Below are 55,609 nucleotides of genomic sequence, written 5' to 3' on the forward strand. Positions count from 1 at the left end.
GCAAGTTCGGTCGCCTGCTCACCGCCGTACGCGATGCGGAAAACCGCCTGATGTTCTGCGGTTACGACCCACGCGGCTTCAAGCTGCTGGTGTGGGTGCTCAGCGCCGTGCTGTGCGGCCTGGCCGGGGCGCTGTATGTGCCGCAAGTGGGCATCATCAACCCCAGCGAAATGTCGCCGACCAACTCCATCGAGGCCGCCGTGTGGGTAGCCCTGGGAGGGCGCGGAACGCTGATCGGGCCGCTGCTTGGCGCCGGCCTGGTCAATGGCATGAAGAGCTGGTTCACCGTGGCGTTCCCCGAGTACTGGCTGTTCTTCCTCGGTGCGCTGTTCATCCTCGTCACCCTGTACCTGCCCAAGGGCGTGGTCGGCCTTGTGAAGAAAAGGAGCCAGCCATGAGAAGCGTGCCCCCGGTGCATCCGGAATTCATGCTGGAACCGATATTCGACCAGATCGGCAGCGGTCGCGAGGCCATTGGCCTCGGTCGGCGCCGCGAGGCCGGGCTCGACACCCGCCACGGCACGGTGCTGAGCCTGGAGGGCATCAGCGTCAGCTTCGATGGCTTCAAGGCGCTCAACGAGCTGAACCTGTACATCGGCGTCGGCGAGCTGCGCTGCATCATCGGCCCCAATGGCGCCGGCAAGACCACCATGATGGATGTGATCACCGGCAAGACTCGGCCCGACACAGGTACCGCGTTTTTCGGCGACACCCTCGACCTGACCCGCATGAGCGAATGCCAGATCGCCCAGGCCGGTATTGGCCGCAAGTTCCAGAAGCCCACGGTGTTCGAGGCGCTGACGGTGTTCGAGAACCTGGAGCTGGCGCTCAAGGCCGACAAGTCGGTGTGGGCTAGCCTGGTGGCACGGTTGTCCGGCGAACAGCGCCAGCGCATCGAAGAAGTGCTGGCCACCCTGCGCCTGCTGCCCCTGGCACAGCGCCAGGCGGGGTTGTTGTCCCATGGACAGAAGCAGTTCCTGGAGATCGGCATGCTGCTGGTGCAGGAGCCGAGATTGCTGCTGCTCGACGAGCCAGTGGCGGGGATGACCGACGCCGAGACCGAGTTCACTGCCGAGCTGTTCCGCTCGCTGGCGGGCAAGCATTCGCTGATGGTGGTGGAGCATGACATGGGCTTCGTCGGCAGCATTGCCGACCATGTGACGGTGCTGCACCAGGGCAGTGTGCTGGCGGAAGGATCGCTGGCGCAGGTGCAGGAGGATGAGCGGGTGGTCGAGGTGTATCTCGGTAGATAGGCCTGCGAGGGTTGCGTGGGAGCGGGCTTGCCCCGCGATGGCGCCAGCCCGGCCAACATCACTTCCAGGCCTGACGCCATCGCGGGGCAAGCCCGCTCCCACGCTCAAATCAAACAAGGGCACAACATGCTGAAAATCGACACCCTGCACCAATACTACGGCGGCAGCCACATCCTGCGCGGCCTGTCCTTCGAGGCCAAGGTCGGCGAGGTCACCTGCCTGCTGGGCCGCAACGGCGTGGGCAAGACAACCTTGCTGCGCTGCCTGATGGGCCTGCTGCCGGCCCGCGAGGGCCGCGTGGAATGGGAAGGCAAACCCATCACCACGCTCAAGCCCCAGCAGCGGGTCCAGGCCGGCATCGCCTACGTGCCCCAGGGCCGCGAGATCTTCCCGCGCCTGACCGTCGAGGAAAACCTGCTGATGGGGCTGTCGCGCTTCCCCGCCCGCGAGGCACGGGAAGTACCCGCCTTCATCTACGAGCTGTTCCCGGTGCTGGAGCAGATGAAACAACGCCGTGGCGGTGACCTCTCGGGTGGGCAGCAGCAACAGCTGGCCATCGGCCGCGCCCTGGCCAGCCGCCCGCGCCTGCTGATCCTCGACGAGCCTACCGAAGGCATCCAGCCGTCGGTGATCAAGGAGATCGGCGCGGTGATCCGTAAGCTCGCCGACCGGGGCGACATGGCCATCCTGCTGGTGGAGCAGTTCTACGACTTCGCCGAGGAGCTGGCCGACCAGTACCTGGTCATGGCACGCGGCGAGATCGTCCAGCGCGGCCGGGGTGAAAACATGCAGGCCGAAGGTGTGCGCGGCCTGGTTACCATTTAATCTGCAACCACTTCCCTTGCGAGACGCTGTCATGAGTTACCAGATCCGCGACGCCCTGATCAACGACGTGCCGGGCATCCTCGACATCTACAACGACGCCGTACGGAACACCACGGCGATCTGGAACGAAACCTCCGTGGACCTGGGCAACCGCCTGGCCTGGTTCGAGGCCCGTGCGCAGCAGGGCTACCCGATCCTGGTGGCGGTGGACGACAGCGGCGTGCTGGGCTATGCCTCATTTGGCGACTGGCGGCCGTTCGAGGGTTTCCGGCATACCGTCGAACATTCGGTGTACGTACGTGGCGACCAGCGCGGCAAGGGCCTGGGCCCCGTTCTGATGGAAGCGCTGATCGAACGGGCGCGCCTTTGCGACAAGCATGTGATGGTCGCCGCCATCGAGAGCGGCAACGCCGCGTCGATCCGCCTGCACGAACGCCTGGGCTTCAGCATCACCGGGCAGATGCCGCAGGTGGGGGTGAAGTTCGGGCGCTGGCTGGATCTGACCTTCATGCAGCTGTACCTGGATGACAACACCCTTCCCCCTTCAAGGACCTGAAGCCCATGAACACCGCCCAGCTGCACCGCGTCACCCACGAAGGCCTGGCGTACTACCGCGACGGCCTGGTGGCCCTTTTGCTCGATGCGGTGCGCCAGGGCGCGTCGGTGGGTTTTTTGGCCGATATCGACGAAGCACAGGTCAAGGCCTACTTCGATGAGGTGAAGGCAAAGCTGGCCGGTGGCGAGCAGCTGCTCTGGGTCATCGCCCAGGGGCAGGAGGTGCTGGGCAGTGTACAGCTGGGGTTGTGCCTGAAGCCCAATGGGCTGAACCGGGGCGAGGTGCAGAAGTTGCTGGTGCACAGCGATGCGCGGCGGCGTGGGCTGGGGCAGCAGTTGATGAACGCGCTGGAGGCCGAGGCGCGGCGGATCGGGCGGGGGATGCTGTTTCTCGATACCGAGGCGGGGTCTGGGGCCGAGGCGTTCTATCGGGCGCAGGGGTACAGCAAGGCGGGGGAAATTCCGGATTATGCCTGCGGACCGGAAGGGGTTTATCGGGCGACGGCGTTGTATTTCAAGGTGCTGGCCCCCGCCTCAGAACGGCGTTGACGCCATCGCGGGGCAAGCCCGCTCCCACGAAGCACCTCGGTGCCTGGCGTGGGAGCGGGCTTGCCCCGCGATGCTTTACTCTCACATCTGGGTAAACCTGCCCAACCGCTGCTTCAACATGCTGTTCTCACTGCGCAACTGCTGCACCTCTTCCAACAGTTCCAGCGCCAGTGCCACCCCTTCCCACTCCAACTCAAGCTCCTGATGCAGCTTCACCGCGCGCTTCAACGTCACCGGCGCGCGGTCATCGAACACCCACTCTTCGGGCGTTCGCCCCGACGGTTCGACAATGCCGTGCTCGACGATCTCGATCACCCAGTCGGCCGACACATCGGCTTCCTGGCACAGGGTACGCATGTCCAGTTGAACGATCAGGGTGCTGCTCATGATCACTTACTCCATTGAGTCCTCGGATTGAACGCGGCTTTCTCGGAGAGCTGGGTCCACAATGCGCGAGCTGCGTCATCGGACTGGGCGGGCATGACCACCTTGAGCTGGGCGTACAGGTCGCCGCGCTCGCCCTGCTTGTTCAAAAGGCCCATGCCCTTGACCCGCAAGCGCTGGCCGCTCTGGCTGTCGGGGCGGATGGTCAGGTTGATCTTGCCGGTCAGGGTCGGCACGGCCACCTTGGCGCCGAGCGCCGCTTCCCACGGTGCCAGGGGCACGGTGATGATCAGGTCATGGCCTTCGACATCGAACAGCGGGTGCGGTGCCATGCGGATGGTCAGGAACAGGTCGCCATTGGCGCCACCGCCCACGCCCGGCGCGCCCTGGCCCTTGAGGCGGATGCGCTCGCCGTCGGTCACCCCGGCAGGGATCTTCACGTTCAGCGTTTTCGTGGTGAAGCCGGTGCGCTGCCCAGCGCCGTTGGTCTGCGGCACCTGGAAGCTGATCTGCTTGGATTCCTTGTTCAGGGTCTCTTCGAGGAACACTGCAAGTTCAAGCTCCACGTCCTGCCCTCGCCTGCCGGCACTGCGTTGTTGCCGGCCACCGCCGCCACCGAAGGGGTTGCCGCCCCGGGCGCCGAAGATCGAGCTGAAGAAATCGGAGAAATCACCACCCTCGAAGCCACCGCCGCCGCCATTGCCGCCACGGGACTGCCAGCCAGGCGGTGCCTGGAACGGCCGACCATGCTGGCCGCCATACTTGCGGATTTCGTCGTACTCGGCGCGCTTGTCCTTGTCGCCAAGCACTTCGTAGGCCTCGTTGGCCTCCTTGAACTTGTCCTCGGCGTCACGCTCCTTGCTGACGTCGGGGTGATACTTGCGCGCAAGCTTGCGGTACGCGGCCTTGATCGCCTTCTCGTCCGCGCTCGCCTCGACGCCGAGTATCTTGTAATAGTCTTTGAAGTCCATCTATGGATCACCGATGTGAATGTACGTATTGCTACTGAAGATTGGGGTCAAGCATAGCCTTTCAAGGTTCATCCGGGGTTGCGCTATCGCAGACGACCGGTCTTGATTTAGCCGCAGACTGGCATAAACTGCGCGGCCGTTTTGCCTCCGGAAGCTCTCCCCCATGTCTGACGTATCCCCGGCCCGCGCCCTTGGCATCGACTTCGGCACCTCCAACTCCACGGTTGGCTGGCACCGCCCGGGCGTCGAATCGCTGATCGCCCTGGAAGACGGCAAGATCACCCTGCCGTCGGTGGTCTTCTTCAACATCGAGGAGCGTCGCCCGGTGTACGGTCGCCTGGCCCTGCACGAGTACCTGGAAGGCTACGAAGGCCGCCTGATGCGCTCGCTCAAGAGCCTGCTGGGCTCCAAGCTGATCAAGCACGACACCAGCGTGCTGGGCAGCGCCCTGCCGTTCAAGGACCTGCTGGGCATGTACATCGGCGAGCTGAAAAAGCGCGCCGAAGCCGATGCCGGCCGTGAATTCGACCAGGTGGTGCTGGGCCGCCCGGTATTCTTCGTCGACGAAGACCCGGCCGCCGACCAGGAGGCCGAGGACACCCTGGCGGAGGTTGCGCGCAAGATCGGCTTCAGGGATGTGTCGTTCCAGTACGAGCCCATCGCCGCGGCGTTCGACTACGAGTCGGGCATCAGCCGTGAAGAGCTGGTAGTGATTGTCGATATCGGCGGTGGTACCTCGGACTTTACCCTGATCCGCCTGTCACCGGAGCGCCACCAGGTGGCCGAGCGCCAGGACGACATCCTCGCCACCGGCGGCGTGCACATCGGCGGTACCGACTTCGACAAGCAGCTGAGCCTGCAGGGCGTGATGCCGCTGTTCGGCTACGGCAGCCGGATGAAGAGCGGTGCGCTGATGCCCACCAGCTACCACCTCAACCTGGCCACCTGGCACACCATCAACGCCCTGTACTCGCAGAAATCGCAGCTGGCCCTGGGCAACATGCGCTACGACATCGAGGACACCCTCGGCATCGACCGCCTGTTCAACCTGATCGAACAGCGCGCCGGGCACTGGCTGGCGATGGAAGTGGAGGCCAGCAAGATCGAGCTGACCGAGCGCGACAGCCGCTGCATCGACTTTGGCCGCATCGAGCCGGAGCTGTCGGCCGAGTTGACCCGGGCGCTGTTCGAAGACGCCATCGGCGGGCTGCTGGAGCGGGTGCGCGGCAGCGTGAGCGAATTGCTGGCCAAGGCCGGCGTCAGCGAGGGGCAGGTGGACACGGTGTTCTTCACCGGTGGTTCCAGCGGCATTCCGGCGCTGCGCAACAGCGTGGCGGCGATGCTGCCCAATGCGCGACATGTGGAAGGCAATATCTTCGGCAGCATCGGCAGCGGGCTGGCGATCGAGGCGCGCAAGCGTTACGGCGCAGCCTGATTCAAAGGCCTTATCGCGGGGCAAGCCCGCTCCCACGCCAGGCTCATGACTGCTTTGTGGGAGCGGGCTTGCCCCGCGATGATCAGACCAACTCCGCCCGCTTCAACTCACTCTTCAGGTAGGCGTAATAGATCGGCCCCGCCACCACCCCCGGCAGCCCGAACGCCGCCTCGAACACCAGCATCGCCAGCAGCAGCTCCCAGGCCTTGGCACTGATCTGCCCGCCGACGATCCGCGCGTTGAGGAAGTACTCGACCTTGTGGATCACGATCAGGTACCCCAGCGCCGCCATCGCCACCCAGATCGACAGCGACAACCCGACGATGGTGATCAGGGTGTTGGACATCAGGTTGCCGATCACCGGCAGCAGCCCGAGCAGGAAGGTGAGCACGATCAGCGTCTTGGTCAACGGCAGGTGCACGCCGAACAGCGGCAACACCACGGCCAGGAAGATACCGGTGAAGACGGTGTTGAGCAGCGAGATCTTGATCTGCGCGAAGACGATGTTGCGAAACGCCTGCACCAGCAGGCTCAGGCGTTCGAACAGCGCCGCCGCCAGGGGCTTGCGCCGGGAAATGTCGGGAATGCGCTGCAGGGCGACGATGGCGCCGAGGATCATGCCGATCAGCAGGGTCACGAACATGTGCGCCATGCCCTTGCCCACCAGTTGCAGGTCGCTCAGGTGGCTCTTGATCCAGTCGCCGATGGCCACCTTGAACTCGGCGGCGCTGGCCGGCAGGTAGGCTTCGATGAACGGCGGCAGCTGGCCTCGCGCGCGCTCGACCAGGCCCATGAACTTGTCCAGCGAGGCGCCGGGATTCTCGGCCTCGTGCAGCAGGAAACTGAAGGCGCCGGCGATCAGCAACGTCAGCGTGCTCACCACCAGGGTGCCGAGCAGCGCCACCGCCAGCCAGCGTGCGCGCTGCCCGGCGATCAGCGGTTGCAGGCGCGGGGTGAGCATGTTGACCAGCTCGTAGACCAGCAGGCCGGCCAGCAGGCTCGGCAGCAGCTTCAGCGGCAGCGCCAGCAACAGGCCCGCCATGACGATGATCCAGCTGGCCAGGGTGACCTGGCGGGGAGTGAAAGTCATACAGCCTCAACGGCAGACAGCGGAAAGTCCCGCAGTCTGCCAGCCTTCACGGCAGAGGCATAGGCGCAGGTCATTTCTTCTTCAGGCAGTCACTCATGAAGGCCTTGCGTTCATCGCCCTTGAGCGCCTTGGTGCTGGCGTCGGCGTTGCAGGTCTTCATCTTCTCCTGCTGGGTCTGCGGCACATCCTTTTTCAGGCAGGTGCTCATGAACGCCTTGCGTTCATCGCCCTTGAGCGCCTTGGTGGTGGCGTCGGCATTGCAGGTCTTCATCTTTTCCTGTTGCGCGGTGGCGGCGAACCCTTGGCCCGCGATCAACAGGCCCAATACCAGCAGGGGTACGTGCAGCAGCTTCATGGAGTGGTCTCCTTGCCTGCGCGCCGGATGCGCGCTCGTCGCAGCTGAGTGTAGACAAGAATTCTTACATCTCTGTCCGCGCCCGCCGCCGGTACTGCTCCGGGGTGCAATTGGCCTGGCGCTGGAACATGGCGATGAAGGCCGAAGCGCTGCTGTAGCCGAGGTCGAAGGCGATGGCCTGGATCGGCGTGCCCGCCTCGAGCGCCTCGATGGCCCGCAGAAAGCGCAGGCGCAAGCGCCATTCGCCGAAGCTCATCCCCAGCTCGCGCAGGAACTGCCGGGCCAGGGTGCGCTCGCTGACATGCACCTGCCCGGCCCAATGGCCGAGCGGACGGTTGTCGCCAGGCTCCGCGTGCAACGCCTCGAGCACCTGGCGCAGGCTGTCACTGCGGGCGAACGGCAGGTAGCAGGTCTGCGTCGGTGCCAGGTGCAACTGGTCGATCAATACCTGGATCAGGCGCTGGTCGCGCTGGTCCTGGGCGATGTGCAAGTCGCGGCGGGCGAAGTCGCCGAGGATCGCCTTGAGGATATCGCTGATCACCAGGCTGCAGGGCTGGTCCGGCAACTCGGTACACAGGCTGCGCTCCAGGTAGACCGAGCGGTAGATGATGGCCTGGGGGTTGTAGCAGCCGTGCTCGGTGTCCGGCGGCACCCAGACGGCGTAGTGCGGGGGCGAGATGAAGCGCTGGCCCTCGACGTCCAGGTGCATCAGGCCATGGGAGGCGTAGTTGAGCTGGCCCCAGGGGTGACGGTGCGGTGGGCTGTGAGTATCGGCGCCGAATTCGTCGTAGCGAAAGTAGACCGGGGCGGGGAGCCGGTCGAATTGCGGAATGTCGAGGTACTTGCGGGTCATGCTGTCTGCTTTGCGGGGCGAGTTGTCTGGATGGAAGTATAGGCATTTGAACAGACAAGCGATAATGGCCGCCACGTGGGAGCGGGCTTGCCTCGCTCCCACGGGTCAACCGCAACTCGAGAATCATCATGAACTACCTCTTCCCCCTCATCGCCATCCTCATCTGGGCCGGCAACACCGTAGTCACCAAGATGTCCGCCGGGGCCATCTTCCCCGCCGAGATCGGCTTCTACCGCTGGCTGCTGGCCGGCCTGCTGTTCACCCCTTTCCTGCTGCCGCAAGTCTGGCGCAACCGCGCGGCCATCCGCCCGCACCTGGGCAAGATCTTCGTGCTGGGCGTGCTGGGCATGGCCATCTACCAGAGCCTGGCGTACTTCGCCGCGGCCATCACCAGCGCCACCAACATGGGCATCATTCTCTCGTTGATGCCGTTGATGTCGCTGGCCCTTTCCATCGCCTGGCTCGGCCAGCGTCTGACCTATGGCGCGCTACTGGGCGCGCTGGTGTCGTTCTTCGGCGTGCTGGAGGTGGTCTCGGCCGGGCAACCCGGCGTGCTGCTGCACCAGGGGCTGAACGCTGGCGACCTGATGATGCTGGTGGCCACCCTCGCCTATGCGCTGTACAGCTTCCTGCTGAAGAAATGGCAACTGCGCCTGCCGCCGCTGCAACTGCTGTACCTGCAGGTGCTGGTGGCGATCCTGGTGTTGCTGCCGCTGTTCCTGCTGTCGCCCAAGACCGGGTTGAACGGCCACAACATTGGCCTGGTGCTGTATGCCGGCCTGTTGGCCTCGATGGTCGCGCCGCGGGTGTGGATGCAGGCGGTGCATCGCCTGGGGCCGAGCCGGACCACGCTGTTCTTCAACCTGCTGCCGGTGGTGACGGCGGTGATCGCGGCAGTGGTGCTGAATGAGCAGTTGGCCAGTTATCACCTGGTTGGCGGTGTGCTGACATTAGTCGGCGTGCTGTTGGCCGAGCGTTGGACCACGCCTGTGCGGCGTTGACAGATGGGAGCGCTTTGCGCTCCTTTCGCGGCACAAGGCCGCTCCTACAGGGGGATTGCGTTCGTCTGTAGGAGCGGCCTTGTGCCGCGAAAGGGCTGCGAGGCAGCCCCCGGGTTCGTCACAACCCAGCAGCCTTGAGCCGGGCGGCATGCTCGGTAAACAGTCGCACCGGCTCGGCACCCTTGCCCACCGCGCCCAGCGACTGGTTGACGATATCCAGGTGATCAAGCGGATAGTCATCACCGATCACCTGCCCCAGGTGCGAGCTGAAGCGCCCGACCATGCCGTCGCATTGCCCCTTCTCCCGGACGAAACTGCGGGCGAACAGCCGGCAAAATCGGTTGCTGCCGTCAAAACGGTTCAGGCCCTGGTCGGTACGCCCAGGCTGCAGGGTTCCGGACCATGAGTAATAGCGCACGCCGTTCACTTCCGGCGCCCCCTCGCCGCCCCAGACCTCGGGCAGCCCCTGTGGATAAGCCTGGTTGAACAGCGCCACCCCGGCACTGGTCAGCGACTGGTGCGAAGCATGCACGTCGATCGGCAGCGGATCGCGGCGCCAGCCGGTCTCCAGCCAACCCAGCATCACAGCGAAGCCATGCAGCACGGCCTTGAGGATGCGCCCCCGGACAGAGTCACCAGGTGCCGTGCGTTCGAGATGGTCGGCCAGCTCCGAGCCATGGTTGGGGCCGGCCACCGATGTCACCGAAGCCACCCGGTCAGGCCGCTTCGCCGCCGCATAACGGGCACTGAGCGCGCCCTGGCTATGGCCGATCAGGTTGACCTTGTCGGCCCCCGTGCGCTGGCAGACCTCCTCGATGATGCCGAGCAACTGCTCGCCCCGCACCTCGCTGGAATGCAGCGGCGACACCTGCACCGGGAACACCTGCGCGCCGCCCCGACGCAATGCCGGAACGATGCCGAACCAGTAGGGATAGACCAGCGCCCGCACGAAGCCGAGCATGCCCGGCACCAGCACCAGTGGATAACGCGTGGCCAGCTCCTGACTCATCACCCTTGCCCTCATCCGTGAACAGACCGGCCCACCCTACAGCGCCATCGGAGACAAGCGCAATCGAACTCCCGGCGCGCCGCGCGGTTCCAAGCAGAACAGACCCTGAGCAAGGAGCGGGACCATGTACAAGCGAACCCTGGCCATCCTTCTGGCAAGCGCCACCCTCGCCGCCTGCGGCAGCCGCCCGGAAAACCCGGTGGACTACGTCACCTACCGCGACGAGCCGCTGGTCAAGCAGGTCGAGCACGGCATGACCATGCAGAAGGTCATCGCCATCGGCGGCAGCCCGTCGAATGTCATCGACCTGCCCCACGGCGGCACCTGCAACGACTACATCCTCAACCGCGATGGCCACCAGCAACCCTACTACGTGCGCTTCGACGCCACCGGCCATGTCGACGCCAAGGGCTTCAAGACCTGCAAGCAACGCCAACAAGACAGCGACGCCGTGCACGGCGCATGACACCCCATGACCACCCTGATGCTTTCGGAGATGAACATGAGCGTTGAACTGACCGATGTGAAAACCCTGCGCGAACGTGCCCGCCAGCATGTCGAGCAAGGCGCGGTGACCGAGGGTTACCACGCCGATCGCGAGAAGATCCTGCGCCTGCTCAACGAGTCGCTGGCCACCGAGCTGGTCTGCGTCCTGCGCTACAAGCGTCACTACTTCATGGCCAGCGGCATCAAGGCCAGCGTCGCCGCCGCGGAGTTCCTCGAGCACGCCAACCAGGAAGCCGAGCACGCCGACAAGCTGGCCGAGCGCATCGTGCAGCTGGGCGGCGAGCCGGACTTCAATCCGGACAACCTGACGAAGAATTCCCACGCCCAGTACGTGGCGGGCAGTTCGTTGAAGGAGATGGTGCTGGAGGATCTGGTGGCCGAGCGCATCGCCATCGATAGCTACCGCGAGATCATCCAGTACATCGGCGACAAGGATCCGACCACCCGGCGCATCTTCGAGGACATCCTGGCGCAGGAGGAAGAGCACGCGGACGATATGTCCGATCTGTTGAAAGGCCTCTGATCCCAAGGTTTACGTGGGAGCGGGCTTGCCCCGCGATGGCGTTGATGCCATCGCGGGGCAAGCCCGCTCCCACGAACTTCAATGACCTTTGCCGGCCGCCGCTGGCGCCTTGCCGGCGCGCATCTGCTGCAATAACGGCGTGCATTGGTTCGGCTCATCCCCGCTGCTCGGCGCGATCAGCGCCAGCAGCCCCGCCGCCGGCCCGGCCACCACGCCAAGCGCCACCATCCCCGCGCCACGCAGCGCCAGCGGCACAGCCTGTACGCCGGCACTCGGCTTGGCGAACGGCCCACGCACATACAACGGCGAACGCAACGAGAACAGACGCAGGCCCTTGGACTCGGGGGTGATCTTCAGGTCCAGTTGCTCACTGGCGAAGTTGGCCGTGCCGTTGATGTAGATGATCGCGTTCTCGGTGTCGAAGACGAACAAGCGGGTGGTGGCCAGGCCATCCTTGATCCCGACGTCCGCCGCGGCGCAGTTGATCTTCACATCTTCATCGCCGAACAGCTTGCCGACCACGTAGTTGCCGACGTTGAGCCCGGCGATCTCCATCAGGCTGCGGCTGATCGCGCCATCATTGATCAGCAGGCGCAGATCCCCGCTGGAAGTGCCCAGCAGTGCCGCCACCGAGTTGCCCCGGCCACTGATGTCGGCATCGCCGTTGAGTTCACCGAAGCTGGTCTGCATCGGCGCGAAGCTGGGGAACAGCTGCTTGAGCTTGAAGCCACGCGCGGTCAGCCGGGCGCGGCCCTGCAACGGCGCGCTGCGTCCGTCCAGGCGGATGTTGGAATCGAGGTTGCCGCCGGCTACGCCAAAGCGCAGCGGCTCCAGGCGCAGCAGGCCGTCCTCGAGGATCACATGGGCGGACAGGTCGTTGAACGGCAGCTTCTCGCTGTGCACGATGCGCTTGCCGGCGAAGGTCACATCGGCATCCATGGCCCGCCAGCGCTCGGTGCGGAACTCTTCGACCGGCAGCACCTTGCCGGCCGGCTGCTTGCTGGCGCCGCCGCGGGCCTTCTGTTCGCTGTTGGAGTCGGCGCCGATCAGCGGCGCCAGGTCCTTGAACAGCAGCTGGTTGGACACCAGGTTGCCGGAGAGCTTCGGCCGGGGCTGGCTGGCGACGAAGGCCAGGTCGCCGTGGATGTCGCTGTCGCCGATCTTGCCGTTGAAGCCTTCGTAGCGGAACTGCGCCCCCTCGGCGGCATGCAGGTTGGCGGTCAGATGACCATCGGTGGCGTATGGGGGCGTATCGGGCAAGGTCACGCCGGTCAGCGGATAGAGGTTGCCCAGGCTGCTGCCGGAAAGCTTCAGGCGCAGGTCGAGGGCGCCGAGGTTGCGTGGATCGGTCAGGGTCCCGGCCAGCGCGACCCGGGTGTCGCCGATACGCACGTCGGCCTGCAGCGGAAACGGCTGGCTGGTGTCCTGCAGCGCCAGCAGGCCGCCGATCTTGCCGGTGCCGGCCACCGCCAGGCCCTTGTAGCGGCCCTGGGCCTTGAAACCGAAGGCGTAGTCCTGGGCATTGCCGGCCTTCTCGGCGCGGGCCTTGCCAACGATGTCGCTGAACGGGATCGGCTTGCCCAGCGGATCGACCTGCACCTTCATGCTGGTCTTCAGCGTCTGGTCGTCGAAGCTGACGTTGCCTTGGTCGAAACCAATGGCGCCGATGTCCAGCACCCACTTCGACGGCTCTTCGTTCTCGTCCTTGGGCCCGAAATCGAACACCCAGTTGGCCCGGCCATCGGCCTGCCGGGCAAGGCTGGCGCTGGGCTTGACCAGGTCGATGCGCGGAATGCTGATGCGTTGGACGATCAGCGGCAACGGCGCCAGGCGAAAGTCCACGCGCTCCAGGGCGACCATATGCGGCGCCTTGAGCCAATCGGGGTTGCCCAGGGTGAGGTCTTCGGCGGTGAAGTGCGGCCACGGCACGAAGGCGCGCCAGCCGCCTTCCTCGGGCTCGGTGCGCCAGTGCACGGCGAGGTTGCCGTTGATCGCGAAGGGCCGGTGCAGGGCTTCGGAGACTTTCTCGTTAAGCAGCGGCTTGACGCGGTTCCAGTCGAAAGTGGCGATCACCACCACCAGGATCGCCAGCAGGGTGGCGAGGGTGGCGAAGGTCCAGATGAGGATTCTGGCAGGGCGCGTCATTGCATGGTTCTCCTGACTGCATGGCACTCATTATGTCGGACTGATGAAAAACCGCCGGGTTTAATCCGTGCGCCATGATAACCAGGATTTTCCTGACGCCTTTCTCAGCTTTTCGTCCATGGACAGCGGCAGTGTTACCGGGGCTCAAGCGTGCCTCAGCGCTTGCGAAACACCTGAAAACATTGATTCAGAGCCTTCCGCACACAGTATCAATCCCGTCGATTGTTACCATTATCCTGATGAACTTTTCTCTGGAGTTACCAGGCGTAGCATTGGCTTCGTACCCACTTTCCAGCCCCCCCGAGGAGCACCGAATCATGAAACGCCATCTGCTGCTGAGCCTGACCCTGTCCGTACTTGCCGCCAACGCCTTCGCCCTGCCAGCCGAAGACCAGCACCTGAGCGCTGAATCGCACTCCAGCGCCGCCGCCGTCAGCCAACCGCTGAACACTCTGGCAGAAGGTGGCGCCGAGCGCCTGCAGGAACGCGCAGGCCGCCTGGCCGAAGGCGGTTCCGAGCGCCTGCTCGAACGTAACAACCGTGTCGCCGAAGGTGGCTCGGATCGCCTGATCGAACGCAACGACCGCGTTGCCGAGGGCGGCTCCGATCGCCTGATCCAACGCAATGACCGCGTCGCCGAAGGGGGCTCCGATCGCCTGATCCAACGCAATGACCGTGTCGCAGAAGGTGGCGCCGATCGCCTCAACGAACGCAACAACCGTGTAGCCGAAGGTGGCTCGGATCGTCTGGTCGAACTCAGCCGTGTGAGCTGATCGCCATGGCCGAAAACAACAACCCGCCCCACTGCGCCTGCTCCCCTCCAAGCCCGGTCCATTGACCGGGCTTTGTTTTTTTATCCAGAATGCCCAGTCGTACAGTCATAGAATCCTGTCCCATGCTGCCGCGCGCCGAACAGAAGTTACAAACCCGCCAGGCCCTGCTGGATGCCGCCTGCCTGCTCATGGAGAGCGGCCGTGGCTTCGGCAGCATCAGCCTGCGCGAGGTGGCCAAGGCCGCGGGCATCGTGCCCACCGGCTTCTACCGCCACTTCCCCGACATGGATGCCCTGGGCCTGGCCCTGGTCGCCGAGGTGGACACCACCTTCCGCCAGACCATTCGCCTGGTGCGCCAGAATGAATTCGAACTGGGCGGCATCACCGACGCCTCGGTGCGCATCTTCCTCGACGTGGTCATCGCCCACCGGGCGCAGTTCCTGTTCCTAGCCCGCGAGCAATATGGCGGCTCGCAACCGGTACGCCAGGCCATCGCCCGCCTGCGCCAGGACATCAGCAGCGACCTGGCCACGGACCTGGCGCGCATGCCGCGCTGGCAGCACCTGGACGGCGCCGCCCTGGCGGTAATGGCCGACCTGGTGGTCAAGACCGTGTTCGCCACCTTGCCCGAACTGATCGACAGTCCCGAGCCGGGTCATCCACAGGCGCTGACACCGCAGGAAAAGATCACCCAGCAGTTGCGCTTCATCTTCGTCGGCGCGCGGCACTGGCAGGGGCTGGGTAATCCCGGCTGACGCTTTCGCCCAGATCGGATCATGTGCGCGGGCAGCGTGGGAGCGGGCTTGCCCCGCGATGGCGCTATCGCGGGGCAAGCCCGCTCCCACGCTGCCCGCGCACACGAAGCACTGGCCACTTCTGCTACCATGGCGCCCTGCCCGACCGTCACGAGCGCGACCATGTCCGACCCCCGCCCCGCATTGACCCGTTTCCAACAGCACTTCGCCGAGCGCATCGTGCCGCTGTGGCAGGGCCCTGGCTGGAACGCCGACATGGCCCTGCCGTACGAAGCCCTGGACACCCAGCATCGGCCACTGCCGGTGCAGCGCTACCGGGCCATGGCCTGCGCCCGTCAGCTGTACCTGTTCAGCAGCCGCATCGAGCAACCGGGCGCCGCCGAACGCGCCGCCGCGCTGCTGCGTTCACTGCAGAAGCACTTCCACGACGCCGAGCACGGCGGCTGGTTCTACAGCATCGACGCCCAGGGCAAGCCACTGGACCGGCGCAAGGACCTCTACACCCACGCCTTCATCGTGTTCGCTTGCGCCCATTACTGGGGCAAGGTCGGCGAAGGCCTGGTGGAGGCCACGCTCAACGGCGCCCTCGAAGTCGTTGCCGAGCAGTTCGCCCGCGACGATGGCCTGTACGAGGCCAGCCTCGGTGAGGACTGGTCGGATTTGGGCAGCGGCCCGCTGCAGAACCCGCAGATGCACCTGGCCGAGGCCTTTCTCCAGGTGCTGGCCGTGCGCGAGGACAACGAGGTTCGCCAGTCGCTGCTGCAGCTGTGCGACGCGCTGCAGGCGCAGTTCATCGAGCCGAGCCACGGCCTGATGCTGGAAAAACCGCGTGGGGCTGTGGATAACTGGTTCGAGCCAGGCCACCAGTTCGAATGGTTCTACCTGCTGGATACCTCGCCATTGCTGCGCGGCACGGCGCTGCACGCCTCCATCGAGCGGGCCTTCGACTTTGCCGAACAGTACGGAGTGAAGGATACGGCGGTGCTGGCGATGCTGGACGTGGACGGCCAGGTCATCGACCCGACCCAGCGAATCTGGGCGCAAGCGGAGTACCTGCGGGCACTGGCCTTGCGGCCGGGAAGCGAGGCACGGTTGCTGGCACAGCTAGCGGCGCTGGAGTCACGCTTCCTGCATGAAGGCGGCTGGCATGAGTGCCGCGATGGCGCAGGAGCGGTGAGCCGCCATGACATGCCTTCGACCACGCCCTACCACCTGGCGACTTGCCTGGAAGGCCTGCAGCGCCTGACCTGAGGTTGTCGCGGATGTGTCCGTGAGGGGCGCGAGGCGCCCCTGCGGTGCATCAGGTCTGTCAGGCCCTCAGACGTAGTCATCGTCCGAGAAGAAGCCGCCATCGTCATTGCTGTAACCGGCATCGGCATAACCGCCCTGGTCATTGCCCCAGCCCCCGCTGTCCGCCACCTGGCGCTGGCTGTCCTGGTCATTCCAGCCACCCGCGTCGCTGGCCGGCGCCGGTGCTTCCTTGATCACCTCGACGATCTCCTCAGGCTGCGAATTGTGGTTGAACAGGCTGCTGATGCCCTGGGCCAGCAACACGCCACCGGCCACACCCGCCGCGGTCTGCATGGCACCGCCGAGGAAGCTGCTGGCGCCACTGCGCGCCGGGGCGGGCGCCGCGCCGAAGCCCGGCTGCTGCGGTGGCGGGGCATAGGCCTGGGACGCCGGTTCACGCCAGCCACCCGCAGAAGTCGGCGGCGGCGCGACCGGGCGCTGCGGCTCTGGATTGCGGGCTCCCGCGCCAAAGATGCTGGAGAGGAAACCACCGCCACTGCTGGGGCGGCTTGCATCCAGTTGCGCGCGAGCCTGGCGCAGTTCGGCCTCGAGCTGCTTGTTCTGCTCGTCCAGGCGCTTGATCGCCGTCTCCTGGACCAGGATCGCCTGGGCCATGTAGTAAGGCGCCGCCGGCTGCTGGCGCAGGTGCTCCTCGATGCGCGCCTGGGCCTGGGCATCGCGCGGCTGGGCCGGGTCCTCGGCTTGCTTGAGACGGCCGAACAGGCCATCGATCAGGGTTTGTTCTTCAGTGTTCATCGGGGCAACCTCGTGCGCTGAACAGGACATCGGACAGCGTCAAAGATGGAGGCCCGGGCTTGGCGATTCAATTGTCCGGGCCATGAAACTTTTTTCAGCAAGCGGGCCGACTGGGCTAAAGTTACGCCCTGCTTTTTCTGCCATGCGATGTTGACCGATGAATCCGCTGAGCGTTCTGCGCGACTCCCTGTACTTCTTCCGCCGTCACCTGACGAGCATCCTCCAGCTGTGCCTGCCCTTGGTGGTACTGGAGGCCCTCGGCACCCAGTTGCTCTACAGCCAGCTGGGCGAGCAGGCCTCGCCGGCCTACGGCATGCTCGTCAGCCTGCTGTTCTACCCGCTGTACAGCGCCGCGCTGATCCTCTACCTCGACACCCGCAGCAACGGCCTGGACACCGCCAAGCGCGACCTGTTCGCCCGCGCCCTGCAACTGTGGCCGATGCTGGCCCTGCTGATCGTGATCAGTTCGCTGCTGATCATGGCGGGCCTGGCGCTGCTCATCTTCCCCGGCGTGTGGATCATGGTGAACCTGGTGTTCGCCGAGTACCTGCTGGTGCTGCGCGGCCTGCCGGTGATCGAGTCGATGCGCACCAGCGCGCGCATGACCACCGGGCATTTCCTGCGCATCATGGTCTGCATGCTGTCGGTGCTGGCGCCGCTGTGGCTGATCGACGGCCTGCTGCTGCAGCTGTTCCCCGAGCCGCAGCCTGGTGTGCAACTGGCCCTGGACAGCCTCAGCGGCTTCCTGCAGCTGTTCAGCACCGTGGTGCTGTACCGCCTGTTCATGCTGCTCGAGGGTGAAGCCAGCGCCTGAGACCGGCATTCCCCAGGCGTCAGGCTTTCCTTGGCTTGGCCCTGGCCGTGGCCTCCGCCACCAGTGGATCGTCCGGCCAGTAGTGCTTGGGATAGCGCCCTTTCAGGTCCTTCTTCACCTCGGCATAGGTGGTGCGCCAGAAGTTGGCCAGGTCCTGGGTCACCTGCACCGGCCTGCGCGCCGGCGACAGCAGGTGTAGCTTGACCTGTTGGCAGCCATTGGCGATGCGCGGGGTGTCAGCCAGACCGAACAGCTCCTGCAGGCGCACGGCAAGGATCGGTGGCTGCTCGCTGTAGTCCAGGCGAATGCTGGAGCCCGAAGGCACGGCCAGGTGTGATGGCGCCAGCTCATCCAGGCGCTGTGGCAGCGGCCAGGGCAGCAGGTTGCGCAGCATCGAGGGCAGGTCCAGGCTGGCGAAATGGCTCAGCCGCGACACCTTGCCCAGATAAGGTTGCAACCAGTCTTCCAGGTTGGCGAGCAAGGCGTCGTCACCCAGGTCGGGCCACTCGCTGTGGCCGTCCTTTTCCAGGTCCAGCTGACGCAACATAGCGACACGGGCCTGCCACTGGCGCAGTTCCGGGGTCCAGGTCAGCAAGTTCAGGCCCTTGCGCCGCACCAGCCCCAGCAAAGCCCGGGCCCGTGCGTCGTCATCCAGCCCCGGCAGCGGCTCGCGGCTGAGCACCAGTTCGCCGACCTTGCGCTGGCGCTCGGCGCGCAGCACCTGTTCACGCTCGTCCCAATCGAGCAGGTCGAGCTGCTCCACCTGCTCGGCCAGCACACCGTCGAATAGCGCCGGATCGAACTCGGCGGCCAGGTAGATGCGCTCCTCACGCTGCCCCTGGCGGCTGCCCAGGTCGGCGATCACCAGCCACGGGCTTTTCATCAGTGCATCAGCTTCGGCGAACAGCGCCGCACGGCCATTGGCCAGGCGGTACTCGGCGCCGCCTTCGCGACGCTGCTGCGCCACCCGGTCGGGGTAGGCCAGCGCCAGCACCGCACCCAGCCAGCGGGGATGATCGGGGTCGGCGACCGGGCTGCGCGGTTTGCCACGCAACTGGCCGCGGTACTGCCGGGCCAGTTGCCGGGCGCGCTGCACGCCGCCTTGCCCGCCACGGGAGGCGCGGCTTTCGCCGCTGAGCAGGGCCAACCGGCTATGCAGGTCGGCACCGCCGCCGCGCAGGATGTCGCGCTCGCCCAGCAACGCGGCGACATCGCAGGCCATGTCGGCCAATCCGAGGTCCTGGCCGCGCAGCAGCAGGTGGGCGATGCGCGGATGCGCAGGCAGCTCGGCCATGGCCTGGCCATGGGTGCTCAGGTTGTCGCGGCACCCGGGCTTGAAGGCACCGAGCCGGGCCAGCAGGTCCTGAGCCTGGCCGTAGGCAGCGGCCGGTGGCTGGTCGAGCCAGCTGAGCTGCTCCGGCGGCACGCCCCAGCGCGCCAGCTGCAGGGCCAGCCCGGCCAGGTCGGCCTGGAGGATCTCGGCGCTGCCGTGGGCCGCCAATTGGTCGTGTTGCGCCTCGGACCACAGTCGATAGCACACGCCGGGTTCAAGGCGCCCGGCTCGCCCGGCACGCTGGGTGGCGCTGGCGCGGGAAATACGCTGGGTGTCCAGGCGGGTCATGCCGCTGCCGGGGTCGAAGCGCGGCACCCGCGCCAGACCTGCGTCGATCACCACGCGCACACCGTCGATGGTCAGGCTGGTTTCGGCGATATTGGTGGCCAGCACCACCTTGCGCTGGCCCTTGGGCGCCGGCTCGATGGCGGCGCGCTGGGCGCTCAGGTCAAGCTCGCCGTGCAGCGGGCAGAGCAGGATGTCCGGACGCTCGCCCACGGCCTCCTGCAGCGCCTGGTGCACACGGCGGATCTCCGCCTGCCCGGGCAGGAACACCAGCAAGCTGCCGGATTCGTCGGCAAGGGCCTGGAGCACGCAGTCGACCACCCGCGGCTCGACAAACTCGCCAGGCTGCCAGGGCCGGCTCCAGCGGATATCCACCGGATGCATGCGCCCCTGGCTGCTGACGATCGGCGCGTCGTCGAGCAGGCGCGACAGCCGCTCGCCCTCCAGCGTCGCCGACATCAGCAGGATCTTCAGTGGCGGCTCGTCGCGCAACAGCGCCCGGCCGTTGAGGCTCAGGGCCAGGGCCAGGTCGGCATCCAGGCTGCGTTCGTGGAACTCGTCGAAGATCAGCAGCCCCACGCCATCCAGCGCAGGATCCGCCTGCAGGCGGCGGGTGAGGATGCCCTCGGTGACCACTTCGATGCGCGTGTTCGGGCCGACCTTGCTCTCCAGGCGGATGCGGTAGCCCACGGTTTCGCCAACCTTCTCGCCCAGTTCGCTGGCCAGGCGTTCGGCGGCGGCGCGGGCGGCCAGGCGCCGGGGCTCGAGCATGAGGATGGTCTGCCCCCGCAGCCAGGGCTCAGCGAGCAGGGCCAGTGGCACGCGGGTGGTCTTGCCGGCGCCGGGCGGCGCCTCGAGCACCGCTTCGTCACGTTCGGCCAGGGCCTGGCGCAGGTCGGACAGTACGGCATCGATCGGTAATGAAATCATGGTGGTCCTCGAACAATCGACCGAGTATAACGGCGAACCGAGGCTGCCCTATCATGGTCTTAAGCTCAGGCGCAGGCGATTGCCGCGCCGTTGTTTGTCGTTATCTTCCGGAGATTCACATGCGCATCCCTTCCCGCGTCATCGGTGGCGCCCTCATCGCCACCCTGCTGACCCAGCTGACGGCCTGCGGCACCCTGTTCTACCCCGACCGTCGCGGCCAGATCGAAGGCAAGATCGATCCGGTGGTCGCGGCGCTGGATGCCATCGGTATCCTGTTCTATGTCATTCCCGGCCTGATCGCCTTCGGCATCGACTTCGCCACGGGTGCCATCTACTACCCCGGGGGCACCACGGCCCAGGTCGACCCGGCCAAGCTCAAGCCTGCGATCAATGCCGATGGCCAGGTCGACCGGACCAAGCTGCAGGCTATCCTTGAAAGCGAACTGGGCCAGCGCCTGCCGCTGAACGACCCGCGGCTGATCCAGCACCGCGGCAGTGTCGAGCAACTGGCCAGCTACGGCCTGGTACCTGCGGCCTGACCTGATCCGGACGATCCCTGCGCATGACCGCCACCGCCGAACATCAACGCCTGCTGCGCCTGGCCACCCGCGCCTCGCTGAGCGTCGCCTGCATCCTGGTGCTGAGCAAGGCCGTGGCCTGGTGGCTGAGCGGCTCAGTCAGCCTGCTGGCCGGGCTGACCGACTCGGCACTGGATGCCGCCGCCTCCTTCCTCAACCTGCTGGCGGTGCATTACGCGCTGCGCCCGGCCGATGACGATCACCGCTTCGGCCACGGCAAGGCCGAAGCCCTGGCCGGCATGGCCCAGGCGCTGTTCATCGGGGTCAGCGCGGTGCTGATCGGGGTGCAGGCGTTTGAGCGGCTGAAGTCGCCGGAACCCCTGGGCGACACCGCCGCCGGCATCGCGGTAATGCTGCTGTCACTGGCGCTGACCGTGGCGCTGCTGGCCTTCCAGCGCAAGGTGATCCGCCTGACCGGCTCCACCGCCGTGCGCGCGGACTCGCTGCACTACCGCTCCGACCTGCTGCTCAACGCCAGCATCCTGCTGGCGCTGCTGCTGGCCCGCTTCGGCTGGCCGCAGCTCGACGCCCTGTTCGGCCTGGGGATCGCCCTGTACATCCTGTGGAGCGCGCTGCAGATCGCCCGCGAGAGCACGGCGATCCTGATGGACAAGGAACTGCCGGCCGATATCGGCGAGCGCATGCTGGAGGTGGTGCTGGCGATCCCCGGGGTGAAGGGGGTGCATGACCTGCGCACGCGGGTGTCCGGCAGCCAGTGGTTCGTGCAACTGCACCTGGAGCTGCCCGGCGACATGCCGCTGCATGCCGCCCATGAGCTGTGCGTGCAGGCCTCGCACGTCATTCGCCAGCGCTACCCGCGGGCCGATGTGATGGTCCACGCCGACCCGGTGTAGCCCGTTATCGCGAATACCCCGTCAATTGATGCTGTAGCCGCGCCCGCTCAGGCACGCCCCCAACGCCCGTCGATAGTTGTCCGTCACATTGGCCGGCGGCGCATAGCTGGCGGTCGCCGGATCGAAGCCCGACTGGCTCACCGCCCAGCGATGGCATTGATAGCGGTCCTGCTCCTGCTGCTCCGGCCCCTGGCCGTACATCGGATAGGCGATCACATCGTAGCCGCTGCCCTGCTGCGGCATTGGCGCAGGCGCCACGGCGGGCGGGTTGACCACCACGTACTCGCGGCTGTTGGCCTGGTATTGGTAATACGTGTCGGCCACCAGGAAGAACAGCGCACCGCCCAGCCACACTTCACGGGCATAGGACGGCAGGTAGTCGACCCGTACACCGTAGGGCGGCGTGACCACCACGTAGCCGCCGCCATGGGGCCGGTACCAGTAGCCGCCGGAGTAGAAGTAGTCCTGCCCGCGGTACGGCACTTTCCAGTAACGGTCCGGGAAGCGCTCGACGGTATGCCCGGGATGGTACTGCGGCCCTGGCCCCCAGCCATTGCCATGCCCATCGGGCCGGCCGGACCAGTCACCGCCGGGGCGCTGACCCGGACCACCCGCTTCCCAGTAACGGTTGTCGCCGTAGCGACGGGGAATGTCCTGGTAGTAGCCTTGGCGTGGCGGTTGCGTCTGGCGCACTTCATCACGCGAATTGAGCGGTGATCCACGCCGTTCGCCACCGCCCTGCTCCTGCTGGCCGCCACGACCGTCATGCCCTTCTCCAGGCCCCTCGGCCAGGGCGCCCAGGCTGATGCCCAGGCCCAGCAAACCAACACCTGCCAACCGCCAGATGCGCGAACCCATGTTGTTCCTCTCGATTGAAACGCCCGCCATTATCGTCGGCAGTCTACTCCGCAGAACACGACCGGCAGATTAAATTAGCCAACAACCTGGTGCGCCAACTGCTCGAAGACCTGCATTGGCTGCTCGCTGGCCTGGCAAGCGCAGCCCGCGGCGCAATAAAAAAGGGAGGCCTTGCGGCCTCCCTTCGGGAATTGTCGTCCGTGCTCGGCGCTTGTGGCACCGGCTCACCTCGCGCCGTCTTCTGGACAGTGCGTAGCCCGGGGGCCTGGCGGATCCTGTTGGATGGCTGGCCGCGACCGCCCGCCTAGGGCGCGTCGCCGTGGACTGATGTCCGGGCAGTGATTCTGGTGATAAAGATAGGCCAGACGCCGGGGCAGAGGATTGCGAAGATTGCTCTGATAAATAGCGCTTGCGCAATTTTTCACTCAGGATCGATAATTCGCAGCAATCCGAACAGAAAAGGCCCTTTCCATGAGCAAGCTCGACCGCTACGACCTGAGCATCCTCGCCGAATTGCAGCGCGATGCGCGCATCTCCAACCAGGAACTGGCCGAACGCATCGGCCTGTCGCCTTCCCCATGCTCACGTCGGGTCAAGCAGCTTGAGGACGACGGCTACATCTCGCGCCAGGTGGCCCTGCTGGACCGCAAGAAGCTCGGCCTGAGCCTGACCGCCTATGTGCTGATCGGCATGGACCGGCACACGCCCGAGCGCTTCGAGACCTTCGAGGCGGCGATCCGCAGCCTGCCCCAGGTGCTCGAGTGCAGCCTGGTCACCGGGATGGACGCCGACTACCAGCTCAAGGTGGTGGTGCCGGACATGGACCACTACCAGAAGCTGCTGCTGGGCAGCCTGACCCGTATTGAAGGCGTGACCAGCGTGCGCTCGAGCTTCGTGCTCAACCAGGTGCTGGCCAGCACCGAGCTGCCATTGACCCACCTGCGTTGAATCCTCCCGAGTCCGGCGTATGATCGGGGGCTCAATCTGCCTGGAGTGAACCGATGGATCCCGCAGTATTCGAAGAATGGATGATGATCGTCCTGGTCACCGTGTTGATCGGTTTCATGGGCTTCATCGTCTGGGACCTGGCGAAGAAGTCCAAGGCCGGGCGCTTTGGCACGCTGATCCTGTTCTTTGTGCTGGGCCTTGGCGTGCTGGCATTCATCATCAAGAGCGTGGTGGTGGGGTTTCTTGAGGGGGTGTAGCGGCCTGCCAACTCTCCCCTTCCTTGTAGGAGCGGCCTTGTGCCGCGAAAGGGCCGCGTAGCGGCCCCAGCAATTTTGCCTTGATGCTGAGATCGGGGGCCGCTACGCGCCCCTTTCGCGGCACAAGGCCGCTCCTACAGGGGGACGCGTGCGGCTCAAAGCTTCGCCGGCACTTCGCGCCAGCACCCCTGGTCCAGCCCTTCGATCGTCCAGTCGCCAATCCGCACCCGCACCAGGCGCAAGGTCGGCAAGCCCACCGCCGCCGTCATCCGCCGCACCTGGCGATTACGCCCTTCACGGATCACCAGCTCCAGCCAGGCGGTCGGCACGCTCTTGCGAAAACGCACCGGCGGATTGCGTGGCCACAGCTCGGGCTCCTCGAGCAAGCGTGCCTCGGCCGGCAGCGTGGGCCCGTCGTTGAGCTCGACGCCATCACGCAAGCGCCGCAGTTGCTCTTCGCTCGGCTCACCTTCCACCTGGACCCAGTAGGTCTTGGCCAGCTTGTGCTTCGGATCGGCGATGCGCGCCTGTAGGCGCCCGTCGTTGGTCAGCAACAGCAGGCCTTCGCTGTCGCGGTCCAGGCGGCCGGCCGGATAGATGCCGGGGATGTCGATGAAGTCCTTGAGCGTGGCCCGCCCCTCGCCGTCGCTGAACTGGGTGAGCACATCGAACGGCTTGTTGAACAGGATCAGGCGCGGCTCGGCCGGCGGCGCCTTGGGCTGGCGATGCGGGCCGGTGGGCCGCGCCGCAGGGCGGCGCGGTGTGCTACGGGGTGGCAGGGACATGGATCCTCAGCGGAACGGCGGCTCATCGAAGCTGCGCAGTTTACGCGAGTGCAGCGAGTTGAGCTCGGTACGCAGCAGATCGAGGGCGGCGATGCCGATCTTCAGGTGCTGGCTGACCGCGCGGTTGTAGAAGGCGTTGGCCGAGCCCGGCAGCTTGATCTCGCTGTGCAGCGGCTTGTCGGAGACACACAGCAAGGTGCCGTACGGCACGCGCAGACGGTAGCCCTGGGCGGCAATGGTGCCGCTTTCCATGTCTACCGCCACGGCGCGGGACAGGTTGATCAACGGACGTTCCTGGGCCCAGCGCAGCTCCCAGTTGCGGTCGTCGTAGGTGAGCACGGTGCCGGTGCGTAGGCGCTTCTTGAGCTGCTCGCCACGCTCGCCGGTGACCTGCGCGGCCGCCTCCTGCAACGCCAGCTGCACCTCGGCCAGGGCCGGGATCGGGATATTCGGCGGCACCACGCGGTCGAGGATGCCGTCGCGGCGCATATAGGCGTGGGCCAACACGTAGTCACCGATAGTCTGCGACTGACGCAGGCCGCCGCAGTGGCCGATCATCAGCCAGCAGTGCGGGCGCAGCACCGCCAGGTGGTCGGTGATGTTCTTGGCGTTGGACGGGCCGACACCGATGTTGACCAGGGTCACGCCATCGCCATCGGCGGCGATCAGGTGATAGGCCGGCATCTGGTAGCGGTGCCAGACCACGCTGGCGACCAGGGCCTGGGCCTCGCCGTTGTCCATGCCCTTCTCGATGATCACGTTGCCCGGCAGGACCATGCGCACGAAGCGTGGGTCCTCGCGCAACTGCTCGAGGCCATGGGCGATGAACTGGTCGACGTAGCGGTGGTAGTTGGTGAGAAGGATCCACGGCTGCATGTGCCGCCAGTCGCTGCCGGTGTAGTGCACCAGGCGGCGCAGGGAGAAGTCCACGCGGGCGGCGTCGAACAGCGCCAGCGGCAGGGTCTCGGCGCTTTCCCAGTCGTACAGGCCATCGGCGGTGTTATCGGTGGCCGCCGACAGGTCGGTGCTGGGGAACACCCGCGCCAGTTGCGCGGCGGTGATGCCGCTGCCGGCCAGCTCGTCGCCCTGGTCGACCACGTAGGGGTACGGGATGTTCTGCTCGCTGACACCGACTTCCACGGTCACGGTGTAGTCGTGCATCAACGGGCGCAGTTGCTCGAGCAGGTAGCCACGGAACGCCGCGGGCTGGGTGACGGTGACGCTGTAGGTGCCGTCCACCTGGACCTTGGCGTAGGCGCGGGTGGTCGCGGCGACTTCGCCCTGGCTGGAATAGATGAGACGCAGGGCCGGGTAGCGGAACAACGCTCGCTCCTCGTCACCCGGCTCGGTACGGTCCTTGAGATAGCGCTTGAGGGCCTGGCTCAGGGCCCCGGTGGCCTGTTCGTGCAAGGCCGCCAGACGGTCGACGGCCTGTTCGGGGGTATCAACGACTACAAACGCTTGGCTCACGCTGGGCTTCCTGTCTTATGGAATGCATGACAGCCATCTTGCCTGCGTTGCTGGGCAAATACATCCCCAGTGTCGGTGCTGAGCAATTCCCTGTAGGAGCGGCCTTGTGCCGCGAAAGGGCTGCGCAGCAGCCCCAGCAATTTCCGCCTTGACCGCTGAGATCTGGGGCTGCCTTGCAGCCCTTTCGCGGCACAAGGCCGCTCCTACAGGGGGATGAAGCCATCCTTCAACCGGCCCAGACAGGCGTCGCCCGGGCCACCAGCGCCTCGACATCCACGCCGCGCGGCAACGCGCCATACACCCGCCCGCCGCCGCCCAGGCGACTGCCGATGAACGCATCGCTCACTGTGGCGTTGCCTGCCTCGAGCAACAGCTTGGCCTGCAGCGCCACGGCGATGTCCTCGGTCAGTTGCCGGGCGCGGTACTGGATATCGCCGGTATCGGCGAAAGCGCCCTTGAGATTACCGATGAACGCCGCCAGCCGTGGGTCGCCATGGCCGTCCCCCAGCTCGCTGAACAGCGCCTCGAGCACGCCCGGCTCTTTCGACAAGGCCCGCAGCACATCCAGGCACTGCACGTTGCCCGAGCCCTCCCAGGTCGAGTTGACCGGTGCCTCGCGGTACAGCCGTGGCAGGATGCTGTCCTCGACGTAGCCGGCGCCGCCCAGGCACTCGGCGGCCTCGTTGATCATCCCGGGGGCGCGCTTGCAGATCCAGTACTTGCCCACCGCCGTGACCAGGCGGGAAAAGTGCGCCTGCTGCGGGTCGTCGAGGCGGTCCAGGGCCTGGCCCATGCGCAGGCTCAGGGCCAGGGCTGCTTCGCTCTCCAGGGCCAGGTCGGCGAGCACGTTCTGCATCAGTGGCTGCTCGGCCAGCACCCGTCCGCCAACCTTGCGGTACGCGCAATGGTGCGCGGCCTGGGTCAGGGCCTGGCGCATCAGGGCGCTGGAACCGACCATGCAGTCGAAACGGGTCATGGCCACCATCTCGATGATGGTCGGCACGCCGCGCCCCTCCTCGCCGACCATCCAGGCCAGGGCTCCGCGGAACTCCACCTCGCTGGAGGCGTTGGAACAGTTGCCCAGCTTGTTCTTCAGGCGTTGGATGTAGAACTGGTTGCGGTTGTCGTCGGGCCGGTGGCGCGGCAGCAGGAAGCAGCTCAGGCCCTTGTCGGTCTGGGCCAGGGTGAGAAAGGCGTCGCACATGGGCGCCGAACAGAACCACTTGTGGCCTACCAGCTCATAGGGCTGGCCCGGGCCGGGCGTGCCCACCGGGTAGGCGCGGGTGGTGTTGGCGCGCACGTCGGTGCCGCCCTGTTTCTCGGTCATGGCCATGCCGATGGTGACACCGGCCTTGTGCCGGTCGCCGACGTTGCGCGGGTCGTATTCGCGGGCGAGGACCTTCGGCAGCCAGTAGCCGGCAAGCTCGGGCTGCAGGCGCAGGGCCGGCACGGCGGCGAAGGTCATGGTCAGCGGGCAGCCGGTACCGGCTTCGGCCTGGCTGTGCAGGTAGGTCATCGAGGCCCGCGCCACGTGGGCGCCGTCCCGTGGCTCGGCCCAGGGCAGCGAAGGCAGGCCGTACTCGACGGCGGTGCGCATCAACTGGTGATAAGCGGGATGAAACTCCACCAGGTCGATGCGGTGGCCATAGCGGTCATGGCTGCTGAACTCGGGCTTGTGCGCGTTGGCCAGGAAACCCGCGGCCATCAGCGGACCACCGGCCAGGGCACCGTAGGCGTCGATCCGCGACTCGGCCCAACCGGCGCCGAAGCGGCGCGACCACTCCTGCAGGGGCAGGTCGAGGCGATACAGGTTGGCGCCGTCCAGGGACGGCGGCTGGTTGGTGACTTCGTGGGTTTCAGCGAACTGGTGCAGGTTCATCGGCGGCCTCCTGGATCCGTTCATGCCTGGATAACCCAGTGAAGCACCGCAGGCCCTTGAGTCAAAGTGACAAAACGGACTACATGGGGGCGCTTCGCGCCCTGATCGCGGGGCAAGCCCGCTCCCACGGCGACGGCGAACGACTCGTCAGAATCGCTCCAGGCCCGAGGCGGCACGGGCCGGTGGTACCTGCACCTGCGCCACCGCAAGGGCCAGGGTCAGCTCGAAGCGGCTGCCCAGACCCGGCGTCGACTCGTGGGACAACTGCGCGCCGATCAACTCGCCCAGTTGCCGGCAGATCGACAGGCCGATGCCCAGCCCGCCGTAGCGCCGGGTCATCGAACCGTCCATCTGGAAGAAACGCTGGTACAGCAGCGCCTGGTCCAGATCGTCGAAGCCGATGCCGCTGTCACTGACCGTGAGGCTCAGGACCAGGCTGTCCGGCCCGGTACGCCGGCCACGGGCCTGCACGGTGACGCCCCCCTGGTGGGTGAACTTCAGCCCGTTGTCCACCAGGCAGGCCAGGCAGCGGGCGAGCTTCTGCGCATCGCCGACCAGGCTGTCGGGCAGGTCGGCGGGGATGTCCAGGCTCAGGTACAGACCCTTGGCCAGCGCCTGGCTGGCATAGCCGGCGCGCAGCTCCTGGAGCAGGCGCCGCAGGCTGAACGCCATGCCCTGGTTGCGCAGGCGCCCGGCCTGCAGTTCGGTGAGGATGAGGATGTCATCGACCATCGCCATCATGTCCTGGGCAGAACCGGTGGCGGTGCGGTGATACTGGGCCTGCTCGGCGCTCATGGGCAGGGTATGCAGCAGCTCCAGCGAACCGATCACGCCGTTCATCGGCGTGCGCAGTTCATGGGTCACGGTGGCCAGGAACTCGTCCTTGAGCCGGTTGCTGCGCGCCAGCTGCAGGTTCAGTTGCTCCAGGGTGCGCCCGGTCTCGCGCAGGGTCTGGGCCTGCTGCTCGCGCAGGCTGTTGATGCGGTCGGCCAGGGCCAGCGACAGCAGCGCCACCTCCAGCGCCGAGCCGAGCTGGCTGGCGTACATGGTGATGAACACGTTGGGCAGGTAGCCCAGCACCATCAGGGTGTTGACCAGCCCGCCAGCGAGGAAGGCGGTCCAGGCGATGATGAACCAGCGCGCCACACGCAGTCCGCGCCACCAGGCATAGAGCCCGGCGCTGAAGATACTGACGGTGAACAGCAGCGCCAGCACCGTGGCCATGCGCAGCGCCACGCCGTAGCGCAGGGTCAGCGCCAGCACCATGACCAGCGCGCCACCGGCCATCAACCCTTTCAGCAGGCGGTCGAAGCCCCGGCTGAAGCTGTCCAGCTGCAGGAAGTGGCGGGCGAACTGGCAGCCGAACAGCCCGGCGGCACCGATGAACAACGGGGTGGCGGCGTTGGCCCACCATGGGCTGTCCGGCCAGAAATAGGCGATGCCGGCGCCGTTGACCGACACCTGGTAGAGACCGAACGAAGCGATATAAAGGATGTAGTACAGGTAACTGACATCACGCACGCTGAGGAAGATGAACAGGTTGTACACCAGCATCACCAGCAGTACGCCGTAGATCATGCCCAGCACATAAAGCCGGGTGGGCTGGTCCTCCAGGTAGGCCTCGGCCGACCACAATGTCAGCGGCGCCTGGATCGAGCCCTGGCTGTGCAGACGCAGGTAGGCGGTGGTCGCCTGGCCGGGTTGCAGCGGCAATTCGAACAGGTAGTTGTTCTGGCGGATCTCCCGGGTGGCGTAGGGCAACGCGTCACCGGTGCGTCGTGCCAGGCGATAGGTGCCTTGCGCGTCCGGCAGGAAGAGTTCCAGGTGATCCAACGGCGGGTAGGCGAGTTCCAGCAACCACTGGCGTGGCGCGGCCGAAGGGGCGGCGGCATAGGCGAGATCGACCCGCAGCCAGAACACCGAGGTGGAGTAGCCCGCATTGAGCACTTCGTCCTGATGTGCCTGGAAACGCCCGGAAAACGCCGCGGAACTCACCTGGGCGATGCTGGCGCTGCCCTCTTGGTCTTCATAGACCTGCATGTACCGGCCCAGCGGCAAGCGCCCGGTGGCGTTGTCGAATTCGACCGCTCCGGCCAGCATGGGCAAGCAGCCCAGAAGCACAATCAGCAAATAGCGCATACAGCCCCAGCATGGCCTGTGCGGTCGCGTCGCGGTTGCCTCCCATCCCTTTGAGACGACGTGATCCGGCAGAACCCATTTATCGAGTTATCCGAGCACTCTAGCATAGCCTCCCGCACTGACCAGCAGCTACTGGCAATTTGCATGCAGAGGCTCTAGAACGCATGTTTCAGAATACACAACCAGCCCAACCTGACCACTTGATCAGCAATTCTCTCGCCGCGAGCGAACCGCAGAAAAAGGTTTGGTGATAAGCTCGCCGACCATGAATACCTACAGCTCCCGCCCCGTTGTCCTCTGTCTCTCCGGCCACGACCCCAGTGGTGGCGCCGGGCTGCAGGCAGATATCGAAGCCCTGATCGCCCAAGGCTGTCACGCCGCGCCCGCCGTGACCGCCCTGACCGTGCAGGATACCGTCAACGTTTCCGACTTCCGCGTGCTCGACCGCGAGTGGGTGCTGGCCCAGGCCAATGCCGTGCTGGCCGACTCCACGGTGGCCGCGGTGAAGCTGGGCATGCTCGGCTCGATCGAGATGGTCGACACCGTCGCCGAACTGCTCGCCGCCCATCCGCACCTGCCACTGGTCTGCGACCCGGTGCTGCGCGCCGGCGGCGGCGGTCGCCTGGGCAAGGACGAGGTCGGCTACGCGCTGCGTGAGCGCCTGCTGCCGTTGGCCACCATCGCCACCCCGAACCTGCCAGAGGCGCGTATCCTGGCGGAACTGCCTGAAGGCACGGCGGACGAGTGCGCCGAGAAGCTGCTGCCGTTCTGTAGACACCTGCTGATCACCGGCGGTCACGGCGACGAAGTGGAAATCCACAACCGCCTGTACAGCCGCGACGGCCAGCAGCACACCTGGACCTGCCAGCGCCTGCCGGGCAGCTATCACGGCTCGGGCTGCACCCTGGCCAGCGCCCTGGCCGGTCGCCTGGCCTTGGGCGAACACCTGGAGAGCGCCGTGCGCAGTGCCCTGGACTACACCTGGCGGACCCTGCGCGACGCCGAGCAACTGGGCAAGGGCCAGTACGTGCCGCGCCGCCTGCCCCTGGATTTCTGTTCCTGACTCGAGGCCATCCGATGACGCTCCGCGGTCTGTATGCCATCACCGACAGCCAGCTGCTCGCCGGCCGTTTCCTGAGCCATGTCGAGGCGGCACTCGAAGGCGGTGTCTGCCTGCTGCAGTACCGCGACAAGAGCGACGACGCCGGGCGTCGCCTGCGCGAAGCTGAAGCGCTGACGAAGCTCTGCGAACGCTACGGCACTCAGCTAATCATCAACGACGACGCCGAACTGGCCGCGCGCCTGGGCGTCGGCGTGCACCTGGGCCAGACCGACGGCCCGCTCACCCCGGCCCGTGCCCTGCTCGGCCGCCAGGCGATCATCGGCTCGACCTGCCACGCCAGCCTCGACCTCGCGCAGCAGGCCGCCAGCGAGGGCGCAAGCTATGTCGCCTTCGGTCGCTTCTTCAATTCCGTCACCAAACCAGGCGCGCCCGCCGCCGGTGTCGAACTGCTGGAACAGGCCCGCGCCCAGGTCAAGTTGCCGATCGCGGTGATCGGCGGCATCACCCTCGACAACGCCGCCCCGCTTATCGCCCATGGCGCCGACCTGCTGGCGGTGATCCACGGCCTGTTCGGTGCCGACAGCGCGCAGGAAGTCACCCGCCGCGCCCGCGCCTTCAATGCCCTGTTCGCTTCCTGATTTCGAGAGAAGATCCCATGTCCCGTTCCGAAGAACTGTTTGCCCAAGCCCAGAAACACATCCCCGGTGGCGTCAACTCGCCCGTGCGCGCCTTCAAGAGCGTCGGCGGCACGCCGCTGTTCTTCAAGCACGCCGAAGGCGCCTACGTCATCGATGAAGACGACAAGCGCTATGTCGACTATGTCGGTTCCTGGGGCCCGATGATCCTCGGCCACGGCCATCCCGATGTGCTGAATGCCGTGCGCCGACAACTCGAGCACGGCCTGTCCTATGGCGCGCCGACGGCCATGGAAACCGAGATGGCCGATCTGGTCTGCTCGATCGTGCCGTCGATGGAAATGGTGCGCATGGTCAGCTCCGGCACCGAGGCCACCATGAGCGCCATCCGTCTGGCCCGTGGCTACACCGGCCGCGACGCCATCATCAAGTTCGAAGGCTGCTACCACGGCCACTCCGACAGCCTGCTGGTCAAGGCCGGCTCCGGCCTGCTGACCCAGGGCGTACCGAGCTCGGCCGGGGTGCCGGCGGACTTCGCCAAGCACACCCTGACCCTGCCGTTCAACGATATCGCCGCCGTCGAGAAGACCCTCGCCGAGGTTGGCCAGACCGTGGCCTGCATCATCGTCGAGCCAGTGGCCGGCAACATGAACTGCGTACCGCCGGCGCCAGGCTTCCTCGAAGGCCTGCGCGCGCTGTGCGACAAACACGGCGTGGTACTGATCTTCGATGAAGTGATGACCGGCTTCCGTGTGTCGCTGGGCGGCGCCCAAGGCCACTACGGCATCACCCCGGACCTGTCGACCTTCGGCAAGATCGTCGGCGGCGGCATGCCGGTCGGCTGCTTCGGCGGCAAGCGCGAGATCATGGGCTGCATCGCCCCGCTCGGCCCGGTCTACCAGGCCGGTACGCTGTCGGGCAACCCGCTGGCCATGGCCGCAGGCCTGACCACCCTGAAGCTGATCAGCCGCCCGGGCTTCCATGACGAGCTGAGCGCCTTCACCAGCCGCATGCTCGATGGCCTGCAACAGCGCGCCGATGCCGCTGGTATCCCGTTCGTCACCACCCAGGCGGGCGCCATGTTCGGCCTGTACTTCAGCGGCGCCGACGACATCGTCACCTTCGACGACGTGATGGCCAGCGACGCCGAGCGCTTCAAGCGCTTCTTCCACCTGATGCTCGACGGCGGCGTGTACCTGGCGCCAAGCGCCTTCGAGGCGGGCTTCACCTCCATCGCCCATGGCGACAAGGAGCTGCAGATCACCCTGGATGCGGCCGAGCGGGCGTTCGCCAAGCTGAAGTAAGCCTTCACACCGCCCAGGTAGGAGCGGCCTTGTGCCGCGAAAGGGCTGCGAAGCAGCCCCTGGAATTTCAGCCTTGATGCGAATAATGCCGGGGCTGCTTCGCAGCCCTTTCGCGGCACAAGGCCGCTCCTACACAGTCAGCCGATTCGCCAGCAGGACAGAAATTCGAGTAAAACTTTGTAAGGTAGGCGCTGCTTATCCCATAATGTGCCACCAGAGACATTGGCCGTAGCTTTGCAGAGGTAAGTCGATCCCCATGAACCGCACCGGCCGCGCCCTGACCCTGGGCTGCCTGTTGCTTCTTCAGCCCCTGCTGGCCCTGGCGGAGGGCGGTAACTCGTTGCTGATTCCGGCGGCGGGCCGCTGCACTCTCGATGCTGCGCCCGAGGACCAGGAGAACGCCCTGAAGGCCTGCGAGCAGACGGCGGAGTCCGGGGATGCCGAAGCGCAGTACGAGCTGGGCGAGTTCTACTACAGCGGCACGCCGCGCCATCTCGACAAGGCGCTCAAGTGGTTCGAAAAGGCCTCGCTGCAGGGCCAGGGGCAGGCCCAGTACCGCCTCGGCTCGATGTTCTTCCATGGCGAAGGGGTCAAGGCCAACAACGTGCAGGCCTACATCCTGCTCAAGATCGCCGCGGTCAACGGCGCCGAAGACGCCCTGGACATGGCCGACGAAGTCAGCGGGCAGATGCCCCGCGACGAGCTCGAGCACGCCACCCAGGTGCTCGGCCAGATCTTCCGCAAATACCTGCTGGAACTGCAGAACGCCGAAGGCCGCACGCCCTTCTCTCCCCTGCCCTGAACCGCCTCGAGCCCTGTGCGGTCCGCCGGCATCATCGTTTCGTCAACTTGCCCTGCCATGATCGACACGCGGATCGGAAGCGTCGTACCGACCCTTGATCGTTTCAGTGCTTTCGCCACTGCCACTCAAGGGTTATTCTTGAGTTCACATTCATTGCCGTCGAGCGGCTAAAAACGACCTTGAACGCACCCATACAACCCCATCGTTTCATCCTCGAGCCCTTCGAGGCCCATCGTTTCGCCAACCTGTGCGGCCAGTTCGACGAGCACCTGCGCCTGATCGAACAACGCCTGGCTATCGAAATCCGCAACCGCGGCAATCAGTTCGAACTGATCGGCGAACCCAAGACCACCTCCGCCGCCGAACAGTTGCTGCGCCGCCTCTATCGCGAGGCCAAGGCCACCGACCTGTCGCCGGAAACGGTCCATCTCTATCTGCAGGAATCGACGGTCGAGAACCTCGAGAACCCGGCCGTCAACGAAGTCAGCGTCTCGCTGCGCACGCGCAAGGGCAACATCCGCCCACGCGGCGTCAACCAGCAGCGCTACGTCAAGGAAATCCTGGCCAACGACATCAACTTCGGCGTCGGCCCGGCCGGTACCGGCAAGACTTACCTGGCCGTGGCCTGCGCGGTCGACGCACTGGAGCGTGAACAGGTGCGCCGCATCCTGCTGGTGCGCCCGGCGGTCGAGGCCGGCGAAAAGCTCGGCTTCCTGCCCGGCGACCTCGCCCAGAAGATCGACCCGTACCTGCGCCCGCTCTACGACGCGCTCTACGAGATGCTCGGCTTCGAGCACGTGGCCAAGCTCATCGAGCGCCAGGTGATCGAGATCGCACCGCTGGCCTACATGCGCGGCCGCACCCTGAACAACAGCTTCATCATCCTCGACGAGAGCCAGAACACCACCTTCGAGCAGATGAAGATGTTCCTCACCCGCATCGGCTTCGGCTCGACCGCGGTGATCACCGGCGACATCACCCAGGTCGACCTGCCGCGCGGCACCAAGTCAGGGCTGGCCCATGTGATCGAGGTGCTCAGGGACGTCCCAGGTATCAGCTTCACCCATTTCCAACCCAAGGATGTGGTGCGCCACCCGCTGGTGCAGCGCATCGTCGAAGCCTACGACCGTTTCGACGCCCGTCAGGCCAAGCCCGAGGCACCCGGCAAAGATGCTTGAACTCGACCTGCAACGGGCCACGGACGCCGCCGCCCCCGACGACAACGCCTTTCGCCGCTGGTGCGAGCTTGCCTTGCGCCAGCGCAGCGCCGACTCCGAGATGACCATCCGCCTGGTCGACGAAGCCGAAGGCCGCGAGCTGAACCACACCTACCGGCACAAGGACTACGCGACCAACGTGCTGTCCTTCCCCGCCGATGTGCCCGACGAGCTGCTCGACATCCCGTTGCTGGGCGACCTGGTGATCTGCGTGCCGGTGGTCGAGCGCGAGGCCGCCGAACAGGGCAAGGCCCTCGAGGCGCACTGGGCGCACCTGGTCATCCACGGCTGCCTGCACCTGCTCGGCTACGACCACATCGAGGACGATGAGGCCGAGGAGATGGAAGCGCTGGAACGAACATTGCTGGCGGAACTGGGTCATCCGGACCCGTACGCCGACGACGAAGCCGAATCAATCACACACTGACACTGCAAGGATCACGAGTAACCGCCATGAGCGAAGACCGATCGAGCAACGGGCAAAAGTCCTGGCTGGGTAAACTGACCCAGGCTTTTGCCCATGAGCCGAAAAACCGCCAGGAGCTCCTCGAGCTGCTGCGCGAAGCCCATCAGAACAAGCTGCTCGACAGCGAAGCGCTGACCATCGTCGAAGGCGCCATCCAGGTCGCCGACCTGCAGGTGCGCGACATCATGGTGCCGCGCTCGCAGATGATCAGCATCAAGGCCAGCCAGTCGCCACGCGAGTTCCTGCCGGCGGTGATCGACGCCGCGCACTCGCGCTACCCGGTGATCGGCGAAAGCCACGACGATGTGCTCGGCATCCTGCTCGCCAAGGACCTGCTGCCGCTGATCCTCAAGGAGAACGGCGACAGCTTCAACATCAAGGACCTGCTGCGCCCGGCCACCTTCGTGCCCGAGTCCAAGCGCCTGAACGTGCTGCTGCGCGAATTCCGCGCCAACCACAACCACATGGCCATCGTCATCGACGAGTACGGCGGCGTGGCGGGCCTGGTGACCATCGAGGACGTGCTCGAGCAGATCGTCGGCGATATCGAGGACGAGCACGATGTCGAGGAAGACAGCTACATCAAGCCGCTGCCCAGCGGTGACTTCCTGGTCAAGGCGCTGACGCCGATCGATAACTTCAACGAGTTCTTCGACAGCGAATTCTCCGATGACGAGTTCGACACGGTCGGCGGCCTGGTAATGAGCGCCTTCGGCCACCTGCCCAAGCGCAACGAGACCACCGAGATCGGTCACTATCGTTTCCGTATTCTCAATGCCGACAGCCGCCGGATACACTTGCTGCGCCTGACACCGATCAATCGTTAAGGAACGACATGCGCTGGATCACCCGCCCCGGCTGGCCCGGTAACCTGCTGGCCATGGCGGCCGGCGCCTCCACCCTCCTGGCCCTGGCGCCGTTCGACGTCTGGCCGTTGGCCATCCTGTCCATCGCCCTGTTCTACGCCGGCCTGCGCGAACTGACGCCGCGCCAGGCCCTGGGCCGTGGCTGGTGCTTCGGCTTCGGCCTCTACGGCGCCGGCACCTGGTGGATCTACGTCAGCATGAACACCTACGGCGGTGCCTCGCCGCTGCTGGCGATCGCCCTGCTGCTGGCGTTCTTCGCCTGCCTGGCATTCTTCTTCGCCTTGCCCGCCTGGCTCTGGGCGCGCTGGTTGCGTCGCGACGAAGCGCCACTGGCCGATGCCCTGTGTTTCGCCGCCCTGTGGTTGCTGCAGGAGGCCTTCCGAGGCTGGTTCCTCACCGGTTTCCCCTGGCTCTACGCCGGCTACAGCCAACTCGACGGCCCGCTCGCCGGCCTCGCCCCGCTGGGCGGCGTCTGGCTTGTGTCCTTCGTCCTGGCCTTGAGCGCCGCCTTGCTATGCAACCTGTACCGCCTGCGTGAGCGCCGTGCGTTCCTGGCCGCTGGTGCGGTGTTGCTGGTGGCGCCGTGGATCCTCGGCCTGACCCTCAAGGACCACGCCTGGACCAAGCCGGCGGGCGATCCACTGAAGGTCGCCGCCCTGCAGGGCAACGTCGAGCAGGACCTGAAATGGGACCCGGCGCACGTCAATGCGCAACTGGCGCTGTACCGCGACATGAGCTTCAGTTCGAAGCCCGTCGACCTGCTGGTCTGGCCGGAAACCGCCGTGCCGGTGCTCAAGGACCAGGCCCAGGGCTACATCGACATGATGGGCACCTTTGCCGCCGAACGGCATTCGGCGCTGATCACCGGGGTGCCGATACGGCAGATGGTTCACCACCAGCGCCGCTACTACAACGGCATCACCGTGGCCGGCGAAGGCGACGGCACCTACCTCAAGCAGAAGCTGGTGCCGTTTGGCGAGTACGTGCCGCTGCAGGACATGCTGCGCGGCCTGATCGAGTTCTTCAACTTGCCGATGTCGGACTTCGCCCGCGGCCCCGAGGACCAGCCACTGCTGCAGGCCAAGGGTTACCAGGTGGCACCGTACATCTGCTACGAAGTGGTCTATCCCGAGTTTGCCGCAAGCCTCGCCGCGCGCAGCGACCTGCTGCTGACCATCAGCAACGACACCTGGTTCGGCACCTCGATTGGCCCGCTGCAGCACCTGCAGATGGCCCAGATGCGCGCGATCGAGGCCGGTCGCTGGATGATCCGCGCCACCAACAACGGCGTGACCGCGCTGATCGACCCGTTCGGCAGGATCACCGCGCAGATCCCGCAGTTCCAGAGGGCCGTGCTGTACGGCGAGGTGGTGCCGATGCAGCAGCTGACGCCTTACCTGCAATGGCGCTCGTGGCCGCTGGCAATTGTCTGCGTGCTGTTGCTGGGCTGGGCGCTGCTAGCCGGCCGGATCGCCAAGACCGTCTGAGCGACGACGCCTCCTGTAGGAGCGGCCTCGTGCCGCGAAAGGGCTGCGAAGCAGCCCCGGGGTCTTGGCGTACATGCACAGATCGCGGGGCCGCCTTGCGGCCCTTTCGCGGCACGAGGCCGCTCCTACAGAGGGCCGTGTGCGCTGGGCATCAGTAGAACAACCGATACCCCAGCAAACCCACCGCCTCGTTCAGCAACTGCCCGCTCTGCCACATGGCCCGGCTTTCCGGCAGCAATCCCGCGAACGGTCTTGCATGATCGCGCCCGAGGAAACCCACCGGCGCCGGCACCACCTCGAACCCGGCCCGTTCAAAGCTCCAGCGTGCACGCTGCATGTGCCAGGCCTGGGTCACCACAACCACCCGCCGGATGCCCAATGGCTGCAACACCTTCGCGCTGAACTCGGCGTTTTCCCAGGTGGTGTGGCTGGCTTCCTCCTTCCAAGTGACCTTCACAGCGAAATCGGCCTGCAGCCGATCAGCCATCAGCTGAGCCTCGCTGGGTGGCGTGCCATAGTGCAGGCCACCACTGGTCAGCACCGGCAATCCCGAGGCCTTGGCCAGGTGGGCGGCATAGCGCATGCGCTCCAGTGCCACGTAGGTCGGCTGGTCAGTACCGGCCCACGCCGGATCACCGCGCTCGCGCCCGGGCGCCCAGAACCACGATGGCATCGGCCCTGGCCGCCAGGCCCGCCCATTCATCCGCCATCAACGCAGGTTCTGTTTCAAGGGCCCGGGCCACCTGCTCGACGGTCAACGGCAGACTCATCAGCCACAAACCACCCACGCCCAGGGCAAAGCAGGCCGCCGCCAGGCGTGGGCGGCGACGGCGCCACCACCAGGCGACCAGCAACAGCAGGAACAGGATGCCGGGCGGCATCAGCCATTGTTTGATGAAAAAGCGGATCGGCATCACACACCTCCATGGAAGGCGTGCAGCCTAAGAGGATCGGCACCGGGCCTCAAGGGCAACCGGCGCCGATCGATGCATGCATTGTGAAAAACCGGCGCGTAGTACCGCGCCTGCAACCCTGAACGGCTATCGGGACGGCAACGTCCTGGAGCTGGCTGGGGCGCCGGAGCGCTTGCGGTCCTTGAGCCAGACGATCCTGGCCGAGGACGGCTCCGGTTGCGGGTAGGCACCGGCACTGGCAAAACGGCCCTCCGGGAGGGATTCCAGGTAGGCCTTGATGACCTCGAACTCGGCATGGCTCAGGCCACGCAACTCCAGTTCGGCAGGCATCTCGTCGCGCAATCGCACCGAGGTCCGGGCCACTTCCAGTGCCAGGCCCAGGCGGTCGATCAGGCGTTCGTAAAGCTCCGGCTTGTTTGCGGTTAGTTGCGACTCTCCCATCCGTTCACCTCATTGAAGGTAAGAATATCTCCCCCCACAGATGAGCTTAGCGTCACTCGCAAAAGCGGCCGGGCGCTGCGACCAACGGCCCGCGCGACGGGCGATGCAATCAGGGTTTCCCACGACGCGCGGCGCTCATGTATGCTACGGCGTTCACTCTCATAAGATCCCGGAGTGCCGGACGCAGCGAGGTCGAGCTGCCTGGAACATGTCTCTTATTCCTCTCAATACAAAGTAGCCATGCACGAACAATACACGCCCCGTGATGTAGAAGCCGCCGCCCAGAATGCCTGGGACGAGCAACAATCGTTCGCTGTCACCGAACAGCCAGGCAAAGACACGTACTACTGCCTATCGATGTTCCCGTACCCGAGCGGCAAGCTACACATGGGCCATGTGCGCAACTACACCATCGGTGACGTGATCGCCCGCTACCAGCGCATGCTGGGCAAGAACGTCCTGCAACCGATGGGCTGGGACGCTTTCGGCATGCCGGCGGAAAACGCCGCGATGAAGAACAACGTCGCTCCGGCCAAGTGGACCTACGAGAACATCGACTACATGAAGACCCAGCTCAAGAGCCTGGGTCTGGCCATCGACTGGTCGCGTGAAGTCACCACCTGCAAGCCGGACTACTACCGCTGGGAGCAGTGGCTGTTCACCCGCCTGTTCGAGAAAGGCATCATCTACCGCAAGAACGGCACCGTGAACTGGGACCCGGCGGACCAGACCGTACTGGCCAACGAGCAGGTCATCGACGGCCGTGGCTGGCGTTCGGGCGCGCTGATCGAAAAGCGCGAAATCCCGATGTACTACTTCCGCATCACCGACTACGCCGACGAGCTGCTGGAAAGCCTCGACGAGCTGCCGGGCTGGCCTGAGCAGGTCAAGACCATGCAGCGCAACTGGATCGGCAAGTCCCGCGGCATGGAAGTACAGTTCCCGTACGATCAGGCCAGCATCGGCCACGAAGGCACCCTGAAGGTCTTCACCACCCGTCCCGACACGCTGATGGGCGCCACCTACGTCGCCGTCGCCGCCGAGCACCCGCTGGCCACCCAGGCGGCCCAGGGCAACCCGGCGCTGCAAGCGTTCATCGACGAGTGCAAGAGCGGCAGCGTTGCCGAGGCCGACATGGCCACCCAGGAGAAGAAGGGCATGGCCACTTCCCTGTGCGTCGAGCACCCGCTGACCGGCGAGAAGCTGCCGGTATGGGTCGCCAACTACGTGCTGATGCACTACGGCGATGGCGCCGTGATGGCCGTGCCGGCCCACGACGAGCGCGACTTCGAGTTCGCCCACAAGTACAACCTGCCGGTCAAGGCAGTGGTGCGCACCAGCGTCGGCGACGAAGTCGGCAGCGAGTGGCTGGCCGCCTACGGCGAGCACGGCCAGCTGATCAACTCCGGTGAATTCGACGGCCTGGACTTCCAGGGCGCCTTCGACGCCATAGAAGCCGCGCTGATCCGCAAGGACCTGGGCAAATCCCGCACCCAGTTCCGCCTGCGCGACTGGGGCATCAGCCGCCAGCGCTACTGGGGCTGCCCGATCCCGATCATCCACTGCCCGTCCTGCGGCGATGTGCCGGTGCCGGAAGACCAGCTGCCGGTCACCCTGCCAGAAAACGTGGTGCCGGACGGCGCCGGTTCGCCGCTGGCGCGGATGCCCGAGTTCTACGAGTGCACCTGCCCGAAATGCGGCAGCGCGGCCAAGCGCGAAACCGACACCATGGACACCTTCGTCGAGTCGTCCTGGTACTTCGCCCGCTATGCCTCGCCGAATTACGACAAGGGCCTGGTCGATCCGAAAGCCGCCAACCACTGGCTGCCGGTGGACCAGTACATCGGCGGTATCGAACACGCGATCCTGCACCTGCTGTACGCGCGCTTCTTCCACAAGCTGATGCGTGACGAAGGCCTGGTCACCTCCAACGAGCCGTTCAAGAACCTGCTGACCCAGGGCATGGTCGTCGCCGAAACGTACTACCGTGTCGCCAGCAACGGCGGCAAGGACTGGTTCAACCCGGCCGATGTCGAGATCGAGCGTGACGCCAAGGCCAAGATCATCGGCGCGCGCCTGAAGACCGACGGCCTGCCGGTGGAAATCGGTGGCACCGAGAAGATGTCGAAATCGAAGAACAACGGTGTCGACCCGCAGTCGATGATCGAAGCCTACGGCGCCGACACCTGCCGCCTGTTCATGATGTTCGCCTCGCCACCCGACATGAGCCTGGAGTGGTCCGACTCCGGCGTCGAGGGTGCCAGCCGCTTCCTGCGCCGTGTCTGGCGCCTGGCCCAGGCCCATGTGGCCCAGGGCCTGCCGGGCCAGCTGGACATCGCCGCCCTGAGCGACGAGCAGAAGGTCATCCGCCGCGCCATCCATGCCGCCATCAAGCAGGCCAGCACCGACGTGGGCCAGTACCACAAGTTCAACACCGCCATCGCCCAGGTGATGACCGTGATGAACGTGCTGGAAAAGGCGCCACAGGCCAGCGCCCAGGACCGCGCCCTGCTGCAGGAAGGCCTCGAGGCCGTCACCCTGCTGCTGGCGCCGATCACCCCGCACATCTCCCACGAGCTGTGGAAGGCGCTGGGCCACGACCAGGCGGCAATCGACGCGGCCTGGCCGACGGTCGACGAAAGCGCCCTGGTGCAGGACACCGTGACACTGGTGGTGCAGGTCAACGGCAAGCTGCGTGGCCAGGTCGAGATGCCGGCCGCCGCCAGCCGCGAGGAAATCGAAGCCGCCGCCCGCAACAACGAGAACGTCCTGCGCTTCACCGACGGCCTGACCATCCGCAAGGTCATCGTCGTACCGGGCAAACTGGTCAACATCGTCGCCAACTGATGGCAACGCCCGCCTGCACACCCTGCAGGCGGGCGTAATCGGTCCACGAGGGAGCAACACACATGATCAAACGCAATCTGCTGGTAATGGGCCTGGCTGTCCTGCTCAGCGCCTGCGGTTTCCAGCTGCGCGGCACCGGCACCACCGAGCTGACCATCAAGGAGCTGGACCTCAGCGCACGCAACGCCTATGGCGAAACGGTCACCCAACTGCGCCGCACACTGCAGAACAGTGGCGTGAAGGTCTATACCGGCGCACCCTATAAGCTCGTGCTCACCAACGAGCAGGAATCCCAGCGTGCCGCCACCTACAGTGGTGGCAACCGCTCGGCGGAGTACGAGCTGACCGTCGTGCTGAACTACGCGGTCGAAGGCCAGAACGACACGATCCTGCTGGAAGACAAACTGCAGGTGCAGAAGTATTACGTGTACAACGGCAACAACATTACTGGTTCCGGCCAGGAAGCCGTCCAGGTACGCCAGGAAATCCGTCGTGACCTGGTACAAGGCATGATGGTCCGCCTCCAGCAATTGACCCCGGCACACCTCGACGACCTGCAGCGCAAGGCCAACGAGCGTGCCGAAGCCGAAGCCCGGGCCATGCAGGAAGCCCAGCGCATCCAGGACGAGACGCCCCAGCAGTCGCCGCTGGAAGTCCCGGCTCCCTGAGCCTGATCGGGGCACCTGAGGTGCCCCGCCTATTCCCATGAAGCTCGCTCCCGCCCAACTCAACAAGCACCTGCAAGGCCAGCTGGCGCCCGTCTACATCGTCAGCGGCGACGATCCGCTGCTGTGCCAGGAGGCCGCCGACGCCATCCGTAGCGCTGCTCAGCAGCAGGGTTACGACGAACGCCAGGTATTCAGCGCCGACGCCAACTTCGACTGGGGCAACCTGCTCCTGGCCGGCGCCAGCCTGTCACTGTTCGCCCAGCGCCGCCTGCTGGAACTGCGCCTGCCCTCGGGCAAACCCGGCGACAAGGGTGCCGCCGCGCTGATGGAATACTGCGCCAACCCGGCCGAGGACACGCTGCTGCTGATCAGCCTGCCCAAGCTCGATGGCAGTGCGCAGAAGACCAAGTGGGGCAAGGCCCTGATCGAAGGCGCGCACTGCCAGTTCATCCAGATCTGGCCGGTGGACGCCCAGCAGTTGCCACAGTGGATCAACCAGCGCCTGTCCCAGGCCGGTCTTTCGGCCCAGCGAGACGCCGTCGACCTGATCGCCGCCCGGGTCGAGGGCAACCTGCTGGCCGCCGCCCAGGAGATCGAGAAGCTCAAGCTGCTGGCCGAGGGTAACCAGATCACCGTGGAGACCGTCCAGGCCGCCGTCGCTGACAGCGCCCGCTTCGATGTCTTCGGCCTGGTGGATGCCATTCTCAACGGCGAGGCGGCCCACGCCTTGCGCATGCTCGAAGGGTTGCGCGGCGAAGGTGTCGAGCCTCCGGTGATTCTCTGGGCCCTGGCCCGCGAGCTGCGCCTGCTGGCAGGGCTTGCACAGCAGTTCAGCCAGGGGGTGCCACTGGACAAGGCGTTCAGCCAGGCACGCCCCCCGGTGTGGGACAAACGCCGCCCGCTGGTGAGCAAGGCCTTGCAGCGCCTGTCAGCTCAGCGCTGGGCCATGTTGCTGCAGGATGCCCAGCGTATTGATGCGCAGATCAAGGGGCAGGCCGAGGGCTCGCCCTGGACCAGCCTGGCGCGGTTGTCGCTGCTGATGGCCGGACAGCGATTGGCACTGCCTGCCGAGTAAAACTCATCGCGGGTCAAGCCCGCTCCCACAAAGATGTCGTGGGAGCGGGCTTGACCCGCGATGAGGCCCGCCGCCATAAACACAATCAATTGGCTCCGGTAGCGCTACAGGCCTAAAGTGCGCCCGCCATCCACCCACACCGGGAACCCACCATGAGCAAAAAGCCGAAAAAGCACGGCCCCAACAAGGCCAAGTCCATCGTCGCCCAACCGCTGTTCCGCTGCCGCCAGGAACGACCGGAAAAAGGCAAAGGCAGCTACCGCCGCGAAGCCTTCCAATCGAGAGATTGGGAGGCTTCCTGCTTTATGGCGGCATGAAAGGCATGAAATGCGCAGGCATGGTATGGTCGGCACCTGACCTGCAATTCTGGATCTGTGCATGCCCTCTCGTCTCACTCTCCGCTGGCAACCCCGCCAGCTGATCGCGGCCACAAGCTTCATCCTGCTCGTCGCCTGCGCCGAGAAACCCACCGCCGCCGACGCCCTGCCGCTGGCGCCCGCCCAGCCCGCCCCCGTCGCCACCCTGCCCGGCACCGCGCCCGAGGCCAACGGTGAAATCCAGCCCCTGCAGACCTTCGCCCAATGGCAGGCCGGCTTCCGCCAACAAGCCCTGCAAGCCGGTATCAGTGCCAGCCTGTTCGACCGCGCCTTCCTCGGCGTCACCCCGGACATGGACGTGATCAAGGCCGACCGTAGCCAACCCGAGTTCACCCGCCCGGTGTGGGAGTACCTGGACGGCGCCCTGTCGCCGCTACGCGTGCGCAACGGCAAGAAACTGCTCGAGCAGAACGCCGATCTGCTGACCCGCATCGAACAACGCTACGGTGTCGATCGCCAGGTTCTGGTCTCGGTATGGGGCATGGAAAGCAACTTCGGCCAGTTCCAGGGCAGCAAGTCGGTGATCCGCTCACTGGCCACCCTGGCCTATGAGGGCCGGCGTCCGCAGTTCGCCCAGGACCAGCTGATCGCCGCCCTGCAGATCCTGCAGAACGGCGATATCCAGCCCGATGCGATGCGTGGCTCCTGGGCTGGCGCCATGGGCCAGACCCAGTTCATCCCGACCACCTACCTGACCCACGCCGTGGACTTCGACGGTGACGGCCGTCGCGACATCTGGAACAGCACCGCCGACGCCCTGGCCTCCACCGCGCACTACCTGCAGGCGTCCGGCTGGAAACGTGGCCAACCCTGGGGCTTCGAGGTGCAGGTGCCCGCCGGCTTCGACTACTGGCTGGCCGATGGCAGCCAGCGCAAGAGCGTCAACGAGTGGCTGCAGCTGGGCGTGAAACTGCCGGCCGGCACCACCCTGCCAACCGGCAGCGACCAGCTGCCCGCCGCCCTGTTGCTGCCCGCAGGTGCCAAGGGGCCAGCATTCCTGGTACTGGACAACTTCCGCGCCATCCTCAAGTACAACAATTCGTCGTCCTACGCGCTGGCGGTGAGCCTGCTGGGGGATCGTTTCTCCGGATGGGGGTTCATTGCCGGCAGCTGGCCGAAAGAGGACCTGCCGCTGAGCCGCAGCGAGCGAATCGAGTTGCAGACCTTGCTCAATGCCAACGGGCATGAAGCAGGCAATCCGGATGGGATCATCGGCGCCAATACCCGCAAGGCAATCCGCAATGCGCAGCAGGCCCAGGGTTGGCCGGCGGATGGTTATCCGACCCACAAGCTGCTTGATAGCCTGCGCCGCTAGAGAGCGCAGGGGGGCGCTTTGAACCCCTTTCGCGGCACTGCTCCTACAGGCGATTGCAATCCCCTGTAGGAGCGGCCTCGTGCCGCGAAAGGGCTGCAAAGCAGCCCCGGCGATCTCAACCCCTGAACAGATCCTGCAACAGCACCAGACTCTGCTCTTCAGCATCCAGTCGCACACTTGCCCCCATCGGCAAGCACACATTCGGATCACAGTGCCCACTGCGCCACCCGGCCAGCACCGGCACCCCGAGCGGGCCGAAGACGTCCAGCAGCAGCGGCGTCATCGCCGCCACCGTGATCCCGGCAAAGTCTCCCACCAGCACCCCTCGCACCTCTTCCAGCTTGCCGGCTAGGCGCAGTTGGGTCAGCAGTCGGTCGACACGGTAGAGCGGCTCGTTGACGTCCTCGATGAACAGGATGCTGTCACGGGTGTCGACTTCCGCCAGCGTCCCCAGCGTGGAGCCGAGCAGCGACAGGTTGCCGCCAACCAGACGCCCGCTGGCAATCCCGGGCACCACGCTGGTGAGCGGGAACTCGACAGGGTGGTCAATCACATCACCCGCCCCCAGCCGCCCCCGTAGCTGTCCGAACAGTGAGCTGACGGTGGGCTCGAGCTTGCCCCCCAGCAGGTCGGCATTGAGCATTGCGCCATGGAAGGCCAGCATCCCGGCATGTCGGTTGAGCGCCGAATGCAGGGCGGTGATGTCGCTGTAACCCACCAGCGGCTTGGGATGGCGTCGGATCAGTTCGAAGTCGATGCGGTCCAGCAGGCGCATGCTGCCGTAACCGCCGCGCATGCACAGGATGGCGTCGATGTCCGGGGCGCTGAATGCATCGTGCAGGTCACGCAGGCGTTGCTCGTCGCTGCCGGCAAGGTAACCGTCCGCCTGCAGCACCCCAGGGTAGATGCGGCACTGCTGGCCACGGCTTTCGAACCACTGACGGGCCTTGTCGGTGTCCAGCCGCGCCGGCCCGGCCGGGGCGACGATGGCGAAACGGGCGTTGTCAGGCAAGGCCTTGGGCAACAGGTATTCAGCAGTTTCCAGGCAATTCATCGCGCCACTCCTTGCAGCTTGTCGCTTGAAACAGATCGCTCAAAAACAAAAATGCCGATGCCGCCTTCCGGCGCGCATCGGCATGTCCCGCTCAAGCCCGGTTCAGAGCTTGATCTTGGCTTCGTGGGCCTGCTGGTCGGCGTGGTACGACGAGCGCACCAGCGGGCCGGAGGCGACGTTCTTGAAGCCCATCTTGTAACCTTCCTCGGCGAACCAGGCGAAGGTGTCCGGGTGCACGAAGCGCTGTACCGGCAGGTGGTTGCGCGACGGCTGCAGGTACTGGCCGAGGGTCAGCATGTCGATGTCATGCTCGCGCATGCGGTGCATGACCTCGATCACCTCGTCGTCGGTCTCGCCCAGGCCCAGCATCAGGCCGGACTTGGTCGGCACATGCGGGACCATCTGCTTGAACTTCTGCAGCAGGTCCAGCGACCAGTCGTAGTCCGAGCCCGGACGCGCGGCCTTGTACAGGCGCGGCACGGTCTCGAGGTTGTGGTTGAACACGTCCGGCGGCGTCTGTGCGGTGATTTCCAGCGCCACGTCCATGCGCCCGCGGTAGTCCGGCACCAGGGTCTCCAGCTGGACGCCCGGCGAGAGCGCGCGGATTTCGCGGATGCAATCGGCGAAGTGCTGGGCACCGCCGTCACGCAGGTCATCGCGGTCCACCGAGGTGATCACCACGTACTTCAGGCGCAGGTCGGCGATGGCGATGGCCAGGTTCTTCGGCTCGTCCAGGTCCAGAGGCTTCGGACGGCCGTGGCCGACGTCGCAGAACGGGCAGCGACGGGTGCAGATGTCGCCCATGATCATGAAGGTCGCGGTGCCGCCGGAGAAGCACTCGCCCAGGTTCGGGCAGGAGGCCTCTTCGCACACGCTGTGCAGCTTGTGCTTGCGCAGCAGTTGCTTGATGCGGTCGACCTCCGGCGAAACCGGGATGCGCACGCGAATCCAGTCAGGCTTTTTCGGCAGTTCTTCGGTGGGGATGATCTTCACCGGGATGCGCGCCACCTTCTCGGCGCCGCGCAGCTTCACGCCGGCCTCGACTTTCTTCGGCGCAGAGCGCGGGGTCACGTCTTGCGTGGGGATCAGGTTCGGCACGGCTTCTTGCACAGTTGTCATAATCAGTCGATTCCGCCCGTCAGGGTCGTCTGCTCAGCATAGTCGAGGTGCCTGACCAGCTGTCCGCGCAGCCTTGTCCTGACCTCGTCAAGTTCGATCGGGCCTGCCAGGTCGCGCAGCTGGGTCATGGCCAGCCCCGCATACCCACAGGGGTTGATTCGGCGGAATGGCGCAAGGTCCATGTCCACGTTCAGGGCAAGGCCGTGGAAGGAACGACCGTTGCGGATTCGAAGGCCAAGGGACGCGATCTTCGCGCCATCGACGTAGACGCCCGGGGCATCGGGCTTGGCCACCGCCTGCACGCCGTAGCTGGCGAGCAGGTCGATGAGCGTCTGCTCGATGCGACTGACCAGCTCGCGCACGCCGATGCTCAGGCGCCGCACATCCAGCAGCAGGTAGGCCACCAGTTGGCCGGGGCCGTGATAAGTGACCTGGCCACCGCGATCGGTCTGTACCACCGGGATCTCCCCCGGGATCAGCAGGTGCTCGGCCTTGCCGGCCTGGCCCTGGGTGAAGACCGGCGGGTGCTCGACCAGCCAGACTTCGTCCTGGCTGTCCGGGCCGCGGTGCTCGGTAAAGCGGCGCATGGCCTGCAGCACCGGTTCATAGGGCTGCAGGCCAAGATCGCGAATACCGAGCACGCCGGACATCACAGCACCATTTTCACGATGCCGGTGGCACGCAGGGCACTGTTGATGTCGTGCAGCTGGTTTTCGCTCTCGGCAACGATATGCAGTTGCACCGTGGTGTACTTGCCTTCCTTGCTCTGGCGCTCGGCCAGGGTCGACAGGTCGACCTTGGCGTGCTTGCTGAGGATCTCGATCACGGTGTCGCGGAAACCGACAACGGTGTCACCGATCACCTTGATCGGGTAGTCCTCGCAGGGGAATTCGATCTTGTGCGACTTGACGTCTTCTTCGCTCATGGCGGAAACGGCCTCGTAAGCCGTGGCAGCAACATCGCCCCCGCCTGGTTCACGGGGGCGCGCTGGTCACGTATCAGTTGAACAAACCGTAGAAGAACAGGCGGATGCTATCCCACATACGGCCGAAGAAACCAGCTTCCTCCACGCCGTCAAGGGCGATGAGGTCGGCGCTGTGAACCACTTTCTCGTCCAGTTTGACTTCCACTTTGCCGATCACGTCACCTTTGGCGATCGGAGCGGTCAGTTGCGGGTTCATGGTCATCGAAGCCTGAAGGCGCTTCAATTGGCCTTTAGGCATGGTCATGGTCAGGTCGTTGGCCAGGCCGGCTTTCACCTGGTTGGTCGCGCCTTTCCATACCTGGGCCTGGGTCAGCTCGGTGCCTTTCTGGTAGAAGGTCTGGGTTTCGAAGAAGCGGAAACCGTAGGTCAGCAGCTTCTGGGTCTCGGCGGCGCGGGACTGCTCGCTGTTGGTGCCGAACACCACGGCGATCAGGCGCTGGCCGTCACGCACGGCCGAGGCGACCATGCAGTAGCCGGCTTCGTCGGTGTGGCCGGTCTTCAGGCCATCGACGGTCTTGTCGCGCCACAGCAGCAGGTTACGGTTCGGCTGCTTGATGTTGTTCCAGAAGAACTCTTTCTGCGAGTAGATGGCGTAGTGCGCCGGATCTTCGTTGATGATCGCGCGTGCCAGCAGGGCCATGTCGTGGGCCGAGGAGTAGTGCTCGGGGTTCGGCAGGCCGGTCGGGTTCATGAAGTGGCTGTTGGCCATGCCCAGGTCGGTGGCGGTCTTGTTCATCATGTCGGCGAAAGCGTCTTCGCTGCCGGCGATGTGCTCGGACAGGGCGACCGAGGCGTCGTTGCCGGACTGGATGATGATGCCGTGCAGCAGGTCGCTGACGGTGACCTGGCTGCCGACCTTGATGAACATGCGCGAACCACCGGTGCGCCAGGCGTTCTCGCTGACGGTGACCGGGTCGTTCTCGCCGATCTGGCCGCGACGGATGTCCAAGGTGGCGATGTAGGCGGTCATCAGCTTGGTCAGGCTGGCCGGCGGCAGGCGCTCGTCACCGTTGTTCTCGACCAGCACGTTGCCGCTGGACGCGTCCATGAGTACGTAGGACTTGGCGGCCAGTTGCGGTGGTGCCGGCATCATCTGCTCCGCTGCGAAGGCAGCAGGCATGATCATCAGCAGAACGGGCAGGCAAAGTCGTTTGGCAAGGTTGGTGATGTTCATCCGTCTCTCGTAAATCGCTAATGGTCTGATGTTCCGTGGGCAAGTTCGTTTGCCCAGCGCCCCGTCAGTCTAGTTTTATGGCCGGTGGCCTGGCCCGACAGTGCGACGTAATGCCGCTGCGGGCAAAAGCGGGCATTGTACATGTCATTGCCCGGCAATTCATGAACAAACCGACAGATCGGTGTGCTCTGCTTCGCGGGTGAACCCGCTCCCACAGGATCTGTGCAAAACCCTGTGGGAGCGGGTTTACCCGCGAAAGGTCCGACGCGTACGTCAGTCGGTCACGACCTTCGCCTGACCGAGGTTCGCCAGGCGAATGCTGTCCTGCGCCTGCTGGATCTCGCCCTGGCTGTTGATCGGCCCCAGGCGCACCCGGTGCAGGGTCTGCTGGTTACGCACCACGGAGCTGATGAACACCGGCGCGCTGACCATGGTGCTCAGCTTCGAGCGCAGCAGCTCGGCGGCATCCGGGTTGGCGAATGCGCCCACCTGCAGGATGCTGCCGCCACTTGCGTTCGGCACATTGTTGCCGCCCACCTGCACCGGCACCACCGGCGCCGCGTGCTGCTGCGGTGGCGGGGTCCACTGCTCGACCCGGCCGGTGCTCGCGGCAATCGGCTGGGCCTGGGCCACCTGCGGTTCCTTGAGCACCATCGGCGGCTGCTGGCCACGCTGGGCCCACCATTGCTGCGGGTCGATCCCTTCGACGCGCACGTGCGCGGTGCCGGTCTCGGCATAGCCGAGCTTCTTCGCCGCGGCGTAGGACAGGTCGATGATACGGTCGGAATAGAACGGGCCACGGTCATTGACCCGCAGGATCACACTGCGGCCGTTGGCCAGGTTGGTCACTCGCACATAGGCCGGCAGGGGCAGGGTCTTGTGCGCCGCGCTCATGCCGTACAGGTCGTACAGCTCGCCGTTGGCGGTGTTCTGGCCGTGGAACTTGGTGCCATACCACGACGCGGTGCCTTCGGCGCGGTAGTTGCGCGAGTCCTGCATCGGGTAGTAGGTCTTGCCCAGCACCGTGTAGGGGTTGGCCTTGTAGTTGCCAGTGTGCACGGTCGGCGTGGCGTCGGGGATCTTGTTGACGTCCACGTCCCACCAGGGCGCGCCGTCCTTGTGCGCACGATTGATGTCCAGGCCCGGCTGCGCGCGCACGGTGTTGCCGCTCTGCGGGGTGGAGGGCCGGCTCGACGAGCAGCTGGCCAGCACCAGGCCGACAGCGACGCAGGTGAGCAGTTTTGCGGTATTGACGGTGAAGAATTCGCGCATTTACTTGACGCCCCGTGCCAGAACCAGCTGTTCGGAAAGCTGATGCACCGCCATGGCATACATCACGCTGCGGTTGTAGCGAGTGATCGCGTAGAAGTTTTTCAGGCCCATCCAGTACTCGGGGCCATCGGCGCCTTCCAGGCGGAAGGCGGTGACCGGCAGATCATCGCGCAGCGCATCATGACCCGACCAGCCCAGCGCCCGCAACTGCGCGACCGTCCTGGTCGGCTCGATGCCGGTGGTCAGGCCTTCGTCGACCCGTGCGCCGGCCACACTGGCGCGGCTGACCACAGGTTCCCCGGGTACCCAGCCATGACGCTTGAAGTAGCTGGCGACGCTGCCGATGGCATCGTCCGGGTTGTTCCAGATATTGATGTGGCCGTCGCCGTCGAAGTCCACGGCATAAGCGCGGAAGCTGCTCGGCATGAACTGCGGCAGGCCCATGGCGCCGGCATAGGAGCCCTTGAGCGTGAGCGGATCAAGCTGCTCCTCGCGGGCCAGCAGAAGGAACTCGCGCAGCTCCTTGCGGAAGAATTCGGCCCGTGGCGGGTAGTCGAAACCGAGCGTGGACAGGGCATCGATGACCCGGTAGTTGCCGGTGTTGCGACCGAAGAAGGTTTCCACGCCGATGATCGCGACGATGTACTGCGCCGGCACGCCGTATTCCTGTTCGGCGCGGGCCAGCACGGCCTCGTGCTGGCGCCAGAAGTCCACACCGCGGGCGATGCGCGCGTCGGTGATGAACATCGGGCGGTATTCCTTCCACGGCTTGACCCGCTCGGCCGGCCGCGATATCGCATCGAGGATCGCCTGCTTGCGCTGCACCTCGCGGAACACGCCCATCAGTTGCTCGCCGGCGAAGCCGTAGTCGCGAGTCATCTCGCCAACGAACTCGGCCACCTGGGGCGAGCCGTCGTAGTCACCGGCATTGGCCTGCTGGATTGCGCCGAGCAGCCCCACAGCGCCGAAAAACGGCGCTAGGCGGGCAGCCCAGCCACGCACTGCTTGCATGAAATTCTTCACCTTTTTCAAACCTGTGCAATCCATTTACGGTGCGTATGGATCGACATCAGAACGCCAAACGCTGACAGCAGCGTCACCAACGAAGTTCCGCCATAGCTGATGAAGGGCAGCGGCACGCCCACCACGGGCAGTAGGCCGCTGACCATACCGATATTGACGAACACATAAACAAAGAAGGTCATGGTCAGGCTGCCCGCGAGCAGCTTGCCGAACAGGGTCTGGGCCTGGGCAGTGATCATCAGCCCGCGGCCGATCAGCAGGATGTAGATCAGCAGCAGCAGGCAGATGCCGACCAGGCCGAACTCCTCGCCGAGCACGGCGATGATGAAGTCGGTGTGGCTTTCCGGCAGGAAGTCCAGGTGCGACTGGGTGCCCAGCAGCCAGCCCTTGCCGAACACCCCGCCCGAACCGATCGCCGCCTTGGACTGGATGATGTTCCAGCCGGTGCCCAGCGGGTCGCTTTCCGGGTCGAGGAAGGTCAGTACGCGCTGCTTCTGGTAGTCGTGCATGACAAAGAACCACATCGCCACCGCCACCGGCACCGCCGCGGCGATCACGCTGACGATCCAGCGCCAGCGCAGCCCGCCCATGAACAGCACGAAGGCGCCCGAGGCGAGGATCAGCAAGGCCGTGCCCAGGTCAGGCTGGCGCACGATGAGGATGAACGGCACGCCGATCAGGACCAGGCTGATCGCCACATGCTTGAGCTGCGGCGGCAACGTGCGCTTGGCCAGGTACCAGGCGATGGTCGCCGGCATGATGATCTTCATGAATTCCGAGGGCTGGAAACGGATCACCCCGGGAATGTTGATCCAGCGCGTCGCGCCCATGGCGTTGTGGCCCATGACGTCCACCACGATCAGCAGGAACACCCCGGCCAGGTAGGCCAGCGGCACCCAGCGCGCCATGAAGCGCGGTTCGAGCTGGGCGATGATGAACATCGACACCAGGCCGATGCCGAAGGAACTGGCCTGCTTCATCAGCAGGTCCCAGTTCTTGCCGCTGGCCGAATAGAGCACGAACAGGCTGCCGGCGGCGAGCGTCAGCAGGATGAGCAGCAAGGGGCCGTCGATGTGGATGCGCTGCAGGAAGCTGGCGCGCCTGCGCATCACGTCCTCGCTGGAGAGCATGCGGTCGAAGTTGTTCTTCACGGGGCCGATTCCTGGGCGACTGTGGCGGGGGCGAACTCGGGCTTGAGCCGGCCGTTCTCGTCAAGCAGCCAGGCATCCATGACCTGGCGCACCACGGGGGCGGCGACGCCGGAACCGGACTCACCGTTCTCGACCATCACCGAAACCACGATCCTCGGATCGTCGGCCGGGGCGAAGGCGACGAACAAGGCGTGGTCGCGGTGGCGTTCCTGGAGTTTGTTGCGATCGTACTTCTCACCCTGCTTGATCGCCACCACCTGGGCCGTGCCGCTCTTGCCTGCGATGCGGTACTGCGAGCCGATGGCGGCCTTGCGGGCGGTGCCGCGGGCGCCGTGCATCACCTGCTCCATGCCATGAGTGACCCTGGCCCAGTCAGACTTGTCGCGCAGGACGATGTTTTCCATGGGGTTCTCGTCCACCGGAGGCTGGCCTTCGATGGTCTTGGCCAGGTGTGGACGGTTCCACACGCCTTTGTTGGCAATCAGCGCGGTGGCCTGGGCCAACTGCAGCGGCGTGGTCTGCATATAGCCCTGGCCGATACCGAGGATCAGGGTTTCGCCGGGGAACCAGGCCTGACGGCGGGTGGCGCGCTTCCACTCACGGGACGGCATCAATCCGGGCGACTCTTCGAACATGTCCAGGGCGACCTTCTGCCCGATACCGAACTTGTTCATGTAGCTGGACAGCCGATCGATTCCCATCTTGTGCGCAAGATCGTAGAAGTACGTATCGTTTGACCGCATGATCGCCACATCCAGGTCAACCCAGCCATCGCCGGTGCGGTTCCAGTTGCGGTATTTGTGATCGTAGTTGGGCAGTTGGTAGTAACCCGGGTCGAACACCCGGCTGCCTGCCGTCACCACGCCACTGTCGAGCCCGGCAATCGCCACTGCCGGCTTGATGGTCGAGCCAGGCGGATAAAGACCGCGCAGCACACGGTTGAACAGCGGCCGGTCGATCGAGTCGCGCAGTTCGGCGTAGGCCTTGAAGCCGATGCCGGTGACGAACAGGTTGGGATCGAAGCTCGGCTGGCTGACCATCGCCAGCACCTCGCCGGTGCGCGGATCGAGGGCGACGATGGCGCCACGGCGCCCGCCCAGCGCCTGCTCGGCGGCTTCCTGCAGCTTGATATCCAAGCTCAGCACGATGTCCTTGCCCGGCTTCGGGTCGGTGCGCTTGAGCACTCGCAGCACGCGGCCACGGGCGTTGGTCTCGACTTCCTCGTACCCCACCTGGCCATGCAGCTCGTCTTCGTAGAAGCGCTCGATGCCAGTCTTGCCGATGTGGTGGGTGCCGCTGTAATTCACCGGGTCGAGGCTCTTGAGTTCCTTCTCGTTGATCCGCCCGACGTAGCCCACCGAATGGGCGAAATGCGCGCCCTGGGGGTAGTGGCGAACCAGCTGCGCCGCTACTTCCACGCCGGGCAGGCGGAACTGGTTGACCGCGATGCGGGCAATCTGCTCTTCGTTGAGCTCGAACAGGATCGGCACCGGCTCGAATGGCCGGCGCCCCTGCTTCATGCGCTTCTCGAACAGGGCACGGTCGTCGGGAGTGAGCTCGAGCACCTCGACGATCACATCCAGCACGTCCTGCCACTTGCCGGCATTGCCGGCGCGTTCGCGGGTCATCACCAGGCTGAAGCTGGGGCGGTTGTCCGCCACCACCACGCCGTTGCGGTCGAAGATCAGCCCACGGGTCGGCGGGATCGGCTGCACATGCACCCGGTTGTTCTCCGACAGCGTCGAGTGATAGTCGTACTGGATGACCTGCAGGTAATACAGCCGGGCGATCAGCACGCAGACGAGCAGCACCACCGCCACGGCGCCCACGACGACGCGGTTGCGCACCAGGCGGGCGTCTTTTTCGTGGTCCTTGAGGCGAATCTGCTGCGGCATCGGAGAGGCTTACAGGTTCATTTGTGGTAGGGATGCCCGGACAGCACGGTCCAGGCGCGGTAGATCTGCTCGCCGATGAGTATCCTTACCAACGGGTGCGGCAACGTCAGCGGCGACAGCGACCAGCGCTGTTCGCTGCGCGCGCAGACTTCCGGCGCCAGCCCTTCCGGGCCGCCCACCATCAGGTTGACCGTACGCGCGTCCAGGCGCCAACGGTCCAACTCGCCCGCCAATTGCTCGGTGCTCCAGGGCTTGCCATGGACCTCGAGGGTGACGATGCGTTCCCCAGGCTGCACCTTGC

The 55,609-nt window shown here is 65.6% G+C and carries 55 protein-coding genes and 1 pseudogene (2 of these 56 only partly in view); 30 read left to right on the top strand and 26 right to left on the bottom strand.

What is annotated here, in order from left to right; genetic code table 11:
• From urtC to ACZ899_RS16185, 5 genes are all read left to right on the top strand, one after another.
• On the top strand, nt 1-398 hold the end of the coding sequence (gene urtC / locus ACZ899_RS16165; protein ID WP_234560886.1) for an urea ABC transporter permease subunit UrtC. It extends 682 nt beyond the left edge of the window; the window shows 398 of its 1,080 coding nt (coding positions 683-1,080); the start codon falls outside the window, past its left edge; its stop codon occupies nt 396-398.
• Nucleotides 395-1,252 (top strand): urea ABC transporter ATP-binding protein UrtD, encoded by an 858-nt coding sequence (urtD, locus tag ACZ899_RS16170; protein WP_234560887.1) that lies wholly within the window; start codon nt 395-397, stop codon nt 1,250-1,252. The genes urtC and urtD overlap by 4 nt, the downstream gene beginning before the upstream one ends.
• A 126-nt stretch (nt 1,253-1,378) precedes the next feature.
• Entirely contained in the window at nt 1,379-2,077 is a 699-nt protein-coding gene (gene urtE / locus ACZ899_RS16175) for an urea ABC transporter ATP-binding subunit UrtE (RefSeq protein WP_062572701.1), read from the top strand.
• 31 nt (nt 2,078-2,108) lie between these two features.
• Nucleotides 2,109-2,633: a GNAT family N-acetyltransferase gene (locus ACZ899_RS16180; protein WP_234560888.1), complete on the top strand. Its 525-nt coding sequence runs from the start codon at nt 2,109-2,111 to the stop codon at nt 2,631-2,633.
• Between the two features lie 5 nt (nt 2,634-2,638).
• Nucleotides 2,639-3,181 carry a GNAT family N-acetyltransferase gene (locus tag ACZ899_RS16185; RefSeq protein ID WP_234560889.1) on the top strand — a complete coding sequence of 181 codons (543 nt, stop codon included), beginning with the start codon at nt 2,639-2,641 and terminating at the stop codon, nt 3,179-3,181.
• A gap of 81 nt (nt 3,182-3,262) precedes the next feature.
• Here ACZ899_RS16185 and ACZ899_RS16190 read toward each other — a convergent pair whose 3' ends face one another.
• Together ACZ899_RS16190 and cbpA are read right to left on the bottom strand one after the other, a co-directional pair.
• On the bottom strand, nt 3,263-3,568 hold the full coding sequence (locus tag ACZ899_RS16190; protein WP_011535907.1) for a chaperone modulator CbpM: 306 nt from the start codon (nt 3,566-3,568) through the stop codon (nt 3,263-3,265).
• Nucleotides 3,569-3,570: 2 nt separating this feature from the next.
• Nucleotides 3,571-4,536, bottom strand: coding sequence for a curved DNA-binding protein (gene cbpA / locus ACZ899_RS16195; protein ID WP_203648131.1), 966 nt, complete (start codon nt 4,534-4,536; stop codon nt 3,571-3,573).
• 163 nt (nt 4,537-4,699) lie between these two features.
• Between cbpA and ACZ899_RS16200 the strand changes: the two genes are divergently transcribed.
• Nucleotides 4,700-5,971 carry an Hsp70 family protein gene (locus ACZ899_RS16200; RefSeq protein WP_234560890.1) on the top strand — a complete coding sequence of 424 codons (1,272 nt, stop codon included), beginning with the start codon at nt 4,700-4,702 and terminating at the stop codon, nt 5,969-5,971.
• A gap of 82 nt (nt 5,972-6,053) precedes the next feature.
• Here ACZ899_RS16200 and ACZ899_RS16205 read toward each other — a convergent pair whose 3' ends face one another.
• The 3 genes from ACZ899_RS16205 to ACZ899_RS16215 all read right to left on the bottom strand — a co-directional run bounded on the left by ACZ899_RS16205 (nt 6,054) and on the right by ACZ899_RS16215 (nt 8,269).
• Nucleotides 6,054-7,061, bottom strand: coding sequence for an AI-2E family transporter (locus tag ACZ899_RS16205; RefSeq protein WP_110734957.1), 1,008 nt, complete (start codon nt 7,059-7,061; stop codon nt 6,054-6,056).
• Between the two features lie 70 nt (nt 7,062-7,131).
• Nucleotides 7,132-7,416: a PsiF family protein gene (locus tag ACZ899_RS16210; RefSeq protein WP_203648134.1), complete on the bottom strand. Its 285-nt coding sequence runs from the start codon at nt 7,414-7,416 to the stop codon at nt 7,132-7,134.
• A 64-nt stretch (nt 7,417-7,480) separates the two neighbouring features.
• Nucleotides 7,481-8,269, bottom strand: a complete 789-nt coding sequence (locus ACZ899_RS16215) for an AraC family transcriptional regulator (RefSeq protein WP_234560891.1) — start codon at nt 8,267-8,269, stop codon at nt 7,481-7,483.
• Nucleotides 8,270-8,397: 128 nt separating this feature from the next.
• Here ACZ899_RS16215 and ACZ899_RS16220 point away from each other — a divergent pair, with 128 nt between their 5' ends.
• Entirely contained in the window at nt 8,398-9,270 is an 873-nt protein-coding gene (locus ACZ899_RS16220) for a DMT family transporter (RefSeq protein WP_203648136.1), read from the top strand.
• A 118-nt stretch (nt 9,271-9,388) separates the two neighbouring features.
• On the opposite strand, the gene ACZ899_RS16225 is transcribed toward ACZ899_RS16220, so the two are convergent.
• Nucleotides 9,389-10,279 carry an esterase/lipase family protein gene (locus ACZ899_RS16225; protein ID WP_234560892.1) on the bottom strand — a complete coding sequence of 297 codons (891 nt, stop codon included), beginning with the start codon at nt 10,277-10,279 and terminating at the stop codon, nt 9,389-9,391.
• A gap of 124 nt (nt 10,280-10,403) precedes the next feature.
• On the opposite strand from ACZ899_RS16225, the gene osmE reads away from it, so the two are divergent.
• On the top strand, nt 10,404-10,745 hold the full coding sequence (gene osmE / locus ACZ899_RS16230; protein WP_028688233.1) for an osmotically-inducible lipoprotein OsmE: 342 nt from the start codon (nt 10,404-10,406) through the stop codon (nt 10,743-10,745).
• Nucleotides 10,746-10,751: 6 nt separating this feature from the next.
• Nucleotides 10,752-11,309 (top strand): ferritin-like domain-containing protein, encoded by a 558-nt coding sequence (locus tag ACZ899_RS16235; RefSeq protein ID WP_186713793.1) that lies wholly within the window; start codon nt 10,752-10,754, stop codon nt 11,307-11,309.
• A 78-nt stretch (nt 11,310-11,387) separates the two neighbouring features.
• Here ACZ899_RS16235 and ACZ899_RS16240 read toward each other — a convergent pair whose 3' ends face one another.
• Nucleotides 11,388-13,454, bottom strand: a complete 2,067-nt coding sequence (locus tag ACZ899_RS16240; RefSeq protein WP_232857678.1) for an AsmA family protein — start codon at nt 13,452-13,454, stop codon at nt 11,388-11,390.
• A 317-nt stretch (nt 13,455-13,771) separates the two neighbouring features.
• Here ACZ899_RS16240 and ACZ899_RS16245 point away from each other — a divergent pair, with 317 nt between their 5' ends.
• From ACZ899_RS16245 to ACZ899_RS16255, 3 genes are all read left to right on the top strand, one after another.
• A complete protein-coding gene (locus ACZ899_RS16245) occupies nt 13,772-14,227 on the top strand; it encodes a phage infection protein (RefSeq protein WP_234563127.1) in 456 nt (151 codons plus the stop codon).
• A gap of 122 nt (nt 14,228-14,349) precedes the next feature.
• Nucleotides 14,350-14,982: a TetR family transcriptional regulator gene (locus tag ACZ899_RS16250; RefSeq protein ID WP_110734940.1), complete on the top strand. Its 633-nt coding sequence runs from the start codon at nt 14,350-14,352 to the stop codon at nt 14,980-14,982.
• Between the two features lie 162 nt (nt 14,983-15,144).
• Nucleotides 15,145-16,233 carry an AGE family epimerase/isomerase gene (locus tag ACZ899_RS16255; RefSeq protein WP_234562967.1) on the top strand — a complete coding sequence of 363 codons (1,089 nt, stop codon included), beginning with the start codon at nt 15,145-15,147 and terminating at the stop codon, nt 16,231-16,233.
• 66 nt (nt 16,234-16,299) lie between these two features.
• On the opposite strand, the gene ACZ899_RS16260 is transcribed toward ACZ899_RS16255, so the two are convergent.
• A complete protein-coding gene (locus tag ACZ899_RS16260; RefSeq protein WP_234562966.1) occupies nt 16,300-17,028 on the bottom strand; it encodes a DUF2076 domain-containing protein in 729 nt (242 codons plus the stop codon).
• Between the two features lie 157 nt (nt 17,029-17,185).
• Between ACZ899_RS16260 and ACZ899_RS16265 the strand changes: the two genes are divergently transcribed.
• Nucleotides 17,186-17,842, top strand: coding sequence for a YciC family protein (locus tag ACZ899_RS16265; protein ID WP_203648140.1), 657 nt, complete (start codon nt 17,186-17,188; stop codon nt 17,840-17,842).
• 19 nt (nt 17,843-17,861) lie between these two features.
• Here ACZ899_RS16265 and hrpB read toward each other — a convergent pair whose 3' ends face one another.
• Nucleotides 17,862-20,390, bottom strand: a complete 2,529-nt coding sequence (gene hrpB / locus ACZ899_RS16270; RefSeq protein WP_234562965.1) for an ATP-dependent helicase HrpB — start codon at nt 20,388-20,390, stop codon at nt 17,862-17,864.
• Nucleotides 20,391-20,509: 119 nt separating this feature from the next.
• On the opposite strand from hrpB, the gene ACZ899_RS16275 reads away from it, so the two are divergent.
• Entirely contained in the window at nt 20,510-20,929 is a 420-nt protein-coding gene (locus ACZ899_RS16275) for a polyribonucleotide nucleotidyltransferase (RefSeq protein WP_203648142.1), read from the top strand.
• Between the two features lie 23 nt (nt 20,930-20,952).
• Nucleotides 20,953-21,822, top strand: coding sequence for a cation diffusion facilitator family transporter (locus ACZ899_RS16280; RefSeq protein WP_203648143.1), 870 nt, complete (start codon nt 20,953-20,955; stop codon nt 21,820-21,822).
• Nucleotides 21,823-21,843: 21 nt separating this feature from the next.
• Here ACZ899_RS16280 and ACZ899_RS16285 read toward each other — a convergent pair whose 3' ends face one another.
• Nucleotides 21,844-22,680, bottom strand: coding sequence for a DUF6515 family protein (locus tag ACZ899_RS16285; RefSeq protein WP_234562964.1), 837 nt, complete (start codon nt 22,678-22,680; stop codon nt 21,844-21,846).
• 471 nt (nt 22,681-23,151) lie between these two features.
• Between ACZ899_RS16285 and ACZ899_RS16290 the strand changes: the two genes are divergently transcribed.
• On the top strand, nt 23,152-23,628 hold the full coding sequence (locus ACZ899_RS16290) for an Lrp/AsnC family transcriptional regulator (RefSeq protein WP_011535815.1): 477 nt from the start codon (nt 23,152-23,154) through the stop codon (nt 23,626-23,628).
• Between the two features lie 53 nt (nt 23,629-23,681).
• Nucleotides 23,682-23,885, top strand: a complete 204-nt coding sequence (locus ACZ899_RS16295; RefSeq protein ID WP_023378567.1) for a DUF2788 domain-containing protein — start codon at nt 23,682-23,684, stop codon at nt 23,883-23,885.
• 155 nt (nt 23,886-24,040) lie between these two features.
• On the opposite strand, the gene ACZ899_RS16300 is transcribed toward ACZ899_RS16295, so the two are convergent.
• The 4 genes from ACZ899_RS16300 to ACZ899_RS16315 form a co-directional block, all read right to left on the bottom strand.
• Entirely contained in the window at nt 24,041-24,670 is a 630-nt protein-coding gene (locus ACZ899_RS16300) for a pseudouridine synthase (protein WP_234562963.1), read from the bottom strand.
• A 6-nt stretch (nt 24,671-24,676) separates the two neighbouring features.
• Nucleotides 24,677-26,140 carry an AMP nucleosidase gene (gene amn / locus ACZ899_RS16305; protein WP_203648145.1) on the bottom strand — a complete coding sequence of 488 codons (1,464 nt, stop codon included), beginning with the start codon at nt 26,138-26,140 and terminating at the stop codon, nt 24,677-24,679.
• Nucleotides 26,141-26,366: 226 nt separating this feature from the next.
• The gene (locus tag ACZ899_RS16310) at nt 26,367-28,019 is read right to left on the bottom strand and encodes an acyl-CoA dehydrogenase family protein (RefSeq protein ID WP_234562962.1); all 1,653 of its coding nucleotides are present in this window, start codon (nt 28,017-28,019) and stop codon (nt 26,367-26,369) included.
• Nucleotides 28,020-28,166: 147 nt separating this feature from the next.
• Nucleotides 28,167-30,158 carry a sensor histidine kinase gene (locus ACZ899_RS16315; RefSeq protein WP_234562961.1) on the bottom strand — a complete coding sequence of 664 codons (1,992 nt, stop codon included), beginning with the start codon at nt 30,156-30,158 and terminating at the stop codon, nt 28,167-28,169.
• Nucleotides 30,159-30,423: 265 nt separating this feature from the next.
• Here ACZ899_RS16315 and ACZ899_RS16320 point away from each other — a divergent pair, with 265 nt between their 5' ends.
• The 8 genes from ACZ899_RS16320 to lnt all read left to right on the top strand — a co-directional run bounded on the left by ACZ899_RS16320 (nt 30,424) and on the right by lnt (nt 37,998).
• Nucleotides 30,424-31,221: a hydroxymethylpyrimidine/phosphomethylpyrimidine kinase gene (locus ACZ899_RS16320; protein ID WP_186713805.1), complete on the top strand. Its 798-nt coding sequence runs from the start codon at nt 30,424-30,426 to the stop codon at nt 31,219-31,221.
• A 14-nt stretch (nt 31,222-31,235) separates the two neighbouring features.
• Complete coding sequence (gene thiE, locus ACZ899_RS16325; protein WP_234562960.1) at nt 31,236-31,859, top strand: thiamine phosphate synthase; 624 nt, start codon at nt 31,236-31,238, stop codon at nt 31,857-31,859.
• 17 nt (nt 31,860-31,876) lie between these two features.
• A complete protein-coding gene (gene hemL, locus ACZ899_RS16330; RefSeq protein WP_232857702.1) occupies nt 31,877-33,160 on the top strand; it encodes a glutamate-1-semialdehyde 2,1-aminomutase in 1,284 nt (427 codons plus the stop codon).
• A gap of 256 nt (nt 33,161-33,416) precedes the next feature.
• Nucleotides 33,417-33,962, top strand: a complete 546-nt coding sequence (locus ACZ899_RS16335; RefSeq protein WP_203648151.1) for a tetratricopeptide repeat protein — start codon at nt 33,417-33,419, stop codon at nt 33,960-33,962.
• Between the two features lie 179 nt (nt 33,963-34,141).
• Nucleotides 34,142-35,140 (top strand): PhoH family protein, encoded by a 999-nt coding sequence (locus tag ACZ899_RS16340; protein WP_234562426.1) that lies wholly within the window; start codon nt 34,142-34,144, stop codon nt 35,138-35,140.
• Entirely contained in the window at nt 35,133-35,606 is a 474-nt protein-coding gene (gene ybeY / locus ACZ899_RS16345; protein WP_203648153.1) for an rRNA maturation RNase YbeY, read from the top strand. The genes ACZ899_RS16340 and ybeY overlap by 8 nt, the downstream gene beginning before the upstream one ends.
• Nucleotides 35,607-35,632: 26 nt before the next feature.
• Nucleotides 35,633-36,472, top strand: a complete 840-nt coding sequence (locus tag ACZ899_RS16350; RefSeq protein WP_203648154.1) for a CorC family transporter — start codon at nt 35,633-35,635, stop codon at nt 36,470-36,472.
• An 8-nt stretch (nt 36,473-36,480) separates the two neighbouring features.
• A complete protein-coding gene (lnt, locus tag ACZ899_RS16355) occupies nt 36,481-37,998 on the top strand; it encodes an apolipoprotein N-acyltransferase (RefSeq protein ID WP_234562427.1) in 1,518 nt (505 codons plus the stop codon).
• Between the two features lie 151 nt (nt 37,999-38,149).
• On the opposite strand, the pseudogene ACZ899_RS16360 reads toward lnt, so the two are convergent.
• Together ACZ899_RS16360 and ACZ899_RS16365 are read right to left on the bottom strand one after the other, a co-directional pair.
• Nucleotides 38,150-38,912 (bottom strand): annotated as a pseudogene (locus ACZ899_RS16360) (YdcF family protein).
• A 126-nt stretch (nt 38,913-39,038) separates the two neighbouring features.
• Nucleotides 39,039-39,353 (bottom strand): hypothetical protein, encoded by a 315-nt coding sequence (locus tag ACZ899_RS16365; RefSeq protein ID WP_110737917.1) that lies wholly within the window; start codon nt 39,351-39,353, stop codon nt 39,039-39,041.
• A gap of 240 nt (nt 39,354-39,593) precedes the next feature.
• Here ACZ899_RS16365 and leuS point away from each other — a divergent pair, with 240 nt between their 5' ends.
• The 5 genes from leuS to ACZ899_RS16390 all read left to right on the top strand — a co-directional run bounded on the left by leuS (nt 39,594) and on the right by ACZ899_RS16390 (nt 45,635).
• On the top strand, nt 39,594-42,200 hold the full coding sequence (leuS, locus tag ACZ899_RS16370; protein WP_203648157.1) for a leucine--tRNA ligase: 2,607 nt from the start codon (nt 39,594-39,596) through the stop codon (nt 42,198-42,200).
• Between the two features lie 62 nt (nt 42,201-42,262).
• Nucleotides 42,263-42,868, top strand: coding sequence for an LPS-assembly lipoprotein LptE (locus ACZ899_RS16375; RefSeq protein WP_203648158.1), 606 nt, complete (start codon nt 42,263-42,265; stop codon nt 42,866-42,868).
• 37 nt (nt 42,869-42,905) lie between these two features.
• Complete coding sequence (holA, locus tag ACZ899_RS16380) at nt 42,906-43,943, top strand: DNA polymerase III subunit delta (RefSeq protein ID WP_234562428.1); 1,038 nt, start codon at nt 42,906-42,908, stop codon at nt 43,941-43,943.
• Between the two features lie 152 nt (nt 43,944-44,095).
• Nucleotides 44,096-44,260 (top strand): alternative ribosome rescue factor ArfA, encoded by a 165-nt coding sequence (gene arfA / locus ACZ899_RS16385; RefSeq protein ID WP_028690395.1) that lies wholly within the window; start codon nt 44,096-44,098, stop codon nt 44,258-44,260.
• A 61-nt stretch (nt 44,261-44,321) separates the two neighbouring features.
• Nucleotides 44,322-45,635, top strand: a complete 1,314-nt coding sequence (locus ACZ899_RS16390) for a lytic murein transglycosylase (RefSeq protein WP_203648159.1) — start codon at nt 44,322-44,324, stop codon at nt 45,633-45,635.
• Nucleotides 45,636-45,750: 115 nt separating this feature from the next.
• On the opposite strand, the gene ACZ899_RS16395 is transcribed toward ACZ899_RS16390, so the two are convergent.
• The 10 genes from ACZ899_RS16395 to rlmH form a co-directional block, all read right to left on the bottom strand.
• Nucleotides 45,751-46,689 (bottom strand): S66 peptidase family protein, encoded by a 939-nt coding sequence (locus ACZ899_RS16395; protein WP_234562429.1) that lies wholly within the window; start codon nt 46,687-46,689, stop codon nt 45,751-45,753.
• A gap of 102 nt (nt 46,690-46,791) precedes the next feature.
• Nucleotides 46,792-47,808, bottom strand: coding sequence for a lipoyl synthase (gene lipA, locus ACZ899_RS16400; protein WP_234562430.1), 1,017 nt, complete (start codon nt 47,806-47,808; stop codon nt 46,792-46,794).
• 2 nt (nt 47,809-47,810) lie between these two features.
• On the bottom strand, nt 47,811-48,458 hold the full coding sequence (gene lipB / locus ACZ899_RS16405; RefSeq protein ID WP_203648160.1) for a lipoyl(octanoyl) transferase LipB: 648 nt from the start codon (nt 48,456-48,458) through the stop codon (nt 47,811-47,813).
• Nucleotides 48,458-48,733 (bottom strand): DUF493 domain-containing protein, encoded by a 276-nt coding sequence (locus ACZ899_RS16410; protein WP_011535839.1) that lies wholly within the window; start codon nt 48,731-48,733, stop codon nt 48,458-48,460. The genes lipB and ACZ899_RS16410 overlap by 1 nt, the downstream gene beginning before the upstream one ends.
• 73 nt (nt 48,734-48,806) lie before the next feature.
• Nucleotides 48,807-49,967 (bottom strand): D-alanyl-D-alanine carboxypeptidase family protein, encoded by a 1,161-nt coding sequence (locus tag ACZ899_RS16415; RefSeq protein ID WP_203648161.1) that lies wholly within the window; start codon nt 49,965-49,967, stop codon nt 48,807-48,809.
• A 273-nt stretch (nt 49,968-50,240) separates the two neighbouring features.
• A complete protein-coding gene (locus tag ACZ899_RS16420) occupies nt 50,241-51,239 on the bottom strand; it encodes a septal ring lytic transglycosylase RlpA family protein (RefSeq protein ID WP_203648162.1) in 999 nt (332 codons plus the stop codon).
• Nucleotides 51,240-52,250, bottom strand: a complete 1,011-nt coding sequence (mltB, locus tag ACZ899_RS16425) for a lytic murein transglycosylase B (RefSeq protein ID WP_203648163.1) — start codon at nt 52,248-52,250, stop codon at nt 51,240-51,242.
• 17 nt (nt 52,251-52,267) lie between these two features.
• On the bottom strand, nt 52,268-53,371 hold the full coding sequence (gene rodA / locus ACZ899_RS16430; protein ID WP_203652712.1) for a rod shape-determining protein RodA: 1,104 nt from the start codon (nt 53,369-53,371) through the stop codon (nt 52,268-52,270).
• Nucleotides 53,372-53,409: 38 nt separating this feature from the next.
• Entirely contained in the window at nt 53,410-55,308 is a 1,899-nt protein-coding gene (gene mrdA, locus ACZ899_RS16435; RefSeq protein ID WP_203648164.1) for a penicillin-binding protein 2, read from the bottom strand.
• 17 nt (nt 55,309-55,325) lie between these two features.
• Nucleotides 55,326-55,609 carry the 3' portion of a 23S rRNA (pseudouridine(1915)-N(3))-methyltransferase RlmH gene (gene rlmH / locus ACZ899_RS16440; RefSeq protein WP_023631106.1) on the bottom strand. Its footprint extends 184 nt past the window's final position, so only the last 284 of its 468 coding nucleotides appear in the window; the start codon falls outside the window, past its right edge; the stop codon is at nt 55,326-55,328.

This window comes from Pseudomonas sp. TE31087, assembly GCF_057284075.1.

Coding starts and splice junctions, on each gene's coding strand:
- ACZ899_RS16220 (WP_203648136.1), top strand. CDS start 8,398: ATGAACTACCTCTTCCCCCTCATCGCCATCCTCATCTGGGCCGGCAAC.
- ACZ899_RS16285 (WP_234562964.1), bottom strand. CDS start 22,680: ATGGGTTCGCGCATCTGGCGGTTGGCAGGTGTTGGTTTGCTGGGCCTG.
- ACZ899_RS16300 (WP_234562963.1), bottom strand. CDS start 24,670: ATGTCCCTGCCACCCCGTAGCACACCGCGCCGCCCTGCGGCGCGGCCC.
- cbpA (WP_203648131.1), bottom strand. CDS start 4,536: ATGGACTTCAAAGACTATTACAAGATACTCGGCGTCGAGGCGAGCGCG.
- lnt (WP_234562427.1), top strand. CDS start 36,481: ATGCGCTGGATCACCCGCCCCGGCTGGCCCGGTAACCTGCTGGCCATG.
- ACZ899_RS16310 (WP_234562962.1), bottom strand. CDS start 28,019: ATGAACCTGCACCAGTTCGCTGAAACCCACGAAGTCACCAACCAGCCG.
- ACZ899_RS16185 (WP_234560889.1), top strand. CDS start 2,639: ATGAACACCGCCCAGCTGCACCGCGTCACCCACGAAGGCCTGGCGTAC.
- ACZ899_RS16260 (WP_234562966.1), bottom strand. CDS start 17,028: ATGAACACTGAAGAACAAACCCTGATCGATGGCCTGTTCGGCCGTCTC.
- ACZ899_RS16410 (WP_011535839.1), bottom strand. CDS start 48,733: ATGAGCGAAGAAGACGTCAAGTCGCACAAGATCGAATTCCCCTGCGAG.
- ACZ899_RS16215 (WP_234560891.1), bottom strand. CDS start 8,269: ATGACCCGCAAGTACCTCGACATTCCGCAATTCGACCGGCTCCCCGCC.
- ybeY (WP_203648153.1), top strand. CDS start 35,133: ATGCTTGAACTCGACCTGCAACGGGCCACGGACGCCGCCGCCCCCGAC.
- ACZ899_RS16210 (WP_203648134.1), bottom strand. CDS start 7,416: ATGAAGCTGCTGCACGTACCCCTGCTGGTATTGGGCCTGTTGATCGCG.
- hrpB (WP_234562965.1), bottom strand. CDS start 20,390: ATGATTTCATTACCGATCGATGCCGTACTGTCCGACCTGCGCCAGGCC.
- ACZ899_RS16365 (WP_110737917.1), bottom strand. CDS start 39,353: ATGGGAGAGTCGCAACTAACCGCAAACAAGCCGGAGCTTTACGAACGC.
- ACZ899_RS16315 (WP_234562961.1), bottom strand. CDS start 30,158: ATGCGCTATTTGCTGATTGTGCTTCTGGGCTGCTTGCCCATGCTGGCC.
- ACZ899_RS16375 (WP_203648158.1), top strand. CDS start 42,263: ATGATCAAACGCAATCTGCTGGTAATGGGCCTGGCTGTCCTGCTCAGC.
- ACZ899_RS16350 (WP_203648154.1), top strand. CDS start 35,633: ATGAGCGAAGACCGATCGAGCAACGGGCAAAAGTCCTGGCTGGGTAAA.
- ACZ899_RS16200 (WP_234560890.1), top strand. CDS start 4,700: ATGTCTGACGTATCCCCGGCCCGCGCCCTTGGCATCGACTTCGGCACC.
- ACZ899_RS16275 (WP_203648142.1), top strand. CDS start 20,510: ATGCGCATCCCTTCCCGCGTCATCGGTGGCGCCCTCATCGCCACCCTG.
- ACZ899_RS16295 (WP_023378567.1), top strand. CDS start 23,682: ATGGATCCCGCAGTATTCGAAGAATGGATGATGATCGTCCTGGTCACC.
- lipA (WP_234562430.1), bottom strand. CDS start 47,808: ATGACAACTGTGCAAGAAGCCGTGCCGAACCTGATCCCCACGCAAGAC.
- ACZ899_RS16180 (WP_234560888.1), top strand. CDS start 2,109: ATGAGTTACCAGATCCGCGACGCCCTGATCAACGACGTGCCGGGCATC.
- leuS (WP_203648157.1), top strand. CDS start 39,594: ATGCACGAACAATACACGCCCCGTGATGTAGAAGCCGCCGCCCAGAAT.
- ACZ899_RS16320 (WP_186713805.1), top strand. CDS start 30,424: ATGAATACCTACAGCTCCCGCCCCGTTGTCCTCTGTCTCTCCGGCCAC.
- ACZ899_RS16225 (WP_234560892.1), bottom strand. CDS start 10,279: ATGAGTCAGGAGCTGGCCACGCGTTATCCACTGGTGCTGGTGCCGGGC.
- thiE (WP_234562960.1), top strand. CDS start 31,236: ATGACGCTCCGCGGTCTGTATGCCATCACCGACAGCCAGCTGCTCGCC.
- lipB (WP_203648160.1), bottom strand. CDS start 48,458: ATGTCCGGCGTGCTCGGTATTCGCGATCTTGGCCTGCAGCCCTATGAA.
- mltB (WP_203648163.1), bottom strand. CDS start 52,250: ATGCAAGCAGTGCGTGGCTGGGCTGCCCGCCTAGCGCCGTTTTTCGGC.
- ACZ899_RS16250 (WP_110734940.1), top strand. CDS start 14,350: ATGCTGCCGCGCGCCGAACAGAAGTTACAAACCCGCCAGGCCCTGCTG.
- hemL (WP_232857702.1), top strand. CDS start 31,877: ATGTCCCGTTCCGAAGAACTGTTTGCCCAAGCCCAGAAACACATCCCC.
- ACZ899_RS16290 (WP_011535815.1), top strand. CDS start 23,152: ATGAGCAAGCTCGACCGCTACGACCTGAGCATCCTCGCCGAATTGCAG.
- ACZ899_RS16240 (WP_232857678.1), bottom strand. CDS start 13,454: ATGACGCGCCCTGCCAGAATCCTCATCTGGACCTTCGCCACCCTCGCC.
- ACZ899_RS16235 (WP_186713793.1), top strand. CDS start 10,752: ATGACCACCCTGATGCTTTCGGAGATGAACATGAGCGTTGAACTGACC.
- mrdA (WP_203648164.1), bottom strand. CDS start 55,308: ATGCCGCAGCAGATTCGCCTCAAGGACCACGAAAAAGACGCCCGCCTG.
- ACZ899_RS16415 (WP_203648161.1), bottom strand. CDS start 49,967: ATGAACATCACCAACCTTGCCAAACGACTTTGCCTGCCCGTTCTGCTG.
- ACZ899_RS16205 (WP_110734957.1), bottom strand. CDS start 7,061: ATGACTTTCACTCCCCGCCAGGTCACCCTGGCCAGCTGGATCATCGTC.
- ACZ899_RS16265 (WP_203648140.1), top strand. CDS start 17,186: ATGAATCCGCTGAGCGTTCTGCGCGACTCCCTGTACTTCTTCCGCCGT.
- ACZ899_RS16395 (WP_234562429.1), bottom strand. CDS start 46,689: ATGAATTGCCTGGAAACTGCTGAATACCTGTTGCCCAAGGCCTTGCCT.
- ACZ899_RS16255 (WP_234562967.1), top strand. CDS start 15,145: ATGTCCGACCCCCGCCCCGCATTGACCCGTTTCCAACAGCACTTCGCC.
- ACZ899_RS16335 (WP_203648151.1), top strand. CDS start 33,417: ATGAACCGCACCGGCCGCGCCCTGACCCTGGGCTGCCTGTTGCTTCTT.
- ACZ899_RS16280 (WP_203648143.1), top strand. CDS start 20,953: ATGACCGCCACCGCCGAACATCAACGCCTGCTGCGCCTGGCCACCCGC.
- holA (WP_234562428.1), top strand. CDS start 42,906: ATGAAGCTCGCTCCCGCCCAACTCAACAAGCACCTGCAAGGCCAGCTG.
- urtE (WP_062572701.1), top strand. CDS start 1,379: ATGCTGAAAATCGACACCCTGCACCAATACTACGGCGGCAGCCACATC.
- osmE (WP_028688233.1), top strand. CDS start 10,404: ATGTACAAGCGAACCCTGGCCATCCTTCTGGCAAGCGCCACCCTCGCC.
- ACZ899_RS16245 (WP_234563127.1), top strand. CDS start 13,772: ATGAAACGCCATCTGCTGCTGAGCCTGACCCTGTCCGTACTTGCCGCC.
- ACZ899_RS16390 (WP_203648159.1), top strand. CDS start 44,322: ATGCCCTCTCGTCTCACTCTCCGCTGGCAACCCCGCCAGCTGATCGCG.
- arfA (WP_028690395.1), top strand. CDS start 44,096: ATGAGCAAAAAGCCGAAAAAGCACGGCCCCAACAAGGCCAAGTCCATC.
- rodA (WP_203652712.1), bottom strand. CDS start 53,371: ATGCGCAGGCGCGCCAGCTTCCTGCAGCGCATCCACATCGACGGCCCC.
- ACZ899_RS16420 (WP_203648162.1), bottom strand. CDS start 51,239: ATGCGCGAATTCTTCACCGTCAATACCGCAAAACTGCTCACCTGCGTC.
- ACZ899_RS16190 (WP_011535907.1), bottom strand. CDS start 3,568: ATGAGCAGCACCCTGATCGTTCAACTGGACATGCGTACCCTGTGCCAG.
- urtD (WP_234560887.1), top strand. CDS start 395: ATGAGAAGCGTGCCCCCGGTGCATCCGGAATTCATGCTGGAACCGATA.